The sequence below is a fragment of the Arthrobacter sp. SAFR-179 genome, from assembly GCF_059414945.1.
Map to the genome: position 1 here is coordinate 852480 of NZ_JBPFDM010000001.1, position 57420 is coordinate 909899.

Annotated in this window: 53 protein-coding genes, 2 tRNA genes and 1 riboswitch (2 of these 56 running past the window's edge); of the genes, 42 read left to right on the forward strand and 13 right to left on the reverse strand. The window is 67.1% G+C overall.

Translation table 11 applies throughout. The features are described from left to right. Window positions 1–1117: the 5' portion of a hypothetical protein gene (locus ACR65K_RS04100; protein WP_440151413.1), read on the reverse strand. The gene continues 491 nt to the left of window position 1, outside the view; 1117 of the gene's 1608 nt are visible here — the first part of the coding sequence; it begins with the start codon at window positions 1115–1117; its stop codon lies beyond the left edge, outside the window. Between the two features lie 309 nt (window positions 1118–1426). On the opposite strand from ACR65K_RS04100, the gene ACR65K_RS04105 reads away from it, so the two are divergent. From ACR65K_RS04105 to ACR65K_RS04120, 4 genes are all read left to right on the forward strand, one after another. Beyond that, window positions 1427–1498 (forward strand) — tRNA-Gln (locus ACR65K_RS04105). 129 nt (window positions 1499–1627) lie between these two features. Further along, a tRNA-Glu gene (locus ACR65K_RS04110) sits at window positions 1628–1703 on the forward strand. A gap of 189 nt (window positions 1704–1892) precedes the next feature. Then, entirely contained in the window at window positions 1893–3659 is a 1767-nt protein-coding gene (locus ACR65K_RS04115) for a dynamin family protein (protein ID WP_440151414.1), read from the forward strand. Beyond that, entirely contained in the window at window positions 3656–5272 is a 1617-nt protein-coding gene (locus ACR65K_RS04120; RefSeq protein WP_440151415.1) for a GTPase, read from the forward strand. The genes ACR65K_RS04115 and ACR65K_RS04120 overlap by 4 nt, the downstream gene beginning before the upstream one ends. 25 nt (window positions 5273–5297) lie before the next feature. On the opposite strand, the gene ACR65K_RS04125 is transcribed toward ACR65K_RS04120, so the two are convergent. After that, window positions 5298–5843, reverse strand: coding sequence for a DUF1697 domain-containing protein (locus ACR65K_RS04125; RefSeq protein ID WP_440151416.1), 546 nt, complete (start codon window positions 5841–5843; stop codon window positions 5298–5300). A gap of 61 nt (window positions 5844–5904) precedes the next feature. Continuing rightward, on the reverse strand, window positions 5905–6624 hold the full coding sequence (locus ACR65K_RS04130; protein ID WP_009356552.1) for an IclR family transcriptional regulator: 720 nt from the start codon (window positions 6622–6624) through the stop codon (window positions 5905–5907). A 113-nt stretch (window positions 6625–6737) separates the two neighbouring features. On the opposite strand from ACR65K_RS04130, the gene leuC reads away from it, so the two are divergent. The 6 genes from leuC to ACR65K_RS04160 all read left to right on the forward strand — a co-directional run bounded on the left by leuC (window position 6738) and on the right by ACR65K_RS04160 (window position 13265). Further along, window positions 6738–8192, forward strand: coding sequence for a 3-isopropylmalate dehydratase large subunit (leuC, locus tag ACR65K_RS04135; protein WP_440151417.1), 1455 nt, complete (start codon window positions 6738–6740; stop codon window positions 8190–8192). Between the two features lie 9 nt (window positions 8193–8201). Further along, window positions 8202–8804: a 3-isopropylmalate dehydratase small subunit gene (gene leuD, locus ACR65K_RS04140; RefSeq protein ID WP_307089398.1), complete on the forward strand. Its 603-nt coding sequence runs from the start codon at window positions 8202–8204 to the stop codon at window positions 8802–8804. A gap of 157 nt (window positions 8805–8961) precedes the next feature. Next, window positions 8962–10287, forward strand: coding sequence for a UDP-N-acetylglucosamine 1-carboxyvinyltransferase (gene murA, locus ACR65K_RS04145; protein WP_440151418.1), 1326 nt, complete (start codon window positions 8962–8964; stop codon window positions 10285–10287). Between the two features lie 9 nt (window positions 10288–10296). Continuing rightward, window positions 10297–11067, forward strand: a complete 771-nt coding sequence (locus tag ACR65K_RS04150; protein WP_440151419.1) for a lysophospholipid acyltransferase family protein — start codon at window positions 10297–10299, stop codon at window positions 11065–11067. After that, window positions 11064–12113, forward strand: coding sequence for an NAD(P)H-dependent glycerol-3-phosphate dehydrogenase (locus ACR65K_RS04155; RefSeq protein ID WP_056335311.1), 1050 nt, complete (start codon window positions 11064–11066; stop codon window positions 12111–12113). Before ACR65K_RS04150 ends, ACR65K_RS04155 begins: the two co-directional genes overlap by 4 nt. A gap of 3 nt (window positions 12114–12116) precedes the next feature. After that, the gene (locus ACR65K_RS04160; RefSeq protein WP_440151420.1) at window positions 12117–13265 is read left to right on the forward strand and encodes a D-alanine--D-alanine ligase family protein; all 1149 of its coding nucleotides are present in this window, start codon (window positions 12117–12119) and stop codon (window positions 13263–13265) included. A 73-nt stretch (window positions 13266–13338) separates the two neighbouring features. On the opposite strand, the gene ACR65K_RS04165 is transcribed toward ACR65K_RS04160, so the two are convergent. Next, a complete protein-coding gene (locus tag ACR65K_RS04165) occupies window positions 13339–13842 on the reverse strand; it encodes a DUF3515 domain-containing protein (RefSeq protein ID WP_056335317.1) in 504 nt (167 codons plus the stop codon). Between the two features lie 69 nt (window positions 13843–13911). Here ACR65K_RS04165 and thiL point away from each other — a divergent pair, with 69 nt between their 5' ends. Genes thiL through rsmD form a run of 4 tightly spaced genes read left to right on the forward strand, consistent with a single transcriptional unit; the run spans window position 13912 to window position 18914 of the window. Continuing rightward, window positions 13912–14958, forward strand: a complete 1047-nt coding sequence (thiL, locus tag ACR65K_RS04170) for a thiamine-phosphate kinase (RefSeq protein WP_440151421.1) — start codon at window positions 13912–13914, stop codon at window positions 14956–14958. A gap of 22 nt (window positions 14959–14980) precedes the next feature. Further along, window positions 14981–15967 (forward strand): DAK2 domain-containing protein, encoded by a 987-nt coding sequence (locus ACR65K_RS04175; protein WP_440151469.1) that lies wholly within the window; start codon window positions 14981–14983, stop codon window positions 15965–15967. Next, entirely contained in the window at window positions 15957–18227 is a 2271-nt protein-coding gene (locus ACR65K_RS04180; RefSeq protein WP_440151422.1) for an ATP-dependent DNA helicase RecG, read from the forward strand. The genes ACR65K_RS04175 and ACR65K_RS04180 overlap by 11 nt, the downstream gene beginning before the upstream one ends. 57 nt (window positions 18228–18284) lie before the next feature. Further along, window positions 18285–18914: a 16S rRNA (guanine(966)-N(2))-methyltransferase RsmD gene (rsmD, locus tag ACR65K_RS04185; protein WP_440151423.1), complete on the forward strand. Its 630-nt coding sequence runs from the start codon at window positions 18285–18287 to the stop codon at window positions 18912–18914. Here the strand turns inward: rsmD and ACR65K_RS04190 are convergent. After that, window positions 18911–19699 carry a spermidine synthase gene (locus ACR65K_RS04190; protein ID WP_440151424.1) on the reverse strand — a complete coding sequence of 263 codons (789 nt, stop codon included), beginning with the start codon at window positions 19697–19699 and terminating at the stop codon, window positions 18911–18913. The two genes, rsmD and ACR65K_RS04190, sit on opposite strands and share 4 nt — an antisense overlap. Continuing rightward, window positions 19699–20928, reverse strand: coding sequence for an aminotransferase class I/II-fold pyridoxal phosphate-dependent enzyme (locus ACR65K_RS04195; RefSeq protein ID WP_440151425.1), 1230 nt, complete (start codon window positions 20926–20928; stop codon window positions 19699–19701). Before ACR65K_RS04195 ends, ACR65K_RS04190 begins: the two co-directional genes overlap by 1 nt. 43 nt (window positions 20929–20971) lie before the next feature. Between ACR65K_RS04195 and coaD the strand changes: the two genes are divergently transcribed. The 5 genes from coaD (at window position 20972) to mutM (ending at window position 24083) form a co-directional block, all read left to right on the forward strand. Next, window positions 20972–21472, forward strand: coding sequence for a pantetheine-phosphate adenylyltransferase (gene coaD, locus ACR65K_RS04200; protein ID WP_056335335.1), 501 nt, complete (start codon window positions 20972–20974; stop codon window positions 21470–21472). Window positions 21473–21594: 122 nt separating this feature from the next. Beyond that, the gene (locus ACR65K_RS04205) at window positions 21595–22119 is read left to right on the forward strand and encodes a YceD family protein (protein ID WP_082566791.1); all 525 of its coding nucleotides are present in this window, start codon (window positions 21595–21597) and stop codon (window positions 22117–22119) included. A gap of 36 nt (window positions 22120–22155) precedes the next feature. Next, window positions 22156–22359: a 50S ribosomal protein L32 gene (gene rpmF, locus ACR65K_RS04210; RefSeq protein ID WP_009356569.1), complete on the forward strand. Its 204-nt coding sequence runs from the start codon at window positions 22156–22158 to the stop codon at window positions 22357–22359. A 20-nt stretch (window positions 22360–22379) separates the two neighbouring features. After that, the gene (gene rnc / locus ACR65K_RS04215) at window positions 22380–23108 is read left to right on the forward strand and encodes a ribonuclease III (RefSeq protein ID WP_440151426.1); all 729 of its coding nucleotides are present in this window, start codon (window positions 22380–22382) and stop codon (window positions 23106–23108) included. A 6-nt stretch (window positions 23109–23114) separates the two neighbouring features. After that, window positions 23115–24083, forward strand: a complete 969-nt coding sequence (gene mutM, locus ACR65K_RS04220; RefSeq protein ID WP_440151427.1) for a bifunctional DNA-formamidopyrimidine glycosylase/DNA-(apurinic or apyrimidinic site) lyase — start codon at window positions 23115–23117, stop codon at window positions 24081–24083. 30 nt (window positions 24084–24113) lie between these two features. On the opposite strand, the gene ACR65K_RS04225 is transcribed toward mutM, so the two are convergent. The 3 genes from ACR65K_RS04225 to ACR65K_RS04235 are packed head-to-tail and all read right to left on the reverse strand — an operon-like array spanning window position 24114 to window position 28776. Further along, window positions 24114–25085: an NAD-dependent epimerase/dehydratase family protein gene (locus ACR65K_RS04225; protein WP_440151428.1), complete on the reverse strand. Its 972-nt coding sequence runs from the start codon at window positions 25083–25085 to the stop codon at window positions 24114–24116. Continuing rightward, window positions 25082–27760 carry an alpha/beta fold hydrolase gene (locus tag ACR65K_RS04230; protein ID WP_440151429.1) on the reverse strand — a complete coding sequence of 893 codons (2679 nt, stop codon included), beginning with the start codon at window positions 27758–27760 and terminating at the stop codon, window positions 25082–25084. Before ACR65K_RS04230 ends, ACR65K_RS04225 begins: the two co-directional genes overlap by 4 nt. Then, the gene (locus ACR65K_RS04235; RefSeq protein WP_200946270.1) at window positions 27754–28776 is read right to left on the reverse strand and encodes a 3-oxoacyl-ACP synthase III; all 1023 of its coding nucleotides are present in this window, start codon (window positions 28774–28776) and stop codon (window positions 27754–27756) included. The genes ACR65K_RS04230 and ACR65K_RS04235 overlap by 7 nt, the downstream gene beginning before the upstream one ends. Before the next feature lie 227 nt (window positions 28777–29003). Here ACR65K_RS04235 and smc point away from each other — a divergent pair, with 227 nt between their 5' ends. Both smc and ftsY read left to right on the forward strand, forming a co-directional pair. After that, the gene (gene smc, locus ACR65K_RS04240) at window positions 29004–32591 is read left to right on the forward strand and encodes a chromosome segregation protein SMC (protein WP_440151430.1); all 3588 of its coding nucleotides are present in this window, start codon (window positions 29004–29006) and stop codon (window positions 32589–32591) included. A 101-nt stretch (window positions 32592–32692) separates the two neighbouring features. Next, window positions 32693–33898 (forward strand): signal recognition particle-docking protein FtsY, encoded by a 1206-nt coding sequence (ftsY, locus tag ACR65K_RS04245; protein WP_440151431.1) that lies wholly within the window; start codon window positions 32693–32695, stop codon window positions 33896–33898. Between the two features lie 37 nt (window positions 33899–33935). Here ftsY and ACR65K_RS04250 read toward each other — a convergent pair whose 3' ends face one another. Beyond that, window positions 33936–35177 carry an MFS transporter gene (locus ACR65K_RS04250; protein ID WP_056335364.1) on the reverse strand — a complete coding sequence of 414 codons (1242 nt, stop codon included), beginning with the start codon at window positions 35175–35177 and terminating at the stop codon, window positions 33936–33938. Window positions 35178–35402: 225 nt separating this feature from the next. Between ACR65K_RS04250 and ACR65K_RS04255 the strand changes: the two genes are divergently transcribed. Together ACR65K_RS04255 and ACR65K_RS04260 are read left to right on the forward strand one after the other, a co-directional pair. Next, entirely contained in the window at window positions 35403–36764 is a 1362-nt protein-coding gene (locus ACR65K_RS04255) for an ammonium transporter (protein ID WP_056335367.1), read from the forward strand. Continuing rightward, a complete protein-coding gene (locus ACR65K_RS04260) occupies window positions 36761–37099 on the forward strand; it encodes a P-II family nitrogen regulator (RefSeq protein ID WP_056335370.1) in 339 nt (112 codons plus the stop codon). Before ACR65K_RS04255 ends, ACR65K_RS04260 begins: the two co-directional genes overlap by 4 nt. Before the next feature lie 106 nt (window positions 37100–37205). Here the strand turns inward: ACR65K_RS04260 and ACR65K_RS04265 are convergent, their stop codons facing one another. After that, window positions 37206–38609 (reverse strand): glucose-6-phosphate dehydrogenase, encoded by a 1404-nt coding sequence (locus ACR65K_RS04265; RefSeq protein ID WP_440151432.1) that lies wholly within the window; start codon window positions 38607–38609, stop codon window positions 37206–37208. Window positions 38610–38693: 84 nt separating this feature from the next. On the opposite strand from ACR65K_RS04265, the gene ffh reads away from it, so the two are divergent. Together ffh and ACR65K_RS04275 are read left to right on the forward strand one after the other, a co-directional pair. Beyond that, window positions 38694–40268, forward strand: coding sequence for a signal recognition particle protein (ffh, locus tag ACR65K_RS04270; protein WP_440151433.1), 1575 nt, complete (start codon window positions 38694–38696; stop codon window positions 40266–40268). 105 nt (window positions 40269–40373) lie between these two features. Next, window positions 40374–41108, forward strand: coding sequence for an alpha/beta fold hydrolase (locus ACR65K_RS04275; protein WP_440151434.1), 735 nt, complete (start codon window positions 40374–40376; stop codon window positions 41106–41108). Here ACR65K_RS04275 and thiC read toward each other — a convergent pair. After that, window positions 41105–42931 carry a phosphomethylpyrimidine synthase ThiC gene (gene thiC / locus ACR65K_RS04280; protein ID WP_440151435.1) on the reverse strand — a complete coding sequence of 609 codons (1827 nt, stop codon included), beginning with the start codon at window positions 42929–42931 and terminating at the stop codon, window positions 41105–41107. The two genes, ACR65K_RS04275 and thiC, sit on opposite strands and share 4 nt — an antisense overlap. Continuing rightward, window positions 42927–43034: riboswitch (TPP riboswitch) on the reverse strand. (Overlaps the previous gene by 5 nt.) A gap of 79 nt (window positions 43035–43113) precedes the next feature. On the opposite strand from thiC, the gene ACR65K_RS04285 reads away from it, so the two are divergent. The 17 genes from ACR65K_RS04285 to ACR65K_RS04365 all read left to right on the forward strand — a co-directional run bounded on the left by ACR65K_RS04285 (window position 43114) and on the right by ACR65K_RS04365 (window position 56502). After that, window positions 43114–44196 (forward strand): amidohydrolase family protein, encoded by a 1083-nt coding sequence (locus ACR65K_RS04285; RefSeq protein ID WP_440151436.1) that lies wholly within the window; start codon window positions 43114–43116, stop codon window positions 44194–44196. A gap of 99 nt (window positions 44197–44295) precedes the next feature. Then, a complete protein-coding gene (locus ACR65K_RS04290) occupies window positions 44296–45171 on the forward strand; it encodes a VOC family protein (RefSeq protein WP_440151437.1) in 876 nt (291 codons plus the stop codon). A gap of 119 nt (window positions 45172–45290) precedes the next feature. Further along, on the forward strand, window positions 45291–45746 hold the full coding sequence (locus ACR65K_RS04295; RefSeq protein ID WP_056335388.1) for a hypothetical protein: 456 nt from the start codon (window positions 45291–45293) through the stop codon (window positions 45744–45746). A gap of 233 nt (window positions 45747–45979) precedes the next feature. Beyond that, the gene (rpsP, locus tag ACR65K_RS04300) at window positions 45980–46402 is read left to right on the forward strand and encodes a 30S ribosomal protein S16 (RefSeq protein WP_056335390.1); all 423 of its coding nucleotides are present in this window, start codon (window positions 45980–45982) and stop codon (window positions 46400–46402) included. A gap of 1 nt (window position 46403) precedes the next feature. Further along, complete coding sequence (locus ACR65K_RS04305) at window positions 46404–46646, forward strand: RNA-binding protein (protein WP_018759999.1); 243 nt, start codon at window positions 46404–46406, stop codon at window positions 46644–46646. 118 nt (window positions 46647–46764) lie between these two features. Then, window positions 46765–47310 carry a ribosome maturation factor RimM gene (rimM, locus tag ACR65K_RS04310; protein ID WP_440151438.1) on the forward strand — a complete coding sequence of 182 codons (546 nt, stop codon included), beginning with the start codon at window positions 46765–46767 and terminating at the stop codon, window positions 47308–47310. After that, window positions 47311–48123 carry a tRNA (guanosine(37)-N1)-methyltransferase TrmD gene (gene trmD / locus ACR65K_RS04315; protein ID WP_440151439.1) on the forward strand — a complete coding sequence of 271 codons (813 nt, stop codon included), beginning with the start codon at window positions 47311–47313 and terminating at the stop codon, window positions 48121–48123. It begins immediately after the preceding gene. Window positions 48124–48359: 236 nt separating this feature from the next. After that, window positions 48360–48719, forward strand: coding sequence for a 50S ribosomal protein L19 (gene rplS, locus ACR65K_RS04320; RefSeq protein ID WP_018768283.1), 360 nt, complete (start codon window positions 48360–48362; stop codon window positions 48717–48719). Window positions 48720–48803: 84 nt separating this feature from the next. After that, window positions 48804–49481: a signal peptidase I gene (lepB, locus tag ACR65K_RS04325; protein WP_440151440.1), complete on the forward strand. Its 678-nt coding sequence runs from the start codon at window positions 48804–48806 to the stop codon at window positions 49479–49481. After that, the gene (gene lepB, locus ACR65K_RS04330; RefSeq protein WP_440151441.1) at window positions 49482–50303 is read left to right on the forward strand and encodes a signal peptidase I; all 822 of its coding nucleotides are present in this window, start codon (window positions 49482–49484) and stop codon (window positions 50301–50303) included. It abuts the gene before it with no gap. Between the two features lie 32 nt (window positions 50304–50335). Beyond that, window positions 50336–51109, forward strand: a complete 774-nt coding sequence (rnhB, locus tag ACR65K_RS04335) for a ribonuclease HII (RefSeq protein ID WP_440151442.1) — start codon at window positions 50336–50338, stop codon at window positions 51107–51109. A gap of 49 nt (window positions 51110–51158) precedes the next feature. Further along, on the forward strand, window positions 51159–51485 hold the full coding sequence (locus ACR65K_RS04340; protein WP_056335405.1) for a DUF2469 domain-containing protein: 327 nt from the start codon (window positions 51159–51161) through the stop codon (window positions 51483–51485). Window positions 51486–51596: 111 nt separating this feature from the next. Next, window positions 51597–51953, forward strand: coding sequence for a YraN family protein (locus ACR65K_RS04345; protein ID WP_440151443.1), 357 nt, complete (start codon window positions 51597–51599; stop codon window positions 51951–51953). Then, a complete protein-coding gene (locus tag ACR65K_RS04350) occupies window positions 51953–53497 on the forward strand; it encodes a YifB family Mg chelatase-like AAA ATPase (RefSeq protein ID WP_440151444.1) in 1545 nt (514 codons plus the stop codon). The genes ACR65K_RS04345 and ACR65K_RS04350 overlap by 1 nt, the downstream gene beginning before the upstream one ends. A gap of 92 nt (window positions 53498–53589) precedes the next feature. Then, the gene (gene dprA, locus ACR65K_RS04355; RefSeq protein WP_440151470.1) at window positions 53590–54786 is read left to right on the forward strand and encodes a DNA-processing protein DprA; all 1197 of its coding nucleotides are present in this window, start codon (window positions 53590–53592) and stop codon (window positions 54784–54786) included. A gap of 46 nt (window positions 54787–54832) precedes the next feature. After that, the gene (locus ACR65K_RS04360; protein WP_440151445.1) at window positions 54833–55759 is read left to right on the forward strand and encodes a tyrosine recombinase XerC; all 927 of its coding nucleotides are present in this window, start codon (window positions 54833–54835) and stop codon (window positions 55757–55759) included. A gap of 239 nt (window positions 55760–55998) precedes the next feature. Next, window positions 55999–56502, forward strand: a complete 504-nt coding sequence (locus ACR65K_RS04365) for a DUF3145 domain-containing protein (protein ID WP_056335420.1) — start codon at window positions 55999–56001, stop codon at window positions 56500–56502. A 116-nt stretch (window positions 56503–56618) separates the two neighbouring features. Here the strand turns inward: ACR65K_RS04365 and ACR65K_RS04370 are convergent, their stop codons facing one another. Then, window positions 56619–57420 carry the 3' portion of a beta-ketoacyl-[acyl-carrier-protein] synthase family protein gene (locus ACR65K_RS04370; RefSeq protein ID WP_440151446.1) on the reverse strand. 434 nt of this gene lie beyond the right edge of the window, so only the last 802 of its 1236 coding nucleotides appear in the window; the start codon falls outside the window, past its right edge; the stop codon is at window positions 56619–56621.

The window sequence follows — 57420 nt, forward strand, 5'->3', positions numbered from 1 at the left end:
TCTTCGCGGTGCCCTCGGCCAGCATGGAAGTACCCAGCACCACGCCGGGGTTCTGCGGGTCCGTCGCGTTGAGTTTTTCCGCCAAAGTGGCGAATCCGGCCGTCAACCGTCCGGCGCCGCTGTTCAATTCGCCGGCTCCCGCGCTCAGCTTGGCGGTCCCGGCCTTCAGCTGCCCGGCGCCGTCGTTCAAGGCCACAGCCCCGTCATTCACTTTTGCCGCGCCGGCATCAAGCTGGACGGCGCCGGCATAGGCCCTCCGGCCTCCGTCGGCCAGTTTGGCAATCTGGTCCCTGATCACCGCAAGCGGCACCAGGCCCTGGGGTCCGTTCGCGGCCGCTTCGAGCTGGTCCAGTCCCTGGCTGAGCGCGGCGAGCCCGTCACCTCGTGCGGGATCGTTCCCCGCACCCGGGTAACCCTTCAGCTGGCCTGCTCCGGCTGCGAGCTGGCCGGTGCCATTCTTCAATGCTGCAGTCCCGGTGGTGAGGGTTGCGGCGCCGGCATCCAGTTGCCCGGCACCCGCAGCGAGTTGACCCGTGCCTGCAGCCAGCTGGCCCGCGCCGTCAGCAAGGTTGTTCGGCGCGTTTCCGGAAGCCGTTGGGGTCAGGGCCGCGGAAAGGGCCACCGCGCCGGTCTGAAGCTTCCGCGCGCCGTCGTCCACTTGATAGACGCCGGGCACGAGTTTGTTCAGGACGTCATTCTGCAGCTTGGTGGTACCGGCATGCAGCTTGTCCACGCCCGGCGCCAACTGGTCACGGACTCCCGAGAAGATCCTGCCGGCTCCCGACTGCAGTGCAGCGGCCCCGGCATTCAATTCACTGCTGCCGTCCTTGACCTTGATCGAACCCTCCTTCACCTGCGATGCGCCTTGGTTCGCGGCGCTGGCTCCTGCAGCCAACTGGCCCGAGCCGACCTTGAGCTGGTTGGCCCCCGCGGCGGCTTGCTCCGCGCCGTCCATCAGCTGGGCGGCGCCATGGGAGATCTGGCCCGTGAGGTAGGTGTAAAAGGCCAGGAACAGTATCAGCAGCAGGGACAGAGCCACGATGGCAATGGACTGGGACCGGGACCGGGACCGGGGTTTGGGCTTGGCTGTTGCGATGGTTTCTGTGCGGGTCGTCAACGCTGACACTTCCTAACTGTCCGCCGGGCGACGCTGCCCGGCGGCATAAACCGTGGTTGTTTGGCCTTCGGCAAATCCTCGTGAGTGTTCGGAGGAAAGGAAGGGGAGGTTGTTACTGATGGGTAACTTACTCGAGAGTAACCACACGAGGGGAGGGTGGGCAAGGGTTTTGTGGAGGAAGCCCCCGGTGTCCTGAGCGCCAGCGTTGACCCCGATTTGTGCGAGCCGAAAGTCTCGGGTAAAGTAATTTCTCGTGCTGAGGCGCACGGAGCAGGGAAAAGCCCCTGAAAACCGGCCCGAAAGTGCCATTGGGATATGGTGTAATTGGCAACACTACGGTTTCTGGTACCGTCATTCTAGGTTCGAGTCCTGGTATCCCAGCTCTGTTTTAAAGGCTGTTTTTCAGCTGAAAATCAGTAGGTTTCCACTCGGTTCGCCGATTTGAAACCAACGCAAAGTGTGTGAAATACTCACTGAGCTTGAGCGGCGGAAACGCTGCTGAAAGTACCTGGCCCCATCGTATAGCGGCCTAGTACGCCGCCCTCTCACGGCGGTAACGCGGGTTCGAATCCCGCTGGGGTCACCATCGAAATGGTCCCGGGCAACAGCCCGGGACCATTTTTTGTTGTCGCAACCGCGGGTCCTGGACTTTCCCCGTCAATCGGACAAAACCCCTCATCGTTCCGCGGGGACTTGTCCTTTAGCGGGGGAGGGTCCTGCTGGGCCGACGCGCCGGAGCAGTCCCGGGGCAACCCTGAACTGGCATGATGTTGCTGTGACCTCCCAAGACGAGCACGGCCGCCCCGCCCAGCCGGTGCCGCACGCAATGGCGGCGGTAACCCTGCTGGAAGAAATCCGCAACGGCCTGGACGACGTTGCGCTGCCGCTGGCCCTGCCGGGGGCAGACCAGGCACGCCGCGAAACGTCAGCCGCAAGGGCACAATTGGATGACTACATCCTCCCGCGGTACCGCAGCCTGGACGCCCCGCTGCTGGCCGTCGTCGGCGGTTCCACGGGCGCCGGCAAATCCACCCTGGTGAACGGACTCGTGGGGCATCCTGTCACACGGGCGGGCGCCATTAGGCCCACCACCCGCCAGCCCATCCTGCTGCACAACCCCGCAGAGGGAACCTGGTTCGAGGGCCAGCGGGTCCTGCCCGGACTGAGCCGGATCCGCGGCACCCTGGCCGGCAGCCCCGTGGCGGCAGGCGCCATGCCGGAGCAACGGGAAGCCTCCTCGCTGGTGTTGCTGGCCGATCCGGCGGTACCGGCCGGCATCGCCCTCCTCGACGCTCCTGACGTCGACTCCATTTCAGACCAGAACCGCCTGCTCGCCGGACAGCTGCTGGCCGCCGCGGACCTATGGGTGTTCGTCACCACGGCCAACCGGTATGCGGATGCCGTTCCCTGGAAGCTCCTCCTGGACGCCGCCGCGCGTGACATCACGGTGGCGGTAGTGCTGGACCGGGTTCCCCCTGGCGCCGAGGAAGAGGTGAGCCAGGACCTCCGGGGCCTCCTCGACCGGGAGGGCCTCGCCGGAAGCCGGCTGTTCATCATCGCCGAGACAGCCCTGGATCCGCACGGCATGCTCCCGCCCCGGGCTGTCACCGAGCTCCGGGGCTGGCTCGGTTCCCTGGCCGCCGATGCTGCCGGCCGGGCCGAGGTGGCCCGCCGCACTTTGAACGGTACCGTCCGCGCCCTGGCCCTCCGTATTCCGGACATCGCCGGCGCCGTCCGTGAGCAGGAGCTGGCCGCCGTGCGCCTCGAGGTCGATGCCGTGGCAGCGTATGAAGATGCGGCCACCCGCATCCTTGACGCCACCCGCGACGGAGCACTCCTGCGGGGCGAAGTGCTGGCCCGGTGGCAGGACTTTGTGGGTACCGGTGAATTCTTTCGCACAGTTGAGCAGAACGTGGGCCGGTTCCGGGACCGGCTGGGAGCCTTCTTCCGCGGTGAACCGGCCCCGGCCGTCCGGGTGGAGGCCGCCATCGAAACCGGCCTCCAGGCAGTCATCGTGGACGAGGCCGCCAATGCGGCGGAGGACACCGACCAGCGGTGGCGGTCAGACCCTGCCGGCCGGCAGCTGCTGGGTCCGGACGATCTGTCCGGGACCACGCCCGGGTTCGCCGACCGGGCCGCAGCGGAAATTCGGGCATGGCAGGAAGCCCTCATGGAGCTCATCCAAACCGAAGGCCAGGGAAAGCGGACCCAGGCGCGGTGGCTGTCGTTTGGCATCAACGGCCTCGGCGCTGCGCTGATGATCGTGGTGTTCTCTACCACTGCCGGCCTGACTGGACTGGAGATTGGTGTTGCGGGCGGTACCGCCGTCGTGGGCCAGCGCCTGCTGGAGGCGGTCTTCGGCGAGGACGCCGTGCGCCGCATGGCCGACAAAGCCCGTGAGGACCTGGCCGTGCGCTGCCGGAACCTGCTGGCGGACGAGCAGCAGAAGTTCCTGCAGCGGCTGCCGGAAGGTAATCCCGCCCTTGCGCAACGTCTTGCTGCCCAGGCCGGGGAGCTGGCACGGCTGGCGGAGGCCGCGTGAGCCGCCACAGCGGGGCGAAGGATTCCTCGCGGCTTGATGCCAGGCTCCAAGCGCTCCAGGACGCCCGGGAGCTGGGGGAGGGGGTCCTGCCGGACCAGTCACTGCAGGAAGCATTCGACGTCCTGGAGCGCGCAAGTTCCCGCCGTTCATTGTCCGGTGACCACACTGTGGTGGGGTTCTTCGGGGCGACCGGCAGCGGCAAGTCCTCGCTCTTCAACGCCGTCAGCGGCGCCGAGATTGCGACGGCGGCTGCCCGGCGTCCGACCACATCGGAACCTCTGGCGGGTGTTTGGGGAGCGGCAGGAAGCGAAGCGCTCCTCGACTGGCTGGAAGTGGGAAACCGCCATCACGCCGCGCCTGTGGACGGTTTCGCCGATGAACAGACCGGGCTGATCCTGCTGGATCTCCCGGACTTCGACTCCACCCGCGCTGCCAACCGCGAGATCGTGCAGCGGATGGTGGGCATGGTGGACGTCCTGGTGTGGGTGCTGGACCCGCAAAAATATGCCGATGCCGCCGTCCACAACGGGTTCCTGGCGCCGCATGCCTCGCACGGGGCGGTCACGCTTGTGGTGCTGAACCAGGTGGACCGGCTGCCCGAACGCGATGTGCGGCCGGTGCTCGACTCGCTGCATGCAATCCTTTCAAGTGAAGGGCTGGGGCAGGTGCGCGTCCTCGCGTCATCGGCAGTGACGGGAGCAGGGATTGGGGAAGTGCGTGCGGCGATCCGCAAGGTGGCTGTCCAGCGGCAGGCCCAGTCCCGGCGGCTGGAGGCAGACATCACCAAGGCTGCGGAGGACCTGCGGGGCGCGGCCGGCGACGGTGAGGCGGCGGGCGTCCGGAACGCAGCCAGGACCCGGCTCGCCGAGGAGCTGGCCGTGGCAGCGAACGTGCCTGCTGTGGTGCGGGCCGTGGGGCAGTCCTACCGGCTGGAGTCCGTCCGGCGCACCGGCTGGCCGGTGACCCGCTGGCTCTCCAGGTTCCGCGCAGACCCACTGCGCCGGCTCAATCTCCGCAGGGATTCCCCTGCAGGCGTGAACAGGACCTCGCTGCCGCCCGCGGGCGCGCCGGAGCGGGCGCGGACGGATGCAGCCGTCAGGGATTTTGCGGATACAACCAGCGAGGGAGCACCGGGCCCCTGGCGGGCAGCGATCCGGGGGGCTGCCAGGGCCGGCCGGGAACGGCTGCCCGATGCGCTGGACCAGGCCATCGCCGGAACAGACCTCGGGGCCAACCGGAAGGCGTGGTGGTGGGGCGCATTCAACATCGTGCAGTGGCTGGCGCTGCTGACGGTGCTCGGCGGCCTGGGCTGGCTTGGAGTCCTGGCCGGCCTGGCCTACCTGCAGCTGCCGGTGCCGGAAGTGCCACGGGTGGAAGGCTGGCCAATTCCCACCCTGATGATCGTCTTCGGCCTGGTGCTGGGGATCTTCCTGGCCGTCACCGGCCGTTTCATCGCGGCCGGAGCTGCCCGGGCGCGGTCAGCAAGGGCACGACGGCGGCTGAACAGCGCCGTCGCAGCCGCGGCGGAGGAGCTGGTGGTGGCGCCTGTGGAGAAGGAAATTGCCAGGCTGGCAGCCTTCAACAAGGCGCTGCAGAAAGCAGCGCGGTCGTAGGTCTGCCAGCTGCTCTCGTGGCGACCTAGCCGGCGGCGAGGCCGGCCGCGGCCTCGCGGACCTTGATCAGGGTGCGCAGATTGCGCGTGGTGGTTGCGGCCTTGAACTTGGTTTTCGCGCTGATCTTGCTGAAAGGACTGTCCAGGGTTCCGCCCGCGGGGGCCAGCCAGGCCAGCGCCTCCGGCCCCAGCCGCCGCTGCTCCTGGCCCTCAAGGGCAGACCCCGCGGCCTCCAGTTCATCGAGGACCGGGATGTCCGAGGACAAGGTGATGTAGGTGTGGGTGGACCTGTCGTCTTCCGGATAGGGGCAGTCATCCACCAGCTGGGCCACCCGCGCAGCCTCAAGGACCACAACCCACGCTTCGTAGCCGAAGGCGGCCCGGAGGCACTTTTCGCACTCCTGCTTAACGGCTGCGGCATCCAGGGTGCTGCTGAGTACCACATTTCCGCTGGCCAGGAGGGTCTTTGCGTCCGTGAAGCCGCAGGTCTTCAGGGCGTCCCGCAGGTCCGCCATTTTGATATTGATTCCGCCAACGTTGATGCCGCGGAGGAACACCGCATAGCTTCCCATGGGCACAGCCTAGCGGCCGAAAGTCCGGTGGGACCGGAATGGCCTGGCCGGTGTTCCTGCCCTAGTCGTTGTTCTTGCGCAGGGCCTCGGTGAGGATACGCCCGGCGTTGCAGACCACTTCCGCATGCAGGCGCCCGGGCTGGCGGGTCAGCCGCTCAATGGGGCCGGAAATGGAGACCGCGGCAATCACCCTGCCGGACGGACCCCGAACCGGCGCCGAAACGGAGGCGACCCCCGGCTCGCGCTCGCCCAGGCTCTGTCCCCAGCCCCGGCGTCGTACTCCTGCCAGGACGGTGGGCGTGAAACGGGCTGACTGCAGGCCCTCAAGGAGCCGGTCGTGGTCCTCCCAGGCGAGCAGGACCTGCGCGGCGGAGCCGGCTTTCATGGACAATTGGGTGCCGACGGGAATGGTGTCGCGCAGTCCGATGGGGCGCTCGGCGGATGCGACACATACGCGCCAGTCACCCTGCCGGCGGAAGATCTGGGCACTTTCGCCGGTGGCATCACGCAACTGCATCAGCACGGGGCCCGCGGAAGCGATCAGGCGGTCCTCGCCGGCGGCGGAGGCGAGCTCAACGAGCCTGCTGCCCAGCACGAACCGGCCCTGGATGTCGCGGCTCACCAGCCGGTGGTGGACCAGTGCCAAAGCGAGGCGGTGGACAGTGGGCCGGGCCAGGCCGGTTGCGGCCACCAGCTGCGCCAGCGTGGTGGGGCCGGCCTCGAGGGCATCAAGCACCTGGGCCGCTTTATCAATGACACCGACTCCACTAGAATTGTCCATGTAATGATATTGCCGTCTCAATATCTGAGATGCAAATCTTTCGGCTGGCGCAGTACGGAGTCGTCCTGATTCAGTTGGACTAATCAGCCAAACAGCAGTGAAGGGAGATGGCCATGGCAAAGACATTGGCCGAGAAAGTCTGGGACGCACACGTGGTGCGCAAAGGTGACGGCGATGGTGCCAACGCCCAGCCAGACCTTCTGTACATCGACCTTCACCTGGTCCACGAGGTCACGTCACCGCAGGCCTTTGAAGGACTGCGGCTGGCCGGCCGCAAGCTGCGCCGGCCGGACCTCACCATTGCCACCGAGGACCACAACACCCCCACGCTGGACATCGATAAGCCGATTGCCGACCTGACCAGCCGCACCCAGATCCAGACCCTGCGCAACAACTGTGCGGAGTTCGGCGTCCGGCTGCACAGCCTGGGCGATGCCGAACAGGGCATCGTCCACGTGGTGGGCCCGCAGCTGGGCCTCACCCAGCCCGGCATGACGGTGGTCTGCGGCGACTCCCACACCTCCACCCACGGCGCCTTCGGTGCCCTGGCCATGGGCATCGGAACCTCTGAGGTGGAGCACGTCATGGCCACCCAGACCCTGTCGCTGAAGCCGTTCAAGACCATGGCCATCAACGTCGAGGGCACCCTGCGCCCCGGCGTGACCGCCAAGGACATTATCCTCGCCGTGATTGCCAAGATCGGCACGGGCGGCGGCCAGGGCTACGTCCTGGAGTACCGCGGCTCGGCCATCCGTGCCCTGTCCATGGACGCCCGGATGACCATCTGCAACATGTCCATCGAGGCCGGCGCCCGCGCCGGAATGGTGGCCCCGGACCAGACCACCTATGAATTCATGAAGGGCCGCCCGCACGCCCCCCAGGGTGCTGAGTGGGATGCCGCCGTCGAATACTGGAATACCCTGCGTACCGACGACGACGCCACCTTCGACGTCCAGGTGGACCTGGACGCCGACACGCTGGAGCCGTTCGTCACCTGGGGCACCAACCCCGGCCAGGGCGTGTCCCTGTCCCAGGCCGTTCCCTCGCCCGAGGACTTCGGCGACGAAAACGCCAAGGCTGCCGCGGAACGCGCCCTCCAGTACATGGGGCTCGAGGCCGGCACGCCGATGAAGGACATCCGGGTGGACACGGTGTTCCTGGGTTCCTGCACCAACTCCCGGATGGAGGACCTGCGGGCCGCTGCGGACATCATCCGCGGACGCCAAAAGGACCCGAACATCCGGATGCTGGTAGTGCCGGGCTCCGCACGCGTCCGCCTGGAAGCCGAGGCCGAGGGCCTGGACAAGGTCTTTAAGGATTTCGGGGCCGAATGGCGTTTCGCGGGCTGCTCGATGTGCCTGGGCATGAACCCGGACCAGCTGGAGGTGGGGGAGCGTTGCGCTTCCACCTCCAACCGCAACTTCGAAGGACGCCAGGGCAAGGGCGGGCGCACGCACCTGGTCTCCCCGGTGGTGGCAGCGGCCACGGCAGTGCGCGGCACGCTCAGCTCGCCGTCAGACCTTGAACCCGCTCCCGAACCCGCCGCCATCCGCATCGACGCAGCCTAGGACAGCACTATGGAAAAGTTCACCAAGCACACCGGCATCGGCGTCCCGCTGCGCCAGAGCAACGTCGACACCGACCAGATCATCCCCGCGGTTTACCTGAAGCGCATCACCCGGACCGGCTTCGAGGATGCGCTGTTCTCCGCCTGGCGCAAGGATCCTTCCTTCATCCTGAACCAGGAGCCCTTCAACGCCGGGTCGGTCCTGGTTGCCGGCCCCGATTTCGGTACCGGCTCGTCCCGGGAACACGCCGTGTGGGCGCTGAAGGACTATGGCTTCAAGGCTGTGCTGTCCTCCCGCTTCGCCGACATTTTCCGCGGCAACTCGGGCAAGCAGGGGCTCCTGGCCGCCCAGGTGGCCCAGGATGACATCGAGCTCATCTGGAAGGAACTCGAGAACGCGCCGGGGACCCAGGTGACGGTGGACCTCGAGTCCAAGACCGTGGTCTGCGGCAATATCGTGGCGCCGTTCGACATCGACGACTACACCCGGTGGCGGCTCCTGGAAGGCCTGGACGACATCGGGCTGACCCTCCAGCACGAAGCGGACATCACCGCCTACGAGGCGACCCGGCCGGCCTTCAAGCCGAAGACCCTGCCGGCGAAGCTTTCCTGACCCTGCGCCACCGCCCCGGCGGCGTGGCGGGCCGGCGCAGCTCCCGCCACGCCCCGCCGCCGGTGCTCCCTTATTTCGGTTCGGTAACGCGACCTCCTATGCTTGGTTGGAGCCTTTGCAAGGTTTTGGGGGCTAGTGATCGTGAGGAAACCGGTATATGAGTAGTGTTCTGACAATCCGCGGCGGTGTCCCGCTTACAGGCCGCGTCAGCGTCCGTGGGGCAAAGAATCTTGTTCCCAAGGCCATGGTGGCGGCGTTGCTGGGCAACGAACCCTCGGTGTTGCGGAACGTGCCGGAAATCAAGGACGTGGAGGTTGTCACCTCCCTGCTGCAGTTGCATGGCGTGACCGTGGAGAAAGACCCGGCCAACGGAGATCTCACCCTGGATCCCAAGGCCGCAAAAACGGCGCCGAGCACCGCGATTGATGCCCATGCCGGTGACTCCCGGATTCCCATCCTGCTGTGCGGGCCGTTGATCCACGCGATCGGTGAAGCCTTCATTCCCGACCTGGGCGGCTGCAAGATCGGCGACCGTCCCATCGACTACCACCTGGATGTCCTGCGCCAGTTCGGCGCGGTCGTGGAAAAGCGCCCCGGCGGCATCCACATCTCGGCACCCAAGGGCCTGCACGGGGCCAAGATCTCGCTGCCGTACCCGTCCGTGGGTGCCACCGAGCAGGTCTTGCTGAGCGCCACCCGCGCCGAAGGCATCACCGAGCTTTCGGGCGCCGCCACCGAACCGGAGATCGTCGACCTCATCGCCGTGCTGCAGAAGATGGGCGCCATCATCAGCGTGCAGACGGACCGCACCATCCGCATCGAGGGCGTCCGCGACCTGGGCGGATACAATCACCGTGCACTCTCGGACCGCAACGAATCGGCCTCCTGGGCTTCGGCCGCACTGGTGACCCGCGGCGACATCTTCGTTGAAGGCGCCTCCCAGCGCGACATGATGACGTTCCTGAACACCTACCGCAAGGTGGGCGGCGGAATGGACATCGGCGAGGACGGCATCCGGTTCTACCACAAGGGCGGAAAGCTGAACCCGCTGGTCCTGGAGACGGATGTCCACCCCGGCTTCATGACTGACTGGCAGCAGCCACTCGTTGTGGCGCTGACCCAGGCCGAGGGCGTATCCATCGTCCACGAGACGGTCTATGAAAACCGCTTCGGCTTCACCGACGCGCTCATCCGCATGGGCGCCAGCATCCAGGTGCACCGCGAGTGCCTGGGAAGTGTGCCGTGCCGCTTCGGCCAGCGCAACTTCCTGCACTCAGCGGTGATTTCCGGTCCCACGCAGCTCAAGGGAACCGACATTGACGTTCCGGACCTCCGCGGCGGCTTCAGCCACCTGATTGCTGCCCTGGCCGCCACCGGAACCTCGCGCGTGACCGGCATCGATATCATCAACCGGGGGTACGAGCGGTTCACGGAAAAGCTCGCCGGCCTCGGTGCCGACTTCGACATCACCACCACGAAGTAGCGCGGGACCGTGAAGGAATCGGCCAAGAGCAGGGCCACGTTTGTGTTCATCGCCGCCGTCGCCCGGCCGTTGCTGAACCTCATGATGGCCAAGACGTGGGAAGGCACCGAAAAACTTCCCGCCGGCGGCTTCATCGCCGCCCCCAACCACTGCACGGAGATCGACCCCCTGGTGGTGGGGCACATGCTCTACAACCAGAAGCGGGCCCCGCACTTCCTGGCCAAGGCCGGGCTGTTCAAGGTGCCGGCCCTGGGCTGGCTGCTGCGCGCCACCAAGCAGGTGCCGGTGGAGCGTTCGACGGCGGGAGCGAACCGGTCGCTGCAAGTGGCCCAGGAGATTGTCGCCGAAGGGGGCGCCATCATCATCTATCCCGAAGGCACGCTGACGCGGGACCCGGACTTGTGGCCCATGAAAGGCCACACCGGCGCTGCGCGGCTGGCCCTCGAAGGCGGCATTCCCGTGGTTCCCATCGCACACTGGGGAGCGCATGAAGTGTTTCCGCGATACGGCAAGTCGTTCCATATCTTCCCGCGCAAACGCTCGCGTGTTGTGGTGGGCGATCCGGTGGACCTGAGCGCCTTCAGTGGCCGTCCCCTGGACAAGGCCACCCTGGCGGAGGCCACCGCGGTGATCATGGATGCGATCACGGCATTGTTGGCAGGTTTGCGTGGTGAACAGCCTCCCGCGGAACGCTGGGACCCGGCCAAACAGCAGCAGGCCAAGCATGGACGGTTCGTTGAACGCGGACAGCAGCCGGGATCCGGAACGGAAGCTCCGTGACCGCTGACGCGAGGCCGGGGGCGGCCCGTACCGTTGCCGTCCTGGGCGCGGGATCGTGGGGCACGACCTTTGCCAAGGTCCTGGCCGACGCCGCGATTGCCACCGGCACGCCACGTTCCATCAGGCTGTGGGGCAGGCGCGCCGAAGTGGTGGAGGAGATTAACAGCAGCCACCGCAACAGTGACTACCTCAAGGACGTTGTCCTGCCGGAAAGCATCACTGCGTCCACCGACGTCCGCGCGGTCCTGGCAGGCGCCGAGCTCGTGGTCTTGGCTGTTCCGGCCCAGTCCCTCCGCCCGCAGTTGCGGGAATGGAAGGACATGATCGCCCCCGGAGCTGTTGTGGTTTCCCTGATGAAGGGCCTGGAGCTGGGCACGGATGCCAGGATGAGCGAGGTCATCGGGCAGGAGCTGGACCTGCCCCTGGAACGCATTGCGGTTGTCTCCGGACCCAACCTCGCCATGGAAATTGCGCGGCAGGAACCCACTGCATCGGTGGTGGCGTGTACCGATTCCGCCACTGCCGGCTGGCTGGCCAGGAGCTGCACCGCCCCCTACTTCCGTCCTTACACCACGTCCGATGTGGTCGGCGTCGAAATTGGCGGCATCGTCAAGAACGTGATCGCGCTGGCAGTGGGCATCTGTGAGGGCAAGCAGATGGGGGACAACACCAAGGCATCCGTGATTACCCGGGGACTCGCCGAAACGTCGCGCCTCGCACTGGCACTGGGCGGCGAAGCCAAGACCATGGCCGGTCTGGCCGGGCTGGGCGACCTCGTGGCAACCTGCTCGTCCGCGCTGTCCCGGAACCACACCGCGGGGAGACTGCTGGGCCAGGGCCTGACCCTTGAAGAAGTGGGCCGAAAGATGACCCAGACCGCCGAAGGCATCAAATCCGGCCAGGCCGTCCATGAACTCGCCGGCAAGCTCGGCGTCGAAATGCCCATCACTGCCGCCGTCGTCGCGGTACTGGCAGGCAAGCTGTCCGTTGACCAACTGGGGCCTGTTCTGCTGTCCCGGGAATTGAAACCTGAAGGCGATTACTGACCCATGTCCCACGACACATCCACCACAGCTGAAACGGCCATCACCAGGAAACCGCGGGTCGCAGTGCTTTTCGGCGGCCGCTCCAGCGAGCACGCCGTCAGCTGCGTAACGGCAGCCGGCGTGCTGGGCGCGATCAACAAGGACAAGTACGAGGTGATCCCCATCGGGATCGCCAAGACCGGCCAGTGGGTTCTCGCCCCGGCCGACACCGCACAGTGGTCGCTCGCGGCATCGTCGCTTCCTGAAGTCGTGCCCTCGCCGCAGACCGTCACCCTGGCCGAGATCGGCGGTGAGCACCAGCTGATCGTGGCGGCACCCAATGAAGTTCCGCAGGAACTGGGCACCGTCGACGTCGTCTTTCCGCTGCTGCACGGACCTTTCGGTGAGGACGGCACCATCCAGGGCCTCCTTGAGCTTTCCGACACCCGCTACGTTGGCGCCGGGGTGCTGGCATCCGCCGTCGGCATGGACAAGCACTACATGAAGGTGGTCTTCGAAGCCGCAGGGCTGCGGGTGGGCCCTTATGTGGCCGTGACCGACAGGCAGTGGCGCAGGGACCCCGAATCCGTCCGGAAGCAGGTGGACCGCCTCGGGTTCCCTGTCTTCGTCAAGCCGGCCCGTGCAGGCTCGTCGATGGGTATCTCCAAGGTTGACTCCCTGGAGGACCTGGACGCCGCCATCGAAGAGGCCCGCCGCCATGACCTCAAGCTGGTGATCGAAGCCGGAATTGTGGGCCGCGAAATCGAATGCGCAGTCCTCGAAGGCAGGGGCACCGATGCGCCGCGGACCTCAATGCCGGGCGAAATCTCCGTGGCCGCAGGAACCCACGAGTTCTACGACTTCAACGCCAAGTACGTCGAGGATGATGCCGCGTCCCTGAGCTGCCCGGCAGACATCCCGGCGGAAGCCATTGCCCGGGTCCGTGAACTCGCTGCCGCCGCCTTTGACGCTGTGGGTGCCGAGGGCCTGAGCCGCGTGGACTTCTTCTATACGCCCGAGGGCGAACTGATCATCAACGAGATCAACACGATGCCCGGCTTCACACCCAAGAGCATGTACCCGCAAATGTGGGCAGCATCCGGACTGGGCTACGCGGACCTGATCGATGAACTTATCCACCTGGCACTGAACCGCAAGACCGGGCTCCGGTAAGCCGCCACGGCGGCTCCCGCTGGCGCGTTCCCGCCGCCGGTGTGGGGCCACCACTTGCAGGACCTGCCGGAGCTTACTGGCTCTTGGGCAGGTTCTGCAGCTCTTCCTGGCCCACACAGTTCCGTGCGGACGGTACCTTTTCCGCCGCAGCCGACAGGTCCGCCAGTACTGTGGCAGAGCTGATCTTGTCCGGGTCCATCAGGATTTCCGTGGCAGGTTCCCGCCCATAGGTGGTCAGCGTCCACACGGGGTCGCCTTCCTTGATGACCCAGTCGACGCCGTTGACGGTGACGCAGCGGTCCGTCGTGGGCCCCGGCACGTTGACACCGCACCGGAGGATGACCAGCGATGGGTCGCCCCAGGCGGCCGTGCCCTGGCTGTTGGTCTTCCGCAGTTTCGAATCCCCGATGACGTCCGGCAGTGCCACCATCATCGGCGCGCACAATGGATTGGCGGCGTCCTTGGCGGCGGTGACATCCACGGCCGGAGAGCAGGCGGTCAGGGACAAGGCGGCGATTCCCCCAGCCAGCGCCATCCTGGCGGCACGGGCGGACAGGGGCGGCTGGGGATGGTGCATGATCCCAGCCTATCGCCGCCTTCGTCCCCGTCCGGACACGATGTCGGCCGGGCGCGGTAGCGTAGTGGCGTGCCCGAAGACCTCCGTAACCGTGTTGACCGCCAGCCCACAGTCGCCGCCCTTTCCGAAGCCGAGCTGCTGGAGCGGATCTTTCCGCGCCTTCAGATGACGGACGGCCACACCACCAGCACGCTGCTGGGGCCTGGCGATGACGCTGCCGTCATCGCAGCCCCGGACGGCAGGACCGTCATCAGCATCGACACCCAGGTCCAGGACCAGGATTTCCGCCTCCTGTGGCCCAACGGCTACCACACCACCGGATTCGATGTCGGGTGGAAGGCAGCTGCACAGAACCTCAGCGACATCAACGCCATGGGCGCACACGCAACCTCCATGGTGGTCAGCCTTACCCTTCCCGTTGACACGCCGGTGAGCTGGGTGGAGGACCTGGCGGATGGACTGACAGCTGGAATCCGCGAACTTGGGGCCACCCGATGTTCCGTGGCCGGCGGAGACCTGGGCCGGGGCGGGGAGATTTCGGTGACCGTTGCGGTGCTGGGAACGCTCGACGGCGGGCGGCCCGTCCTCCGGTCCGGCGCCCGCCCGGGGGATACTTTGGCGCTGGCGGGAACAGTGGGGCACGCCGCGGCTGGCCTGGCCCTGCTCGAATCGGACATCCCTGTGGACACGCTCACCCCGGCGGAGCGCGCCTTCGTGGACCTGCAGTGCCGGCCGCGTCCGCCGCTGGAGGCCGGGCCGGCTGCGCGTGCGGCAGGTGCCACGGCAATGCTGGACATTTCGGACGGACTTCAGCGGGACGGCAGGCGGCTGGCCACCGCCAGCAATGTGGCGGTGGCTCTCGACCAGGCAAGGATGGCCCAACTGGCGGATCTCCTGGCCCCGGCCGCAGCCCGGCTGGGGGTGGATGGCGCCGCCTGGGTGCTGGGCGGGGGAGAGGACCACGGGCTGCTGGCCACATTCCCGGCCGGTGTTCAGCTGCCACCTGGATTCACTGCGATAGGCTCGATACATGCACTCGGTACCGACGAAGGCCCGGGCGTCCTGACAGCGGGCCGGACCGCGGACAACGGGGGATGGGATCACTTTGCACACTAAGGTTGCCGCCAACGCGCTGGCGATGAAGAGGTGGCTGGGCAAGGCTGAAACTGCCCTGGGAAACCACAGTGACCGGCTCAACGCCATCAACATCTTCCCGGTGGCCGATGGCGATACCGGCACCAACCTCTATCTCACTGTCCGCGCTGCCGCCCGTTCCCTGGTCCTTGCAGAGGGCCAGCCGGCGCCGGTCGACGTCGGGGAAGTCCTCGCCACCGCCGGGCAGGCCGCCATGGAGGAAGCCAGGGGAAACTCGGGCACTCTCTTTTCCGTGTTTCTTTGTGCCGCGGCTGAGCCTTTGGCCGGGCATACCCGGTTGACGTCCACGCTCCTGTCGGCCGCACTGAACCGCGCCCAGATCCGCGCCTGGTCCGCACTGAGTGACCCGGTTCCGGGCACCATGCTGTCGGTCATGGAAGCTGCAGCCCGTGCGGCAGCCGCCGTCGACGCCGCCCAGGACGGCGATGACAGCAACCACGCGCTGGGCCTGGCGCTGGACGCCGCGGTGGAGGGCGCGCTGGCCGCCGTGATCCACACCGAGGAACAGCTTGATGCGCTGCAGTCCGCCCACGTGGTGGATGCAGGCGGCGTGGGCATGCTGCTGATCCTCGACTGCCTCCGCTCCGCCGTCCTGGGCGAAGAACTGCAGAGCGAACTCCTCGATGGCCTGCACGGCTATGACGTCTCCGACCCCCACATCCACACCTCCATGCCGGACGATGACGGCGTGGAAGTCATGTGCACCATCAGCCTTTCGCCCCTGAACGCCGCCACGCTCCGGCAGCGGCTGGACGAGATCGGCGAGTCCGTCATCATGAGCCAGGTGGGCAGCGGTCCGGATCCGGAAGGCAACTACCGGTGGCGGGTGCACGTGCACGTTCCGGAGCCGGACCCGGCCGTGGAGATTATCCGGTCCCTGGGTGAGCCGTCCCAGATCAGCATCAGCGAGCTGGCGCTTCCGCGGGAACCGGATGTGGAAAAGGTGAACACCGGCGGGCATGAACGCTGAGCTGGACCTGGCCCTGGAGCGCCGGATTGGAAAGCGTTCCGCCGCCGTCATCGAGAAACACCTCGGCATCACCACCGTCGAGGGCCTGCTGAACTACTTCCCCCGGCGCTACCTTATGCGCGGTGAGCTGACGCCCATTGGCGGGCTCCCACTCAATGAGGAGGTCACCCTGATCGCCCGGGTGCTGTCCAGCAGCACCCGGCACATGCAGGCACGGCGGGGGACGATCACCGACGTCATCGTTTCCGACGACGACGGGCAGCAGGGGCTCCGGCTGGTGGGAGGCACGGACTACCGCGGCAAAGTGCCCGGGACCCTCAAGATCAGCTTCTTCAACGGCTACAAGGCAAAAACTGAACTCCTGCAGGGACGGCGGGCCCTGTTCTCTGGAAAAGTCACCAGCTTCAAAGGCCAGCTGGGCCTCACCAATCCGGACTTCCAGCTCCTGGACGATGACCCCTTCGTCCAGGGCAGCGGTGATCCGGAGAAGCTCGCCGCGATGCCCATCCCGGTCTATCCGGCCACCGCAAAGCTTCCCAGCTGGCGGATCCAGAAGGTGATCACCACACTGCTCGAAACCGCTGACCTGGGCTCGCTGCCGGACCCGGTTCCGTCCGCAGTCGCCGCCAGGGAAGCCTTCCTGCCCGTGGCGGAGGCCTATAGGCTCATCCATGCGCCCGAAACAGCCGCCGATTGGAAACGCGCACGGGACCGGTTCCGGTACCAGGAAGCCCTGGTGCTGCAATCCGCGCTGGCCAGGCGGCGGGCCCAGCTCGCCGCCGAGGAAGCCACCGCGCGGCGCCCCGTCGACGACGGTATCCTGGCTGCCTTCGACCAAAACCTGCCCTTCACGCTCACCCCCGGCCAGGCCGCCGTCGGCAACACCCTCGCGGCGGAACTGGCGCAGGCTGCCCCCATGAACCGGCTGCTGCAGGGCGAAGTGGGCTCGGGGAAGACCGTGGTGGCGCTGCGGGCCATGCTGCAGGTCATCGACGCCGGCGGCCAGGCTGCGCTCCTGGCGCCCACCGAAGTGCTCGCCGCGCAACACTACGACTCCATCCGCCGCACCCTGGGCGTGCTCTCCAGCGACGGGCTCCTGGGAGGGCTGGCCGGTGGCGACGGCCCTTCCGTGCAGGTCACGCTCCTGACCGGGTCCATGCCCACGGCGGCACGGAAACAGGCCATGCTGGACGCGGCCTCGGGGACGGCCGGAATCATCATTGGCACCCATGCCCTGCTCAGCGACAACGTCTCCTTCTACGACCTCGGCCTGATCGTGGTGGACGAACAGCACCGCTTCGGCGTGGAACAGCGGGACGCCCTGCGGGCCAAGGCACGGAAGCCGCCGCACCTGCTGGTCATGACCGCCACGCCCATTCCCCGCACCGTGGCGATGACCGTGTTCGGCGACCTCGAGACCTCCACGCTCGACGAACTGCCGAAGGGGCGCGCCCCGATCACCACGCATCTCGTGGGCCTGGCGGAGAATCCCGCATGGGCGGCCCGGATCTGGGCACGTGCAAGGGAAGAGATCGACGCCGGCCACCAGGTGTACGTGGTCTGTCCCAAGATCGGAACGGACGACGACGGCGACTTCAGCCCGGGGGAGGCGGCACCTTCCGGCGTGGAAGGGGAGGAGGCGCGGGAGCTCGCGTCGGTCACCGCCGTCGTGGACCATCTGCTCTCCGAGCCCTCGCTGGCCGGGGTTCCACTGGCTCCCCTGCACGGGCGCCAGGACCCGGAGCTGAAGACGGAGACCATGGCCGGCTTCACCGCCAACCGCATCAAGCTGCTCGTCTCCACCACCGTGATCGAGGTGGGGGTGGACGTCCACAACGCCACCTTGATGGTGATCCTTGACGCCGACAGATTTGGTATTTCCCAGCTGCACCAGCTCCGCGGCCGCGTGGGCCGCGGCGGCCTGCCGGGAACCTGCCTGCTGGTCACCGCCTTGGAACCCGGCCACCCAAGCCGGCGGCGGCTGGACGCGGTCGCGGCCACCACCGACGGTTTTGTCCTCTCCCAGGAGGACCTCAAGCTGCGGCGCGAGGGCGATATCCTGGGCGCTTCCCAGTCCGGTGGACGGTCCACGTTGAAACTGCTGCGGGTCCTCGAACACGAAGACGTGATTGCCCGGGCCAGGGAAGACGCCCAGGCAATCGTTGCCGGCGACCCCCTGCTGTCCGGCTGCCCGGAACTGGCCGATGCCATCGAGAAGTACCTCAACCCTGAGAAGGAGGCGTTCCTTGAACGCGGTTAGCAACAGAAGCGCAGCGCGCATAGGCGCACCGGGCGCCGGCGGATCGCGGTGGGCGCGGTGACCAGGATTATTGCCGGGGCTGCCGGCGGCACGCCACTGGCGGCCGTTCCAGGGTCCTTGACCAGGCCGACAACCGACCGGGTGAAGGAAGCGCTGTTTTCCCGCCTCGACGCCTTTGAAGTCATTGCCGGCGCGCGGGTGCTGGATCTTTATGCGGGTTCGGGCTCGCTGGGAGTGGAAAGCGCCAGCAGGGGAGCCAGGACGGTGGACCTGGTTGAGTCCGATGCCAAGGCCAGTGCTGTGTGCCAGCGCAACGCAGACCTCATCAACGGGGTGCTGGGCCGCAAAACCGTGACCGTGCACCGCTCCAAGGTGGAGCCTTTCCTGGACCGCGTCCCGGAATCCGCTGCCTGGGACCTGGTGTTCCTGGATCCTCCATATCCATTGGAGGATGCCGCACTGGCTGCGGTGCTGCAGAAGCTTGCCGCGCACCTGGTCCCCGGTGCCGTTGTCGTGGTGGAACGCTCGTCGCGCTCCCCGGAGCCGCAATGGCCGGACGGGATGACCCGGTTCGCCGAAAAGAAATACGGGGAAACCCGGTTGTGGTACGCCGAACCATTCGTGCCCGACGCCATCGCAGCGGATGACCTGGCGGACGCTGCCGGGCCTGACACCCCGGGGGCTTAGCCCGAGAACGGATCCAGGTCGACTCCCGCCAGGACACGTGCAGGGTGGGGGCCACGCGCGGTCAATTCAGCTGTCCAGGCTTCCGGCCACGGGCCCTGCGTCCCTGCCAGGATGATGTTGCCCGGGTACCGGCCGTCGAACATGCCGGCTTCCGCAACGGCGCCCACATCCGCCATCGCATCACGCATCGCCGCCACTTGGCTCCTGACGAGTGTCAGGGCCGCCTCGTCGCCCACATTGACGATCAGCAGGCCGTCCGGGCGCAAGCGTTCCCTGGCCTCCTGGTAGAAGCCGCTGGTGGCGATGTGGGCCGGGGCTTCCGGGCCGGAAAAGATGTCTAGGATGACGACGTCGAACCTGAGGCCGGGATCGAGAGCACCAAGCGATTCACGGGCGTCGCCGATGATGGTGGTCAGGTCCGTCCCCTGGGGCAGGGGAAGGTGCCGAAGGACAAAGTCCAGCAGCTCGCGTTCCAGCTCAACCGCGTACTGCATTGAGCCGGGGCGGGTGGTCTGGATGTAACGCGCCAGCGTCAGCGCCCCGGCTCCCAGGTGCAGGGCACTGATCGGCCCGCCGGGAGGGGCCGCCAGATCCACCAGGTGTCCAATCCTGCGGAGGTACTCGTAGAAGATCTCTTCCGGCCGTTCGAGGTTGACGTGTGATTGTTCGGCTCCGCCGATGCTGAGGACATAGCCGCCATCAGTAAATGCATCGGTTTCGATGGTGGCGTGCTGGCCAGTGGTCCGCAGGAAGCGGCTGGCAGTCACGCCGCTGCCGCCTGACATCAGAGCCGGCCGCCCAGGGTGGCCAGCCGCGCTGCGGCCTCCTCCAGGACCTCGGTCTTCTTGCAGAAGGCAAACCGGAGCAGGCTGCGCATGCGCTGCGCACCTTCCGGGTGGCAGAAGACCGGAACCGGAATGGCGGCGACACCCACCAGTGCCGGCAGGCGGCGGGCCAGGTCCAGGGCGTCCGTGATGCCCAGCGGAGCCGTGTCCACGTTGACGAAGTACGTTCCCCGCGGTGTGAAGACATCAAAGCCCGCCGCCCGGAGTCCGGCGCTGAGGATGTCCCGTTTCTTCTCAAGGGCGGCGGCGATGCCCGTGTAGAAATCATCCGGCAGGGCCAGGCCGGCGGCGATCGCTCCTTGGAAGGGGGTGCCCGAGCTGTAGGTCAGGAACTGCTTGACCGTGCGGACTGCTGAGACCAGCTCCGCCGGCCCGCTCAGCCAGCCGATCTTCCAGCCGGTCAGGGAGAACGTCTTTCCGGCAGAGGAAATGGTGATGGTGCGGGCAGCGGCGCCCGGAAGGGTGGCGAGGGGTGTATGGGCCACGCCGAAGGTGAGGTGCTCGTACACCTCATCCGTGATGATGATGCTGCCGTGCTTTTCGGCAAGCTCCACCACGCGCTGCAGGACGGCCGGTGGAAAGACGGCGCCGGTGGGGTTGTGCGGATTGTTCAGCAGTACCACGCGGGTCCGCTCATTGAAGGTCGCCTCCAATGCTGCCAGGTCCGGCATGAAGTCCGGGGCAGCCAGCGGAACGGTCACGTGGGAGGCGCCGGACAGCCCAATGATTGCACCATAGGAGTCGTAGAAAGGCTCGAACGTCAGGACCTCATCGCCCGGTCCGGCGAAGGCCAGGAGGGAGGCTGCGATGCCTTCCGTGGCCCCGGTGGTGATGATGACCTCAGTGTCCGGGTCCGGCCTGAGCCCGTAGAAGCGTTCCTGGTGTGCGGCCACCGCCGCACGGAGTTCGGGCAGGCCCTTGCCGGGCGCGTACTGGTTGGCCCCCGCCGCGATGGCTGCCCGGGCCGCTTCCCGGATCTCGGCCGGCCCGTCCTCATCAGGGAAGCCCTGCCCCAGGTTAATCGCCCCGGTTTGGACGGCCAGGGTGGTCATCTCTTCGAAGATGGTGACACCCAGTCCGCCGTCGGGGGCAAGGAGGTTGGCTCCGAGCGCTGTGCGCTGCCAGGGCGCAGGTGCCAGGGGGGTGGAAAGTTCCCGTGGTGGATGCATCCAGTCATGGTATCCCGGGGTTTCCATGCGGTAGGTTCGGAGCATGAGACGCGCTGTGTGCCCCGGATCCTTCGACCCCATCCACAACGGCCATCTCGAAGTCATCGCACGTGCTGCCGGCCTCTTTGACGAGGTCATCGTGGCCATCTCCACCAACTACGCCAAGAAGTACATGTTCAGCCTGGAGGAGCGGCTGGAAATGGCGCGCGAGACCCTGGCGCTGCTCAAGGGAATCGTGGTGGAACCGGTGGGCGAGGGGCTCCTGGCGGAGTACTGCCGCCAGCGGGGCGTGTCGGCCATTGTTAAGGGACTCAGGTCGTCGTCGGACTTTGACTACGAGCTTCCCATGGCCACCATGAACCGGCAGTTGAGCGGGGTGGAGACTGTCTTCCTCCCGGCCGAGGCCAGCTACGTCCATCTGTCCTCCACCCTGATCAAAGAGGTGTCGGTCCTGGGCGGCAGCGTGTCCGACTATGTGCCCCGGTCAGTGCACCGCCGGCTGGTTTCCGGCGAGCCTTCGCCTGATCAGCAGCCAAAGCGGTAGGCTGGATCGGTACTTCGGCGCTTCCTCCTGCCGGTTTGAGTCGCTGCGGCTCTTCGGGCTAAGATGGTACGTCGGTCATATGTTCAACAGGAGTTCTCATTAACAGAGATGCTGGTTCGCCCCTGGCGTTCGACGTCAAGGACCTCGGACGCAGTCCGGGAAGCATGCGGACACTGAAGGAACATGTACCCGCACCGGGTGATCTTGGTGTGGCGCTCATTGGTGTTCAGGAAGGCTCGGATGTTGAGCTGGATCTGAGGCTTGAGGCCGTACACGAAGGAATTCTGGTATCAGGAACCGTGCTTGCCGAAGTTACCGGTGAGTGCGGCCGATGCCTGGATCCCCTTGCGTATGACCTTGAGGTCAATGTGCAAGAACTTTTCTTCTACGAGGGCGTCCAGCTTTCGGACGGAGAAGAAGATGAAGAGCAACGTCGAGTCGAGCACGATGTAATCGATCTTGAACCGGTGTTGCGGGACGCGGTTGTCACCAATCTGCCGTTCCAGCCGGTGTGCCGGGAAGACTGCCAGGGCCTTTGCTCCGAATGCGGAGTTCGCCTGGAAGACGAGCCGGGGCACCACCACGAGGTCCTGGATCCTCGCTGGGCTGCCCTAGCTGATATGGCTAAGCCTGACCGGCAAAATTGATTTGTACGTGTTTGTCTAGAGAGAAATGAGTTAGCCGTGGCTGTTCCCAAGCGGAAAATGTCTCGCTCGAATACCCGCGCCCGCCGCTCGCAGTGGAAGGCGACCGCCCCCCACCTGGTGAAGACCGTTGAGAACGGCCAGGTTACCTACAGCCTGCCGCACCAGGCAAAGGTCGTTACCGACTCTGCTGGCACTGCGCTGTTCCTTGAGTACAAGGGCCGCAAGGTCGCTGACGTCTAATCGGCCCAAAAGGCTGACTGATGTCTTCAACTGAAGAGCTTCTGAAGCGTCTCGGTGTCACTATTGACGCCGGGACGCTTCGTCTTGCGCTCACACACCGTTCGTACGCCTACGAGAACGGCGGCATACCCACCAACGAGCGGCTCGAGTTCCTGGGCGACTCCATCCTGGGATTCTCTGTTACCGATGCCCTCTACCGGGACAACCCGGACCTGCCCGAAGGCGAACTCGCAAAGCGCCGGTCCGCCGTCGTCAGTACGCGTGCATTGGCCGGCATCGGCCGCAGCCTTGGCATTGGGGAGTACATCTACCTGGGGCAGGGCGAAAAGCTCACCCACGGCAAGAACAAGGCCTCCATCCTCGCGGACACCATGGAGGCCCTGATCGGGGCCACCTACGTCTCGAACGACATCGAGACGGCGCGCCAGCTGGTCATGCGGCTGGTCGGTCCGCTGCTGAAGGACGCCGCCGTCCTGGGTGCCGGCACCGACTGGAAGACCAGCATCCAGGAACTTGCGGCCAGCCGGCAGCTGGGCAGCATCCACTATGCAGTGGACGGGTCCGGCCCGGACCACGCCCGCACCTTCACGGCGGTCCTGAACATCGGCGGCACAGCCTATGGCAAGGGTTCCGGCCACTCGAAAAAGGAAGCGGAGCAGGAAGCAGCAGCGGATGCCTGGCGGGTGCTCTCCGGGGCCGCGGCGCAGGACGCCGGCAGCACCAGTACAAGCTCCTTGGCGGCCCAGTAGGGTCCCATGCCTGAACTGCCCGAGGTGGAGGTTGTCCGCCGCGGCCTGGTGAACTGGGTCCGCGGCAGGACCATCCACGCCGTTGAAGTCCTCGACCCACGTTCCATCCGGCGCCATGCCCTTGGCGTCGAGGACTTCATGGGCAACCTCGAAGGCGCTGCGGTGTCCGACGTCGTGCGCCGCGGCAAGTTCCTCTGGATGCCGCTGCTGGACTCCACCGCCCCGCTTCCGGACAACCCTGAAGAACCCCGCGTGCCGGGCGTGGCCCTCATGGCCCACCTGGGAATGAGCGGGCAGTTGCTGATGCAGGACGCCGGCGTCCCCGATGAGAAGCACCTTAAAGTCCGGTTCCGGCTCAGCCCGCGGGAAGGGATGCCGGACCAGCTACGGTTCGTGGACCAGCGGATCTTTGGCGGCCTCTTCGTCACCACGCTGATATCGACGGACGACGGCGGTCCAGGCGGCCTCGCTGAATCCCCGCTTCCGCTGATCGCCGAGGAAGCAGCGCACATTGCCCGCGACCCGCTGGATCCTTCCTTCTCCTTCGACCTGTTCTACCAGCGGCTCCGGAAGCGCAGGACCGGCCTGAAGCGGGCGCTGCTGGACCAGGGCCTGGTCTCTGGAATTGGAAACATCTACGCCGATGAAGCCCTGTGGCGCGCCAAGCTGCATTATGCGCGGCCCACGGACACTCTTCGCCGGGGCGAGGCCCAACGGGTCCTCGACAGCGCCCGGGAGGTAATGCTCGATGCCCTGGCAGCAGGAGGAACCAGCTTCGATTCCCTGTACGTCAATGTCAACGGTGCCTCAGGCTACTTTGACCGGTCCCTCAACGCCTACGGCCGGCAGGGTGAGCCGTGCAGGAGATGCGCGGCAGCAGGAATCCACGCGATCATCCGCCGGGAGCAGTTCATGAACCGCTCGTCCCACACCTGCATGGTGTGCCAGCCGCGGCCCCGCAACGGCCGCTGGTAAAGCAGGTTTGGCCGGCCCCGACGCTCCTTGTCACCGGGAGCCGTAATACGCGGCCAGCCGTGCCAGGCCTTCGTCGATCGATACAACCGGAGTCCACTCCAGGAGCTTCCGGGTTTCGCGCTGGTCGAACCAGTGGGCGGTGGACAGCTGTTCGGCAAGGAACCTGGTCATGGGCGGTTCGTCCTGCTTTCCAAGCCTCAGCCAGACCTTTTCAACAGCGGATCCTGCCATCCGGGCAACCCGCCCCGGCACGGACCATGACGGGGCGGGGACGCCGCCGGCGGCGCAGATGCCGGCGATGAGTTCGCCTACCGGCCGTGGTTCCCCGTTGGTGACAACCAGCGCCCTGCCATGGATATGCTCCATGCGCGCCAGGGCGGCAACGATCGTTGACGCCGCGTTGTCCACATAGGTGGTGTCGATCAGGGCGGCGCCCGCATCCAGCAGCGGCAGCCGGTGCCGTGCTGCCCGCGCCAGCACCCGTTCCACCAGCTGGGTGTCCCCGGGCCCCCAGACCACGTGCGGCCGCACCGCGGCAACGCGGAAGTCCGGTGCGTCCGCGGCAAGGGCCAGCAGTTCTGCCTGGGCCTTGGTGCGGGAGTAGTCACCGTGGGCGTGTTCCGGGTCCGCCGGCTCCGCGCCCAGGCCTGTGATGGCGGCGCCCGAGTTGGCCACTGACGGCGAGGACACGAAGACCAGGTCCCGCACCCCGGCCTCCCTGGCGGCCAGGAGCAGGCGCCGGGTGCCCTGGACGTTCACTTCGTCAAATTCTGCGGGACGGCCGGTGAAGGAGACCTTGGCCGCCAGGTGGATGATTGCTTCCGCACCCCGGACAGCGTCCCTGACGGCCACGTCGTCGGTGAGGGACCCACAGCGGTCCGTGACGCCGTCGACCCCCGAGGGGCGCCGCTGGAAGGTGGTGACGTCGTAGCCCCGGCGCACCAGCTGCCCCGCGACTTTCCGGCCCAGCAGCCCGCTGGCACCCGTGACGAGGACCTTCACGGGGTCCCCGGACGGCCGCCGGCCAGGACAGCGGTTGCCCAGCGTGAAAGGCGGGTCCGGTCAATCTTCGCGTTGTGGCGGATGTCGGTGGGCTGCGCGGGGACAACCAGGACGGCGGCGACGGAAACGCCTGCTGTGCGGGCGGCTTCGCGGACTTTTCCAGCCAGTTCCATGCCGGCAGGGCAAGCTTTGCGGGCGGGTGGGACGGTTTCGACGACGGCCGTGACGGCCTGCGTCCCCGCCGGTCCCACGCCAACAATTGCGGCCATGCGGATACCCGCCAGGCGTTCGATGGCCTGTTCGGCGCCTACCGGGGTTACCACCCCGGCAGGCGCGGTGACAATGTGCGCAAGGCGGCCTTCCACCCACAGCCGGCCGTCGGCGTCGAAGTGGCCCACGTCGCCGGTGCGGTGCCAGCCGGAGCCGGCGGCGCTGGCTTCTTCGGTCAGCCACAGCCGGTCATACGCTTCCTTGACGTGCGGAGCCCTGACCAGGATTTCTCCCGTGATCCCGGCCTCCGTGACAGGCGTGGAACCGGGCGCGGTGCCGTCCGGCACCAGCGGGATGATGCCTACGTGGGCGCCGTGGACGGGCCGGCCCACGCAGACGCCGTTGCCGGCCCCGCGCTTTGTTCCGGATTCGGCGTCGACGGCGGCGGCCCGGATCTGTTCCAGGCTGATGTCCGTGACGGGCAGCGCCTCCGTCATTCCGTAGGGGGTGTGCAGGGAGGCGCCCGGCAGCAGCCGCTGCACTTCGGCCAGGAGCGGTTCCGGAACGGGGGCGCCGGCGGAGAGCAGCAGTTCAACGCGTTTCAGTGCTGCGGTGCCTTCAGCGGTCAGTCCGCCGCTGGTGGCGGCGACGTTGCGCAGGGCAGCCGGGGAGGCGAACACCACCGTGGCGTCGACGGCCGCCGCGGCGTCCGCCAGGGCACATGCCGTCAGGGTGCGCGGAGCAGTGACATCCATTGCGGGCGTCACGGACACGGCTCCCAGTGCCGGTCCCAGCAGGGCGAAGGGCGCGAAGCCTGCCACGAGCCGCTGGCCCGGATGGATCCCGAAGGTTTCCGCCACGGTGTCCCGCATCGCCGCGAGCTGCCGGTGCGTGTAGAGCACGCCCTTGGCAGGGCCGGTGGAACCGGAAGTAAAGAGCACGGCGGCGGGGGAGTCCGGATCCGGCTGTGATGCACCGCCTTCAGGCGACGCGGGGGGCGTGGACCCCTCCCTTGCCAGGGCGGCCAAGGAGGTCTCCACCCCCAGGATCCGGCGGCGGGCGGCCGGCAGGTCGCGGACGCTGATGCGCCTGGCCGGCCATCGCAGCACCCGGGCAGCGGCCAGCGCCTTGTCGATGCCGATCAGGAAGTCGGGGGTGGCCCCCTTGACTGCCCGGCTCAGCCCCTTGGTGCCCAGGCCGGCATCGGCCACGACCACCACGGCTCCCAGCCGCAGGCACGCATACAGGGCTACGGTCAGGTCGACGCCGGGCGGGACCATGAGGCTCACCCGGCTGCCGGGCCCGACGCCTGCCCGGTGCAGGCTGGCGGCGAGCCGCTCCACGCCATGGTCCAGCTGCCGCCACGTCAGGGAGCGGGCAACGCTGCCGCCGGCGTCCATTTCGACGACGGCGGGTTCGTCCCCGGAGGGTCCTGCTGCCAGTTCCGTGAGGAGCGACCATAGAGGCCGGAAACCCCCGAGCGCCGGGGGCTGCGACGCGCTGCGCCCGACCGCTGGACCGGCATCCCCGGTGCCCGCAACCCGCCCGGCAAGCCAGTCGAAGACGGCCGGTGCGATGTCCCGGTCTTCCGCGAGCAGGTGTCCCGCGCCCTCATAACGGTGCACGTCCGCGTGCGGGAGGCGGCTGATGAGGTCCTTCAGGTAGCGGTCGGAAAAGATCGGGTCCCGCGGGCCCCACAGCATCAGGGCGGGCACATCAAGGGTGCGGAGGCCTTCGGCGACGCCGCGGAGGGCCGGGAAGCTGGGGTGCGAAGCGTCAACGGGAATGTCGGCAACAAAATTTCCCACCCCCGTACGCTGTTCGGCTCCACGGTAGGGGGCCATGTATGCATTCCGGACATCCGCCGGCAACGGCGGGTGCGCCAATGAATGCGTCACCCGCAGGAAAGCGTCGGAGGTGGTGGTTCCCCAGGTGTGCACGGCCGGGTGCAGGGCCAGGCGCAACGCCGGGGGAATGGGCGAGCCTGCCGGCTGGTGCACGGCCGTGTTGGTCAGCACCACGCCGGCCAGTTGGTCTTGATGGGCCAGGGCCCAGCCCAGGCTGACTACCCCGCCCCAGTCGTGGCCCACCGTTATCACCGGGCCGTCCAGGGCCAGCGCGTCCGTCAGGTCGCCCAGGTCCTGGATCCTGTCCGCCAGCCGGCGGAAGGTGCCCGTACGCTCGGAGTAACCCATGTCCAGCTGGTCCACCGCAACCACCCGCCACGGATGTGCTGGGTCGGACCCGGCCGCCAGCAGGCTCCGCCACAGGTAGGACCAGGTGGGGTTGCCGTGCACGCACAGGAGGCTTCCGGCGGGAGCCAGGCCGCCGCGGACGAGTTCTTCGCCGTTATCCAGCAGGTGCCAGCGGCGCACGGTGCCCGGCGCGTCGACGCCGGCTGTGGAGGGGACATCAATTTCACGCGACCATCGGGCGTCCACGCCCGGCCAGTCCGCGATCACCAAACGATTTCCAGCATCGCGGTGTTCAGGCCGGAACCCACCCCCATGCACAGGACGCGGTCCCCGGTTCCCAGGGACTGGGCCTCGGCCGCCAGCGTCATGGGCAGCGACGCAGGCCCAACATTGCCCCAGTGCGGGAACGTGATGGGGACCTTGTCGGGGTCGAGGTCGATGGCGTCAATGATGGCCTGGGTATAGGCGTTGCTGACCTGGTGGGTGACGTAGCGGTCCATGGCAGCCCAGTCCCACTCGGGCTGCGCCTCATGCCACGCGTCGACCACCAGCTGAAGGCCGCCGTCGAGCAGGCCTTTCGTGTCGGTGTGCATGCCGTCGATGCCGCCGACGCACAATTCGTGGTGCTCGGTGCCGGCGCGCATCACGCCGCCCACCACCCGGTGCGCACCGGGGTGCTCATCGGCCGGTCCCAGGACCGCCGCGGCAGCCCCGGACCCCAGCGTCAGCGTGGCGAACTCGCGGTTGAAGTCGTCGCGGGTGGTCTCCGGCCGCTGCAGCCGGGCAAGGGTGGCTTCCTGCGTCAGCTGGGCGTCCTCGCCATTGACGATGACCGCGTACCGGATCTGTCCCGAGTCGATCATGTTCGCTGCCAGGGTCAGGGCATTCACGAACCCCAGGCAGGCATTGGCAAGGTCGAAGTTCATGGCCGACGACGGCAGGCCGAGGCCGTGATGGATCTTTACTGCCACGGACGGTTCGAGGTTGCGCCGTGTCACCGAGGTATTGATCAGCAGTCCCACGTCGGAGGCCTCGATGCCGGCCTCGGCCAGTGCCTTGGCGCCGGCTTCCACGGCGGCATCGTCGAACGAGGTTCCGGGGGCCCACCAGCGGCGGTGCGTGATGCCTGCGACGCGCTCAAGCAGGCGGGGCGGAAACTTCAGCCGCTTCAGGGTGGACGCCAGGTGGCGGTCAAAGTCCGTGGAGCTGACAATCCTCGGAGCCTCGACGCTGCTCACCGAGAGCAGCGCGGTGTTGCTGTGGCGGAAGGTTGCATTACCTGCCAATTCAAGCCCCTCTTCGTTTCCGTGGCGCATTCATGCGGTGACTGTACCCACATATACGCAGGCTCAAGAGCTTAACTATGCCTTTCCCGGCCGGAACTGGCATATCCGGCCCTGTGCCCGCCCAGGCTTCCAGGTGCTGCTGCCGGGAAATGTCGGTCCTGCGCAGTAGATTGTAGTGAGCCGGATCCAGCAAAGTGCCCCACCCGCTCCAGGAGACCAGAACAGCCTTGCACCTCAAAAGCCTCACCGTCCGGGGGTTCAAGTCCTTTGCCTCTGCCACCACCTTCGACTTCGAACCCGGCGTCACCGCCGTGGTGGGTCCCAACGGATCCGGCAAGTCCAACGTGGTGGACGCTTTGGCCTGGGTGATGGGCGAGCAGGGGGCCAAGACCCTCCGTGGCGGCAAGATGGAGGACGTCATTTTTGCCGGGACGTCAGGGCGGCCGCCCCTGGGACGCGCCCATGTTTCGCTGACCATCGACAACACCGACGGCGCGCTCCCCATCGAATACAGCGAAGTGACCATTTCGCGGACGCTGTTCCGGACAGGCGGCTCCGAATATGCCATCAACGGGGCCGGCTGCCGGCTGCTTGATATCCAGGAACTCCTGTCCGACTCCGGGCTGGGCCGGGAAATGCATGTCATCGTGGGCCAAGGCCAGCTGGACCGTGTACTGCATGCCACCCCGGAGGACCGGCGCGGATTCATTGAGGAGGCCGCGGGGATCCTCAAGCACCGCCGCCGCAAGGAACGGACGGTCCGGAAGCTGGAGGCCATGCAGGCCAACCTCCAGCGCCTTACCGACCTCACCGGGGAAATCCGGCGCCAGCTGACACCCTTGGGAAAACAGGCGGAAGTGGCCCGCCGTGCCCAGCGCGTCCAGTTCGACGTCAGGGATGCCCGGGCCCGGCTGCTCGCCGATGACCTCGTCCAGCTGCAGCAGGCGCTGGAGCAGGACGTGGCGGACGAGGCCGCGCTCAAAGCCCGGCGGACCGCCGTCGGGCAGGAACTCGAAGCCGGGCGCAGGCAGCAGGCAGCGCTGGAGCAGCTGGCAGCCGAAGCCACGCCCCGCCTCAACGCCGCCCGGGACACCTGGTACCGGCTCTCCACCGCACGCGAACGTCTTCGGGCGCTCGGTTCGCTGGCCACCGAACGCAGCCGCCTGCTGGGTTCCGAAGACACCGTGCCGCCTTCCGGCCGGGATCCCGAACAGCTCGAGCGCCATGCAGCCAGGGTGCGGCAGGAGCTGGCTGAGCTTGAACAGGACATCCAGGCCAGGCGCGCCACACTGGACACCGCCAGCGCCGCCAAGGCGGAAGCAGAGCAGGCTGCCCAGGCCGAGGACCGGCGGCTTACGGCGCAGCTCCGGGCAGCAGCGGACCGGCGGGAGGGCCTGGCCCGCCTGGCCGGACAGGTAGCCGCCGCGAGGTCCCGGGTGGAGTCCGCGCAGGCGGAACTGGGGCGGTTGCGGGAATCACTTGCCGCCGGCACGGAACGGCGTGCCCGCGCCCAGGCTGAGTTCACGGCCCTGGAAAACCAGGTGGCCGGCGTGGAGGAAGGGGAGGAATCCCTGGACGCCGACTATGAGGCCGCCGGCGAAGCACTGGACACGGTCCTCGAGGAGATCGCCGGCTTCAAGGCTGCCGTTAACGAGGGAGTCCGCAAGCGGGACGCCCTGGCCGCCCGGCTCGAGGCTCTCAAGCTCGGACTGGACCGCAAGGATGGCGCCCGGCATGTGCTGGAGTCGGGGCTGCCGGGAGTGCTGGGCACCCTGGCAGCCGGGATCACGGTGCAGGGCGGTTACGAGGCGGCGATCGCCGCCGCGCTGGGGGAAGCATCCGAGGCAGTCCTGGTCCAGGACGAGGACACGGCGGCCGCAGTCCTGCAGATGCTCAAGGACGACGACGCCGGGCGGGCATCGCTGCTTTTGGCATCGGCCGCGGCGGTCCACCGGGGGGACGGGCAGGACGTGCCGCTGCCGGACGGCGCGCAATGGGCGGCTGACCTGGTGGACGGGCCTGAGGGGCACATCCCGCTGGTCCGGCACCTGCTGTCCGGGACCGCCGTCGTCACCGGCATCGATGCCGCGGCAGCGCTCGTGGCCTCGCAGCCCCGGCTCACGGCCGTCACCCGCGAAGGGGACGTGTTCACCGCTGTATCCGCTGCCGGCGGTTCAGCCAAGGCACCTTCCCTCCTTGAGGTGCAGGCGGCAGTGGACGACGCCGACCGGGGCCTTTCGGCGGTCACGGCGGACCTGGAGCGGAACAGGTTCGCCCTGGCCGCCGCCGAGGCCCGGCGCGCCGAAGCCCAGGAGGCGGCAGACGCTGCCCTGGACAGGCTGCACGACTCCGATGCCCGCCTGGCCGCCGTCGCCGAACGCCTGGGACACCTCAACTCGGTCCTGCGCAGCGCCGTCGGCGAGAGTGAGCGCCTGGCAGCCTCCCTGGCACGTGCGGAGGAGAACGTTGCCGCGGAGGAGGAAGCGCTCGCTGCCATCACCGCCCGGCTGGCCGCTGCCCAGGAAGCTCCCGTTGAAGAGGAGCCCTCCACCGAACAGCGGGACGCGCTGGCCCATGCCGCAGCCGCCGCCCGCGCAGCGGAAGTGGAGGCGCGGTTGTCCCTGCGCAGTGCCGAAGAACAACTGGCGGCCACCCGCAACAGGGTGGCATCCCTTGAGCGGGCCGCCGCCACCGAACGCCGCGCCCGGGAGGAAGCGGCCCAGCGCGCCCGGCGCCGCCGCATCCAGGCCAGGCGTGCCGCCGCGGTATCCGCAGCCGTGGACATGGCACTGCGGTACGTGGACGTCTCCGTGGACCTCGCCCGGCACGAACGGGACCTGGCCGAGGAAAACCGCGAACAGCGTGACCGTGGGCTGCGGGGCATCCGGGAAACGAACGACGCGCTGGCCCGCGAGTTGGCAGACCTCACCGACAACGTGCACCGGGACGAGCTGGCCCGGGCCCGGCAGCGTGCCAGGATCGAGGCGGTGGAAACCCGGTCCGTGGACGAACTGGGCATCACCCCCGAGGCCCTGGTGGCGGAGTTCGGGCCGCAGGTCCCGGTACCCGTGCCCGCGGAGGAGTCCGGCGACAAGTGGGCGGCACTGCGCGCTCCCGTTGACGCCGGCGGGGAAGAGATCCTGGAAGGGAAGCCCTACGTCCGGCAGGAGCAGGAGAAGCGTCTGCGCAAGGCCGAACGGGACCTCGCCAGCCTGGGCAAGGTGAACCCCCTGGCGCTGGAGGAATTCGCGGCGCTGGAGGAGCGGCACCAGTTCCTCAGCACCCAGCTTGAGGACCTGAAGGCCAGCCGCCGGGACCTGCTGGACATCATCAAGGAAGTGGATGACCGGGTCCAGCGCGTCTTCGCCGAAGCGTTCGAGGACACCCAGGCCCAGTTCGTGCGCGTTTTCGAGCGGCTCTTTCCCGGCGGCGAAGGCCGTCTGGTCCTCACCGATCCGGAGGACATGCTCACCACAGGCATCGAGGTGGAGGCCCGTCCTGCCGGGAAGAAGATCAAACGGCTGTCACTGCTGTCCGGCGGCGAGCGGTCCCTGACCGCAGTGGCCCTGCTGGTGGCCATCTTCAAGGCGCGGCCCTCGCCGTTCTACGTTATGGACGAGGTGGAGGCGGCGCTGGACGACACCAACCTCGGCCGGCTGATCACCATCTTCGAGGAACTCCGGGAGTCCAGCCAGCTCATCGTGATCACCCACCAGAAACGGACCATGGAGGTGGCGGACGCGTTGTACGGCGTGACCATGAGGGGGGACGGCGTCTCCACTGTCATCAGCCAGCGCCTGGGCGCCGAGGTGTAGCAGCGGCGGAAGTCCAGGCAGCCGGCGGCCGCCGCATAGGGGCAGGTCAGGGGCGCAGTGGGCGCCGGAACCGGCAGGGCCGTTTGTGAGAAGCTAGGGGAGTGAACGACATCCTTCCCATTGTCCTGTCCATTCTTGCTGCGCTGGTGGTCATCGGCGGGCTGATTCCGGTCCTGCTCAAGACGCGGAGGAACATCACCCGGTACCCCGGCACCCGGGACGCCAACGACCCCGAGATCCGATCCGGCGGCAGCACCGCGGTGGCGGACCGCACCGGCACCATTGAACGGGGAACCCCGGCGGGTGTGGACGTCGAGGGGCTGGACACCACCACGGTTCCGGATGACGCTGCCGGGCTGGAAACCATCCCTGTCGAAACCCCGCTGCCGGTTGCGGGACGCCTCACCCGGCTCCGCGAGCGGCTGGTCCGCTCCAACAACATCATGGGGAAGGGCCTGCTGGCGCTGCTGTCCAGCGACCGAATCGACGAGAGCGTCTGGGACGAGGTGGAGGAAACACTCCTCCTCGCGGATCTGGGCACCGAACCCACCATGCAACTGGTGGATGCCCTGCGGGAACGGGTCAAGGTGCTGGGCACCCGGACCCCCGAACACGTGAAGGCCATGCTCCGCGAGGAACTGATCAAGCTCGTGGACCCCTCCATGGACCGCAGCCTGAATGTCCAGCGGCATGCGGACAAGCCTGCCGTGATGATGGTGGTGGGCGTGAACGGCGTGGGCAAGACCACCACCGTGGGGAAGCTGGCCCGCGTGCTGGTGGCCGAGGACAAGGACGTCCTGCTGGGCGCCGCTGACACCTTCCGCGCCGCCGCTGCTGAACAGCTGGCCACGTGGGGCCAGCGCGTTGGCGTTCCCACCGTGAAGTCGGACATCGACGGCGCCGACCCCGCCTCCGTTGCCTATGAGGCCGTGAAGGCCGGCATTGAGCAGGAAGTGGACGTCGTCATGATCGACACCGCCGGGCGCCTGCAGAACAAGGTGGGCCTGATGGACGAACTGGGCAAGGTCAAGCGCGTCGTGGAGAAGCTGGCCGACGTCGACGAGGTCCTGCTGGTGCTGGACGCCACCACGGGCCAGAACGGCCTGAACCAGGCACGGGTCTTCTCAGAGGTGGTCAACATCACCGGCATCGTGCTGACCAAGCTGGACGGTACCGCCAAAGGCGGAATCGTCGTCGCCATCCAGAAGACCCTTGGCGTGCCGGTCAAACTCATCGGACTGGGCGAAGGCGCGGACGACCTGGCCCCGTTCGACACCGAAGGCTTTGTCGACGCCCTGCTGAATTAGCAGGGCAGGCCCGGGGCCGGAAGCCTATGGGGGAAGGCTAGGAAGCGGCCGTCCGCAGGGATTCGCGGGTGGGCAGCCAGCCCGCGGCGGCCAGGAGCATGATGCCGCCGGTTACGCCGAAAGCCCAGCCGAACCCCAGCCGGTCCGCGAGCAGCCCGGCCGCCACCGGGCCAACGATCGCTCCGACGTCGGACGTCATCTGGTAGACGGCCAGCACCTTGCCGCCGGAACGCGTGTTGCCAACGACATCCGCCACGGCGGCCTGCTGGGCCGGGCCGAAAAGGCCGGACCCGACGCCGGCCAGCGTCGATGCCGCAAGGAACCAGGGCAGGTCGGAAGTAATGCCGATCGCCGCCGTTGACAAGGCTGCCACCAGCAGGCCGGAGACCATCATGGGCTTGCGTCCCAGCGAGTCCGCCAGCCGCCCCGAAAAGGTGAGCGCGGCGGCATTCCCGGCAGCAAACACGGCCAGCGCCAGTCCGGCCGCCTGCGGGCCTGCCCCGAAGGCCGCCGCGGCGAACAGCGGCACCGTTGCCATCCGGACGCCAAACGTGGCCCAGCCGTTGGCAAAGCTGGACAGGAGGGCCGACCGGTACGTTCCGGCAGCCAGCGCTTCGCCAAAGCGCATGTCCGGCGGACGGTGCCGGGCCTCGCCCCCGTCCCGGCGCTGATGGCTGAGCTGGGTCTGCACCACGAACGCGGCAACCAGCAGGGCCGCCGCGTAGGCAAGGAACGGGACCCGCAGGCCCAGCCCCGCCAGCAGGCCGCCCACAATCGGCCCGCACACATTCCCGATCAGGAAAGCGGACGCGTAGGCTCCTGACACCCTTCCCCTGCTCTTGGGCGGCGCCAGCCGGACCACCAGGGCCATCGACGCCACTGTGAACATCACGGACCCGGCCCCGCCAAGTCCCCGGAACAGCAGTAGCTGCCAGTAGTCCTGCGCGAACGCGCAGGCAGCCGTGGACAATGCCACGATCAAGAGCCCTGCCACATAGACCGGACGCTCTCCGCGCTTGCCGATCAGGGCACCGCCGGCGGGCGCAAACGCGAGGCGCATGAAGGCAAAAATTGCCACAATGACCGCAGCCTCAGTATTTCCCACCCCGAAGGTTGTTGCGAACTGGGGCAATACAGGCGCAACGAGCCCGAATCCAAGCGCAATGAGGAACGCGGCGGCCAACATCACCTTGATGTCGCGGGGAAGCTTTTCCCGCTGCGGCCTCAGCCGGGCCAGAAACCTCGAGGTGGCGCCGCTTTCGCGGGGTGTTGCCGTCATGGTGCAGGAGTCCTTGCAGGAAAGGGAGCCGGGTGGCTGCGCGGGTGCGGAAACATAACCGTAACAAGGCGGATATGCACCATTTACTTCCTAGAGGTTGTTGTAACAGGCCGGCAATCTAAATCCTCCGCAGGCGAAACACGCCGCCCACAAACTCTTTACAGGACGCAAAAGGCGTTGGCAGGCGGAGTACTCCGCAAGATTCGATGAGAGAGGACGTGCACCATGGAACTTACCGCAGGTCACGTTTGGGTCATGGTGGCGGCAGCCCTTGTGCTGTTCATGACACCCGGTCTGGCATTTTTCTACGGCGGCATGACCCGCGCCAAGGCAGCCCTGAACATGATGATGATGAGCTTCATCTCCATCGGCATGGTGGGCGTTGTCTGGGTGCTGTGGGGCGCCTCCATGAGCTCCGGTGAAGGATTCCTGGAAATCGTGGGCAACCCGTTCGCCACGTTCGGCCTGGAGGGCATCACCACCCCTGACGGCCTGATCAAGGTGGGCTACGCCGCCACTTTCGCCATCATCACGGTGGCATTGATCAGCGGCGCCATCGCCGACCGCGCCAAGTTCGGCGCCTGGTCCGTCTTCGTCCCCGTGTGGGTCACCCTGGTGTACTGCCCGCTGGCCTACATGGTGTGGGGCGGCGGTCTCTTCGGCCCCGAAGGAGCCATCGGCAAGGCCCTCGGCCCCGCCATCGACTTCGCCGGCGGTACCGTGGTCCACATCAACGCAGGTGTGGCAGCGCTCGTCCTCGTCCTGATCATTGGCAACCGCAAGGGCTTCGGCAAGGACCCGAACCACCGCCCGCACAACATCCCGTTCGTCATGCTCGGCGCGGCCATCCTCTGGTTCGGCTGGTTCGGCTTCAACGGCGGCGCGGCCACCACCGCCGAACAGGGCGGCCTGATCTGGATCAACACCCTCGCAGCCCCGGCGGCGGCCATGCTCGGCTGGCTGGTCACCGAACGCATCCGCGACGGCCACCCCACCTCCCTGGGCGCAGCCTCAGGTGTTGTTGCGGGCCTCGTGGCCATCACCCCCGCCTGCGCCAACGTCAGCCCGGTCGGAGCCCTCGGCCTCGGCGTGGTGGCCGGTGTAGCCTCCGCCCTGGCAGTCGGCCTCAAGTTCCGCTGGGGCTTTGATGACTCGCTGGACGTGGTCGGCGTCCACCTGGTTTCGGGCATTATCGGCACCGTGGCCCTGGGATTCATCGCACTGCCCACGGACGGTGTCGGCGGCGGACTCTTCTACGGCGGCGGACTGACCCAGCTCTGGGCGCAGCTCGCGGCAGCCGGCATCGCCATCGCATACTCCGCGGTCCTGACGGCCATCATTGCGCTGGCCATCCACAAGACCATGGGCTTCCGGGTTTCGCAGGAACAGGAAACGGTGGGTGTGGACCTCAGCCTGCACGCCGAGACTGCCTACGAGTTCGGCCTGAGCGGCCACGGCGGAAGCTTCCAGCCGCTGCACGACATGATCACGGGCAAGGGCCAGGGCGAGCCGCACGAGCCGGTCCAGGCAGCGCCGGGTGCACAGAAGTCACAGTCAGCAACAGGTAAGGAAAGCGTGGGGGCATGAGACTGATTACTGCAATCATCAGGCCGGAAAAGCTCGAAACCGTCAGGGAAGGACTGGAAGCCTACGGCGTCCAGGGCCTCACCGTCAGCGCAGCCAGCGGATACGGCCGGCAGCGCGGCTACACCGAGGTCTACCGCGGGGCCGAATACAACGTGGACCTCCTGCCCAAGATCCGGGTGGAAGTCCTGGCCACGGACGAGCAGGCCGACGACATCCTGGACGTGATCATTGCCAGTTCCAATACCGGCAGGGCCGGGGACGGCAAGGTCTGGACCATGGACGTCCATGAAGCAGTAAGGGTCCGGACCGGGGAGCGCGGAGTGGCCGCCATCTAGCCGGGACCCACATGCAGAACGGCAGACGGGACGGGCGGGAACCGGAAGGTTCCCGCCCGTCCCGTCTGTCGTTAAAGGTGCCCTTGCCGCACGGGCCGGGGGCTGCTCAGCCCTTGCGCCGGTTGGTGGGCCATGATGCCGGGCCGGCCGAACCGGCGTCGTACTCTTCAAGCGGGACATCCCCTTGCTCCCACGCCTTGAGCACCGGCTCGACGATCCGCCAGCAGTCCTCCGCGGTGTCACTGCGGACGGACAGCAACGGGTCGCCGGTCAGCACGCCCTCCAGCACTTCGCCGTACGGCAGGAGGTCGGATGCACTCAGTTCCGCTTCCAGGGACACACGGCCCAGGCTGAAGATGTTCCCGGGGCCGTTGACGTCGACGTCGAACTCCAGCGTGTCCGGGCCGAACCCGATCCGGAGCTGGTTGGGGGAGTCCACCCCGGTGAAGCCCTGGGGCAGGTGAGGCACCGGCAGGAAGGTGACCACCGCTTCCTTGCGTTTGTCCCCCAGGGCCTTGCCCGAGCGGAGGATGAAGGGCACGCCCTGCCAGCGCCAGTTGTCGATGCCCACCTGGATTTCGGCGAGTGTTTCCGTTTCCCGTCCGGGGTCCACGCCTTCCTCCCTGGCATAGTCGGGGACGTCCTTGCCTGCCACTGAACCGGCCGTGTAGCGGGCCCTGCGCGTTGATTCGGTGAAGGGGGCTTTGACGCTGCTGGCCCGCAGGACGGCGGAGACGGCATCGCGGAGGTCGCGCTCGCCGATGGTGGCCGGGGGTTCGATGGCCATGATCGCCATGACCTGCAGGAGGTGGCTCTGGATCATGTCGCGGAGGGCCCCGGCGCCGTCGTAGTAGCGCGCGCGGCCCTCCAGGGCCAGGTCCTCGTCGAAGAAGATCTCCACCTTCTCCACGTGCTGCCGGTTCCACACCGGCTCCAGGAAGTTGTTGGCGAACCTCAGGCCCAGGATGTTCAGGACGGTGGCCTTGCCCAGGAAGTGGTCCACCCGGTGGATGTGGTCCTCGGGGACAAGCCGGGCCAAAGTCCGGTTGAGGGACCGTGCGGATTCCTCGCTGGAGCCGAAGGGCTTTTCCATCACCAGGCGCGTGCCTTCCGGAACCTCCTCCGGCTGGAGCGTCTCACAGGCCGCCTGGCTGATCCTGGGTGGCAACGCAAAGTAGACGGCCACCGGTCCTTCGAGTCCCTTGAGCAGGGCTGCGAGGGCACCCTTGGCCGTGACGTCCACCTGGTGGTACACGGTCTCCTTTTGCAGCAGCTCGAGGGCGTCCTTCCCCGGCCTGTCCGCTGCGCCCGCTGCAGCCGCGAACGAAGACTGGACCCGCTCCCGCCATTGTTCCGGCGTCCACGGATCCGAACCGGCACCCACCAGGGTGAGGCCCTCCGCACGGCCTGCCGCGACCAGCCGCGCCAGGCCCGGCAGCAGGAGCCGGCCGGTGAGGTCGCCCGAGGCGCCGAGGATGAGCAGGGTCTTCACTGTTGTTTGGCTCGTCATTTTGCCAGCATGCCACCTACCGTGCCTGACTTGATACCCTAGATAGTCGAGTCCCGATCATCCACTGAAAGAAGTGCACGTCGCGTGTTCAATTCACTCTCTGACCGGTTGACAGCAACCTTCAAGAATCTCCGCGGTAAAGGCAGGCTTACCGAGGCCGACGTCGATGCCACCGTCCGGGAGATCCGCCGCGCCCTTCTGGACGCCGATGTTGCCGTTCCCGTGGTGCGTGAGTTCACTGGCCGGGTCCGTGAACGCGCGCTGGGTGCCGAGGTCTCGGCTGCACTGAACCCCAGCCAGCAGATCGTCAAGATCGTCAACGAGGAACTCCAGGAGATCCTCGGCGGCGAAACCCGGCGGATCCGGCTGGCCAAGAACGGCCCCACCGTCATCATGCTCGCCGGTCTCCAGGGCGCCGGCAAGACCACTCTGGCCGGCAAGCTGTCCAAGTGGCTGAAGGCCCAAGGCCACAGCCCCATGCTGGTGGCCTGTGACCTCCAGCGCCCCAACGCCGTCACCCAGCTCCAGGTGGTGGGCCAGCGCGCCAACGTGCCTGTCTTTGCCCCGCACCCCGGAGCCACCTCCACCGAGCTGGACCAGCCCGCAGGGGACCCCGTCGCCGTTGCCCGTGCCGGCGTCGAGGAAGCCCGCCAGAAGCTGCACGACGTCGTCATCGTTGACACGGCCGGCCGCCTGGGCGTGGACGCCGACATGATGGAACAGGCGCGCCAGATCCGCCGGGCCATCGTGCCCAACGAAGTGCTGTTCGTCATCGATTCCATGATCGGCCAGGACGCCGTGAACACGGCGCTCGCCTTCGATGAAGGCGTTAACTTCACCGGCATCGTGCTGTCCAAGCTCGACGGCGACGCCCGCGGCGGTGCCGCGCTTTCGGTCGCGTCGGTCACCGGCAAGCCGGTCATGTTCGCCTCCACCGGCGAAGGTTTGGATGATTTCGAACTCTTCCACCCGGACCGGATGGCTTCCCGCATCCTGGACATGGGCGACATCCTCACGCTCATCGAACAGGCCGAAAAGGCCTGGGACAAGGATGAAGCCGCCCGGATGGCGAAGAAGTTCGCCGACCAGGAAGACTTCACCCTCGAGGACTTCCTGGCCCAGATGCAGCAGATCCGCAACATGGGCTCCATGAAGAAGATGCTCATGATGATGCCGGGTGCGCAGAACATCCGGCAGCAGCTGGAGCAGTTCGACGAGCGCGAGATCGACCGCGTCGAGGCAATCGTCCGCTCCATGACACCGCACGAGCGGCTTGCACCGAAGATCATCAACGGCTCACGGCGGGCCCGCATCGCCCGCGGCTCCGGCGTCCACGTCTCCGAGGTCAACGGCCTCCTGGAGCGCTTCGCCCAAGCCCAGAAGATGATGAAGAAGATGGCCCAGGGCGGCATGCCGGGAATGCCCGGGCTGCCCGGTGCCGGCGGCGGTGCACGGAAGAACGCCAAGAACGCGCCCAAGAAGAAGGCAAAGTCCGGCAACCCGGCAAAGGCTGCCCAGGAGCGCAAGGAAGCGGAAGCCCGCCGTGCCAACGCTGCGAAGGCACTGCCCACCGGCGCCGCCTTTGGCCAGCAGGGCGGCGACTTCGATCCGTCCCAGCTGAACCTTCCCAAGGGCTTTGACAAGTTCCTCGGCAAATAAGCACACCCGGCCCAACTAAGTAGCAGCAGATGTCGTTATGAAGGCTCATAACGACATCTGCTGCTACTTACATGGGATGTCAGCGCCGTGGAATAGGGTTGGGACATGTTCAAGCAGAGGGTAGTGTTCGTGCACGGCGCCGGGACTTTTGGCGCCGCTGCGTGGCCGCGCCAGCACGGCATGGCACTGTCCTATGACGCATTGTTCCTCCGCCGGCACGGCTTTGATGCCGTCGCGGAGCCACTGGAATCATCCTTCGCCGAGGACACCGCCATCATCCTGCGATCCCTTGCCGACGATGGCCGCGGGGCCGCCGGCGGCCATGTGGTGGCGCACGCCCAGGGCGCCATCGCGGCCATGATGGCCGCCGTTGAACGTCCGGACCTGGTCTTTTCGCTGACGCTCGTGGAGCCGGCCTGCCTCTCCCTGACGGCAGAGCTTCCGGCTACGGCGGCCCACATCAGCCTGATGCAGCCCCTTTTCGACGTCCGCCACCAACTCGGCGACGAAGACTTCCAGCGCGAATTCGTCCGGCGGGTCTTCGCCACGGACCTGCAGCAGCCCGCCACCGTGGAGGAAAAGAGGTCCGCCCGCAGGCTCCGGCTCCAGGCGCCCTCGTGGGAGGCGCCGCTGCACATCGTTCCCGGTGTGCCCACGCTGGTCCTGACCGGGGGGTGGGAGCCGCTTTACGAGGAAATTGCAGGCTACCTGCGGGAGACCGGCGCCCTGCACCGCGTCGCCGCGGGAGGGCACCGGCCGCACGACTCCACGGACGGGGACCGGGCCATCCGGCAGTTCATCAGCCAGGTCAGCCGGAGCCAGCCCGCCCGGGCCTCCTAGCCCTCAGCAGGAACGCGAAGCTCCGGCAGGTAGACCTTGCCGCCGGCCGCCAGGAACTCTTCGCTTTTCTCCCGCATCCCCGATGCGACGTTGGCCCGGGCCGCCTGCGCCTCCGCGGAGCCGAATTCGTCCCGGATGTCCTGGCTGATCCGCATGGAGCAGAACTTGGGCCCGCACATCGAGCAGAAGTGCGCTGTCTTGGCAGGTTCGGCCGGCAGGGTCTCGTCGTGGAACGCCTCCGCCGTCACCGGGTCCAGGGACAGCGCGAACTGGTCGCGCCAGCGGAATTCAAACCGCGCCTTGGACAAGGCGTCATCGCGTTCGCGCGCACCGGGGTGGCCCTTCGCCAGGTCCGCGGCGTGGGCTGCGATCTTGTAGGTGATCACGCCGGTCTTCACGTCGTCCTTGTTGGGCAGGCCCAGGTGTTCCTTCGGCGTGACGTAGCAGAGCATCGCGGTGCCGTACCGGGCAATTTCGGTGGCACCGATTGCGGAGGTGATGTGGTCATAGCCGGGGGCCACGTCCGTCACCAGCGGTCCGAGGGTGTAGAACGGCGCACCCTTGCACAGCTCCTGCTGGCGTTCGACGTTTTCCCGGACCAGGTGGAACGGAACGTGGCCGGGGCCCTCCACCATTACCTGTACGTCGTACTCCCATGCGCGCTGGGTGAGCTCGGCGAGCGTGTCCAGTTCCGCGAACTGGGCGGCGTCGTTGGCGTCCGCGGTGGAGCCGGGGCGCAGGCCGTCGCCCAGGGAGAAGGCAACGTCGTACTTCGCGAAAATTTCGCACAGCTCGTCAAAGTGCGTGTAGAGGAAGTTCTCCTGGTGGTGGGCCAGGCACCAGCCGGCCATGATGGAGCCGCCGCGCGAGACAATGCCCGTCACCCTGTCGGCCGTCAGCGGCACATAGCGAAGCAGAACCCCGGCGTGGATGGTCATGTAGTCCACGCCCTGTTCGCACTGTTCAATCACCGTGTCCCGGAAGATTTCCCAGGTCAGCGCGTTGGCCTCGCCGTTGACTTTTTCCAGGGCCTGGTAGATGGGAACGGTGCCGATCGGCACGGGGGAGTTGCGGATGATCCATTCCCGCGTGGTGTGGATATCGTCGCCGGTGGACAGGTCCATCACCGTATCCGCGCCCCACTGGGTGGCCCACTGCAGCTTGTCCACCTCCTCGGCGATGGAGCTCGTCACGGCCGAGTTTCCGATGTTGGCGTTGATCTTCACCAGGAAAGCCTTGCCGATGATCATCGGCTCGGACTCCGGATGGTTGATGTTGCTCGGGACGATGGCGCGGCCGGCAGCAAGTTCGCTCCGAACCAACTCCACGTCGCAGTTCTCGCGCAGCGCCACGAAACGCATCTCCTGCGTGATGATTCCCTGCCGGGCATAGTGCATCTGGGTCACCGTCCGGCCGTCGACGGCGCGGCGGGGCACCGGCTGCGCGCCCTTCCACTCCGCCGAGGCAGCACCCCGGCGGACGGCCGAGCGGCCGTCGTCGAGCAGGTTGCGTTCCCTGCCGCTGTAGGCCTCGGTGTCCCCGCGCGCCACGATCCATTCGGCGCGGAAGGGCTGCAGGCCGCGGACGGGGTCGCTTCCGGGCCCGGCAGTGCGGTAGGTCCGGAAAGGTGCGTTCTGCTGCCCGTTGGGTGACGGCTCCAGGGCAATCTCCGTCACCGGCACGCGGATTCCGGACGCGGCGTCGTCGATGAACGCCAATGAATGCGACGCCAGGGACTGCGTCACCTGTGGCAGGGAGTCGGCGCCGGACCTCCCGGCTGACGGCAGGTGGGCAGGGTTCAACTGGGTGTTTTGTGTACTCAAGGGAATACTCACTTCCTTCGCCGGCATTACCCGGACAGGTTCAACGGTCGCAGGCTGCGTCAGCCCGATCTCAGCCCCTGCAAGGGCACCCGTGTGGTCAGGAAAGAAGCTACCACAGGGGCGCGGAAGAGCCTTGTCACATTTGCGGGTGCTAGCCTGTCCGGGCATCGAAAGGAAGCCCGATGGCAGAGATCATTCACTTTCGCGGACCTGTCCTGACCGCACCGGACCGGGTCCGTCATGGACTTTGGTCGGTGGACGGCAAGCTCACGTTCAACCGGCCTGGTGCCGCTCCTGGGCGGGTGCTCGACGGCTGGGTGCTGCCGGGGTTCGCTGACGCCCACTGCCACATCGGACTGGGTCCCGCCGGTCCGGTGGAACCCGCAATGGCCCGGGACCAGGCGCTGGCCGACCTCGACGCCGGAACCCTGCTGGCCCGCGACGCCGGTTCACCTGCCGATACCCGCTGGATGCAGGGCGGCCGGGACTTCCCGGTGTTGATCCGGGCTGGAAGGCACGTGGCCCGCACGCGCCGCTACCTGCGCGGCTTCGCGGAGGAGGTCGAGCCCGAGGGGCTTGTGGAGGCCGTGCGGAAGCAGGCGCGCGACGGCGACGGCTGGGTCAAGCTGGTGGGGGACTGGATCGACCGGAGCGCCGGTGACCTCGCGCCGTCCTTTCCTGCCGGCGTCGTGCGTGACGCTGTCCGGGCTGCCCATGACGAAGGTGCCCGGGTCACGGCGCATTGCTTCGCCGAGGACACGCTGGACCAGATGCTGGACGCCGGCATCGACTGCATCGAGCACGCCACCGGGCTGCTGCCCCGGCACCTGCCCCGGTTCGCGGAGCAGGATGTGCCGATCGTCCCCACCCTCATCAACATCGCCACCTTCCCCGGGATCGCTGCCCAGGCAGAGGCCAAGTTCCCGCGCTACGCGGCCCACATGCGCTCCCTCTGGGAGCGCCGGCTGGAACGGGTGGCCGAAGCCCACGCCGCCGGGGTGCGCATCTTTGCCGGCACGGATGCCGGCAGCGTGATCCGCCACGGCAGGATCGCCGACGAGATCCTCGCCCTGCACGGCGCGGGCCTGCCCATGGAGGCGGCCCTGGATGCTGCCTGCTGGGCAGCCCGCACCTGGCTGGGAGCGGACAACCTGGCCGAAGGTGCGCGGGCCGACGTTGTGGTATGCCGTGAGGATCCGCGGGCGGTCCCGGAAACCATCACGGCCCTGGAACATGTGGTGCTGGGCGGCCGCATCATCAGGTGAGCAGAATGAGCCCGGCACTTGGAATAAATTGAAGCTTCAAGTAATTTTAATTTGTGACAGGCCGCCAACGGGACGGCCTCCAATACAAGGAGCCTTCACATGACCGAAGCAGCCAGCAGCCAGGACCTTCTTCCTGCCGACCTCGCCATGGGCACGGTAATGCTCAAGGTCGGTGACATGAAGGTCATGACCGACTACTACCAGCGCGCCCTGGGCCTCGAGGTGGTGGCTGAGCAGGACGGCGGCCTCTACCTTGGCAGGCTCGGCAGGCCGCTGGTCCACCTGGCGCCGGCTCCCGGACTGCACCTTCCCGGCAGGGGGGAAGCGGGCCTGTTCCACACCGCCCTGTTGTTCGAGGACCAGGCTTCCCTCGCCGCCACCATCGCCACCGCCGCCCAGTACGAGCCCCGCTCCTTCACCGGCAGTGCCGACCACCTGGTCAGTGAAGCCTTCTATTTCACCGATCCCGAGGGCAACGGCATTGAACTGTACTGGGACCGGCCCCGCAGCAACTGGTCCTGGAACGGGACGGACGTGGTGATGGACAGCCTCGCGCTTCCGCCGCAGCGCTACCTGGAGCAGCACCTCACCGAGGAGTCCCTCGAGGGCCAGCGGCAGACGTCTGCCGGTGTGGGGCACGTCCACCTGCAGGTGGGAGACGTCCAGACAGCCAGGGATTTCTATGTGGGCACCCTCGGCTTCGAGAAGACGGCAGGCTGGCATGGGCAGGCACTGTTCGTTTCCGCTGGCCGTTACCACCACCACATGGCCATGAACGTCTGGAACAGCCGCGGCGCCGGCCCCCGAAAAGACTCGCTCGGGTTGGGCGAGGTGCTCATCGAGGTTCCCTCCGGTGACGACGTCGGGGCGCTGGCTGACCGTCTCAAAGTCGCCGGGGTTGCCGCCCACCACACCGGTGCGGAGCTCCGGTTCGAGGACCCGTGGCGCAACCGGCTCCGGGTGGCCGTCCGCTGACCGGCTCCGCCGGCTCCGGCGTGCGCGGGCGGGTCCGCAACTACTAGGCTGATTCCGTACGGCCGGGCTGCAGGCAGCGCCCGGCACGCAGCTCCGTCAACGGAAGAAGGGCACCCGCCATGGGCTTCACCGAGATCTTTGTCGCTACCCATGACGCCGCGCTGAAACGCGCCGGCATCCTCGATGAAGGAAGCGGCTCTGCGGCGGACAGCGGGCCCGCGGGCCAGGCGGTGCGGATTCAGGGCATCAGCGATTTCGAAGTCGAACAGTTGGGTGATCTTGCCGGGACTGCGGTACACGCCGGCGGTGCCGACTATGAACTCACCATGGTGGACGTCGCCAGCGATTCCCTCCTTGCCGTTCCGCCGGCCATGGTCCGTGCCCTGGCTGACCTGCTCTCCTATGAGACCGAAGGCGAAGGCAATGTCCTTGACGACGTCGCCGAACAGTGGGCCGGCCAGGAGGATATGCCGTTCGGCGCCGCGCAGGCCCGGACCTATGTGCAGCAGGTGGCCGAACTGGCGGCCTCACTCGACGATTCCGAGCGGACGGGACTGTACGTCTGGTCCGCGTGACCGGTGATGCCGGTTTGGGTACCTTGCAGTGCGCCAGGGGCCGGCTGCGGCGGCCGGCGTGGCGCGCCAAGTCGAAATAACAGCGCTCATCTGGCACAATAAACAGGTACTCGATCTGCGTGGCCCCTCTCTCCGCGTCCGGATCCTGTCCTTCGAACCCGCAAGTATGGCCCGCCCCACGGGTGCAGAAAGCCGGGTTCACCCCTTTTTCTGAAACAGGAGTGACCACAAAAGTGGCCGTAAAGATTCGCCTTAAGCGCTTCGGCAAGATGCGCGCCCCGTACTACCGCATCGTCGTCGCGGACTCACGCACCAAGCGTGACGGCCGTGCCATCGAGGAAATCGGCAAGTACCACCCCACCGAAGAGCCCTCGTACATCGAGGTCAACTCCGAGCGTGCGCAGTACTGGCTCTCCGTCGGCGCCCAGCCGTCCGAGCAGGTTGCCGCGATCCTGAAGATCACCGGTGACTGGCAGAAGTTCAAGGGCCTGCCGGGCCAGGAAGGCACCCTCAAGACCAAGGTCGAGAAGGAAGCCTTCGTTGCCCCGGAGAAGGGCTCGGTCATCATCCCGGAAGCCATCACCAAGAAGGCCTCCAAGTCTGACGCTGCCGAGGCCCCGGCCGACGCCGAAGCTGAGACCACCGAGGCTGAGTAAATTGCTGGCAGAAGCGCTGGAACACCTGGTCCGCGGAATCGTCGATTCCCCGGATGACGTCAAGGTCAGCTCCAAGAACAACCGCCGCGGGGACACCCTCGAGGTGCGCGTGCATCAGGACGACCTGGGACGGGTGATCGGCCGCCAGGGCCGCACGGCCCGCGCATTGCGCACCGTGGTGGCAGCACTGGCCGGCGGCGAACCGGTGAGGGTCGACGTCGTCGATACCGACCGCCGCCGCTGAGCGCTCGGCAGCATTCAGCTTTTCTCCGGCCCCTTCACCATCAGGTGAAGGGGCCGGAGTGCTTTGATCAACACAGTGCTTTTCACGAGAACCACCACAACCGGGAACAGAGGAACAAATGCAGCTTCAGGTGGCACGGATTGGCAAGCCGCACGGCATTCGCGGGGAAGTCACCGTCCAGGTGCTGACGGACGCCCCGGAAGACCGGTTTGTCCCGGGAACGGAATTCGTCGTCGAACCTGCCGCTTCGGGTCCCCTGACCGTGTCCAGTGCGCGGTGGAACAAGGACATCCTGCTGCTCGGCTTCGAGGAGGTGGCTGACCGGAACCAGGCCGAAACCCTCCGCGGCGCCAAACTGTTCATCGACACCGAAGAGTTGGACGTGGACGACGACGAGGGGTGGTACGAGCATGAGCTTGTCGGCCTCGAAGCCCGTGTAGGGGCGCAGGTGGTGGGCAAGGTGACGGCACTGAACACCATGCCCGTGCAGGACCTGCTCATGGTCACCACCCCGGACGGCAAGGAAATCCTCATCCCATTCGTGGTGCAGATTGTGCCTGAGGTGAATATCGAGGAAGGTTTCATCCTCCTCACCCCGCCGGACGGCCTCTTCGAACTCAACTCCGACGAAGCCGCCGCCCCTGAAGTCGAAGGCACGGACTAGATGCGGATCGACGTCGTCAGCATCTTCCCTGACTACCTCGCCCCGCTCGAACTTTCGCTGATCGGCAAGGCCCGCCAGGACGGGATCCTGGACCTGCACGTCCACGACCTGCGCAGCTTCACCACCGATAAGCACCGGTCCGTCGATGACACCCCGTACGGCGGCGGCGCCGGCATGGTCATGAAGCCCGAGCCCTGGGCGCAGGCTCTCGCCGCAGTGGCGGAGGGGCGTCGGGATCCGGAACGCAAGCCGGTCCTGATCGTTCCATCGCCGGCGGGCGAACGGTTCACGCAGGCCCTCGCCTACGAACTGGCTGAGGAAGAGCATCTGGCGTTTGCATGCGGACGGTATGAGGGCATTGATGAACGGGTCATCGAATGGGCTCAAGGGCACTTCACGGTCCGGCCGGTCAGCCTGGGCGACTATGTGCTGAACGGCGGCGAAGTGGCCGTCCTGGCCATGGTGGAAGCCATTGGCCGCCTGTTGCCCGGCGTCGTGGGCAACCCGGAGTCCCTGGTAGAGGAGTCCCACTCCGACGGGCTCCTGGAGTACCCGGTCTACACCAAGCCCTCCGTGTGGCGCGACCGGGAGGTGCCGCCGGTGCTCCTCAGCGGCAACCACGGCAGGATCGCCCAATGGCGGCGCCACGAGCAGTACCGCCGGACAGCAGAGCGGCGGCCGGACCTCCTGGAAGGGTTCGACGCCGGCACCCTCCCGCGTGCCGACCGCACGGAACTGCACAACCTTGGGTACGACATTGTGGACGGCAGGCTGGCCCGCCGGCCGGAGCCGGCGTCCGGGCAGCAGGATTAGCGCCCGACGAATTGGCGTAACCCTGCCACTGTGGCAAAATTAACCCTTGTGTCTGCTGGGTCCGCACCTGCCACAGGGGGTAGCGCGGCCAACAGCCGGACAATCGGCCCCATCAACCCTTGAAGCGGCCGGACCATTTTACTTTCGGCGGGGAGACCCGGCATGCCTTGCGGCAGCCGGACTTGCCTGCCGTGACCCAAAGTGAATGACCTGTGGCGTTCACCAGGAGTGCAATCATGCATATTCTCGACTCCGTCGATGCAGCCTCGCTGCGCAACGATGTTCCCGAATTCCGCGCCGGCGACACGCTCAAGGTGCACGTGAACATCATCGAAGGCAAGAACACCCGTGTCCAGGTTTTCCAGGGCTTCGTCCTGGGCCGCCAGGGCGACGGCGTGCGCGAAACCTTCACCGTCCGCAAGGTCTCCTTCGGTGTCGGCGTGGAGCGTACCTTCCCGGTGCACTCGCCGATCATCGAAAAGATCGAGGTTGTCACCAAGGGTGACGTCCGCCGCGCCAAGCTGTACTACATGCGTGCACTGCGCGGCAAGGCTGCCAAGATCAAGGAAAAGCGCGACTTCAGCTCCGCCAAGTAAGTCCTGCCCGGACTTACCGCCAGGCCGGAGCACGGCCGTAGCCGGCACGCGCCGGAGCAATGCCCCAGCGCCAGGATACGGACCATGCACCAGACAGAACGCCAGCCCCGCAAAACGGGCTGGCGTTTTGTTTTACTGGCGGTGGTCCTCGCCGTGGCCATCAGCGGGGTTGTCCGGTCCCTGTGGCTTGACGTCTACTTCATCCCTTCCGAGTCCATGGAGCCGCTGCTCCAGGGCGGGGACCGGATCCTGGTGTCGCGCACGGACTTCCAGTCCGAACCCATCCGGCACGGGGACATTGTTGTCTTTGATGGGCGCGGCAGCTTCGCGCCCTTGAACAGCGGCAAGGGCCCGGTGGTGGACGGGGCAGCAGCAGCGATGCAGTGGCTTGGCCTGACCGGCAGCGACACCACCTACGTCAAGCGGGTCATCGGCCTTCCCGGCGACAGCGTGGCCTGCTGCGACGCCGGCGGCAAGGTCACCGTCAACGGCGAACCGTTGGACGAACCCTACATCTTCGCCGGGGATGCACCCAGCACGCAGAAGTTCAGCACCCTGGTTCCGGAGGGGAGGCTGTGGCTGATGGGGGACCACCGCTCCGTGTCCGCGGATTCCCGCAGCCTGTTGGGCGCCCCCGGGGGCGGACTGGTTCCGCTGGACCGGGTGATTGGCCGGCCGGTCCAGATCCTTTGGCCGCTTGATAGATTTGCTCCAGTAGCACGGCCGCCCGCATCGGGGCCGACAACACAGAACGGACGGTAAATGCCCGAGAACCACGCGCGGAAACCTGAACCGCGCCACGACGGCGCATCAGAGACGCCCGCCGTTCCAGCTTCCTCGGTGCCCGGCGAATCCCCGGAATCCGCACGCGTCCACCGGCGGGACAGAGCATCGAAGGCGGCCGGCAAGTCCAGCGGCAATCCCTTGCTCGGGTGGCTGAGGGAAATCGCCACAGTGGTGGTCATTGCCGTGGTGCTGTCCTTCCTCATCAAGACGTTCCTCTTCCGGGCTTTCTTCATCCCCTCGGAGTCCATGGTGAACACCCTGGACGTCGATGACCGGATCTTCGTCAACCTCCTGGTTCCGGAGCCGTTTGCTCTCAGCCGCGGGGACGTTGTGGTGTTCCGGGACACCAAGGGCTGGCTGCCACCGGCCCCCGCAAAGGAGCAGGGCCCGTTCACCTGGGTCCAGGACGGCCTGACCTTTGTTGGCCTCCTGCCGGACAATTCGGAGCAGCACCTGGTCAAGCGTGTCATCGGCCTCCCTGGCGACCATGTGGTCTGCTGCGACGCCGGCGGTAAACTGACCATTAACGGGACCGCCATCGACGAGAAGTACATCAATCCCGCTGAAGTCCCGCAGATCCGCAACTTTGACGTCACCGTACCGGAAGGCAAGGTGTGGGTGATGGGTGACAACCGGAACCATTCTGCCGATTCCCGTGCCCACATGGAGACTGACGGGGGATTCATCGACCTCAAGGACCTGGAAGGCAAGGCCGCGGTCATCGCCTGGCCGCTGAACCGGATCAAGACCCTGGACAACTACCCGGATGTGTTCCGCAGCGTCCCGGGGGCCCGCTGACCGTGCCTTCCGCAGTACAGGCGCCGGCAGCAGTGAAAGCTTCCCCCGCAGTGAAGGTGCGCTCCGGCTCAAAACCGGCAGCACGTGGCAGCAAGGCTCCCACCCTGCGGCACGAACGGACCTTCAAGACCCAGGGGATACGGCTGCTGGCAGGGGTGGACGAGGTTGGCCGTGGTGCCCTCGCCGGTCCTGTCAGCGTGGGTATCGCCGTCGTCGACCTGGAACGCCAAAAGCCGCTTGCGGGCGTGCGGGACAGCAAACTCCTCAGCCCGGCGGAACGGGAACGGCTGGATCCCCTGGTGCGGCGATGGAGTGTCGCTTCAGCCGTGGGGCACGCCTCCGCCGGCGAGATTGATTCGCTCGGCATTATCGCTGCCCTGCGGCTCGCGGGAACCCGGGCCTGGGGCAGTATCCTCGCTGCCGGCGTCGTTCCGGACGCTGTGCTGCTGGATGGAAGCCACAACTGGCTTTCCCCTGCGGAGCAGCTGTCCCTGTTCGACCAGCCCGTTCTCGAGGCCTCCTGTGACGCGCCCGTCCACACCAAGGTCAAGGCGGACATGCAGTGCCTCAGCGTCGCGGCGGCGAGCGTCATTGCCAAGGTGGAACGGGACCGGATGATGCGGGAGCTGCACGGCGAATTTCCCGATTACGGCTGGGACATCAACAAGGGGTACGCCACGGCAGCCCACCGGAACGTCCTCCGTGCCGCGGGCCCCACGCCCTACCATCGGGTCAGCTGGCGGTTGCTCGGCGGGGAACTGCAGGGCGTCGAGGTGCCCGACGGGGAAGAGCCCTGCGAAGACTGACTCCCGCCGCCCGGCGTCAGCCGTGCCGGACATGGTGCAAGATGGAAGCATGAGTGCTGAGGATCTTGAGAACTATGAAACCGACATGGAGCTTCAGCTCTACCGTGAATACCGCGACGTCGTCGGCCTCTTCAGCTACGTCGTCGAGACCGAGCGGCGCTTTTACCTGGCCAACCATGTGGACCTCCAGGCCCGCAGCGCCGATGGCGAGGTCTATTTCGACCTGACCCTCCAGGACGCCTGGGTATGGGATGTCTACCGCTCGGCACGGTTCGTCAAAAGCGTCAGGGTTCTGACCTTCAAGGACGTGAACGTGGAGGAACTGCCCCGCAACGAGGAACTGGCCCTGCCCAAGGACGTCGACCTGGGTAACTAGGATCCTCCGGGGACCTCCTGACTTCCCCTCCACACCGGCCCCTGTCCACATACGGCAGGGGCCTCCTGCCGTCCGCAGCCATCCGCCGCCACGCTGGTTGCGGAGGTAGAAATGAAATCCAAAGACCTGTTGGGCCGGCGGGGCGAAGACCTTGCCGTGGGCTATCTTGAAGCACTGGGCATGCTGGTGGTGGAACGCAACTGGAGGTGTGCGGAGGGCGAGATTGACATCGTCGCCCTCGACGGTGACGCCCTGGTCATCGCCGAAGTTAAAACCCGCCGATCCCTGGACTACGGCCACCCCTTTGAAGCCGTGGGCGCGGAAAAACTTGCCCGGCTGCACCGCCTGGGTGCTGCCTGGTGCCGCGACCGCGAGCTGCGGATGCCCCTGCGCCGCGTTGACGTTGTCGCCGTCGTGGACGACGGCGGCGGGGAACCCGTGGTTGAACACCTCAAGGGGGTGGGGTAATGGCACTCGGGCGGACCTACTCCATCGCCCTCGTTGGGCTTAATGGCTACATGGTGGAAGTCGAGGCGGACATCGGCCAGACTCTTCCGGCCTTCGTCATTCTCGGGCTGCCGGATGCATCCCTGAATGAGGCCAGGGAGCGCATCCGGTCAGCCGCGAAGAACTCCGGGATTCCGCTTAGCCGCAGGAAGATTACCGCGAACCTCATTCCTGCCTCACTGCCCAAGCGCGGCTCGGGCTTCGATCTCGCCGTTACCATGGCCGTGCTCAGGGCAGCGAACGACATCAAGCCCACCGGGCGCACAGTTTTTATCGCTGAATTGGGGCTGGACGGGAGGCTGCGGCCGGTACGGGGCATCCTGCCGGCGGTCATGGCGGCGGTCCAGGCAGGCTATCCGGAAATTGTCGTGGCGCAGGCCAACCTTGCCGAGGCCTCCCTGGTCCCGGGCGCGGAGGTGCGCGGGTACAGTACGCTGGCCCGGCTCGCCCTGGACTTTGGGGCTGACCCGCAGGAGCTCGCATTGGACTTCGAACCCGAGGACGCCGATGATGCCGGCGACGGTCAGTCCCTGCCCGGCCCATGCCCGGACATGGCAGATGTCTCCGGGCAGGGCGAAGCGCGGAGGGCGTTGGAAGTGGCGGCGGCCGGCGCCCATCACCTGCTCCTCACCGGTCCGCCGGGTGCCGGCAAGACCATGCTCGCGGAGCGGCTCCCCGGCCTCCTGCCGGACCTTGGCGACCACGATTCCATGGAAGTCACAGCCATCCACTCGCTGTGCGGCCTGCCCGGGTCCTCAATGCAACTCCTGCGCCGGCCGCCATTCGAGAACCCGCATCACTCAGCCACCGCGGCGGCCATTATCGGCGGCGGAACGGGGCTGCCGCGGCCTGGCGCTGCATCACGTGCCCACCGGGGCGTGCTGTTCCTTGACGAGGCACCCGAATACGAACGCCGTGTCCTGGACGCGCTCCGGCAGCCGCTGGAGAGCGGGGAGCTGGTCATCCACCGGTCAGCCGGGACGGCGGCCTATCCGGCCCGCTTCCAACTGGTGCTCGCGGCCAACCCCTGCCCTTGCGGCAAGGCATCGGGCAAGGGTTTGGACTGCACGTGCACCCCGATGATGCGACGCCGGTACCTCGCCAGGATGTCCGGACCCCTGCTGGACCGGGTGGACATCCAGCTGCAGGTGGAGCGGGTGTCCCTGGCCGAGTTCGGTCAGGCGGGCGCGGAAGAGGACACCGCGTCAGTGGCGCGGCGTGTCCGGGACGCGCGTGCTCGGCAGACGGAACGGTTGCAGCGCTTCGGCCTTGAGACCAATGCGCAAGTACCCGGGCGCATCCTGCGCGGCGAATTGCGGCTTCCACCGGCCGCAACCCGGATCCTCGACCAGTCCCTGGAACGGGGCGTGCTGACCGCGAGAGGCTATGACCGCGTCCTTCGGCTCGCCTGGACCCTGGCGGACCTCGGTCACCGCGACATACCGGACCCCAATGACATCGGACAGGCTCTGGGCCTGCGCCAGGCTGCGGCGGCCGCGGCATGAGAGAGCAGGATGCGCGGAGCAACGTGAAGGAAACGGGCGTGGATACGGGACAGTTTGTGGCGAAGGAACAGGTTGCGGTGACGGAACAGGGCATGACGAAGGCAACGGGCACCGATGCGGAGCGGCTGGCCCGCGCGGCTCTTTCACGGCTGATGGAGCCCCAGGACACCGCGGGACTGGCCCTCGTCCAGTTGGCAGGGGCAACCGAAGCCCTGCGCATTGCTACGGGGCAGGTGGCGGCAGGGCCTGACCTGGAGCGCGGGATGACATCGCTGCTGGCTGACAGCGGCGCGGCCACCAGCTGGGCCGGACTTGCTGCCGCTTTGAAGCGCTGGCAGCCGCGCCTGCCCGACCTTGCGCCCGAACGCGACCTTGCCACCATGGCCCGGCTTGGTGGACGCCTCATCATTCCGGGCGACGAGCTGTGGCCCGCCCAACTGGCGGACCTGGGAATCCAGGAACCCATCTGCCTCTGGTGGCGCGGCCAGGAACAACCGCTGCCGGGAGCGGAAAAATGCATCGCCCTTGTAGGATCCCGCGACAGCACCAGCTACGGGGCGGCGGTGACAGGGGACATGGCCTACTCGCTGGCGCAGCGGGGCTTCACGGTGGTCTCGGGCGGAGCCTACGGGATCGATGCGCATGCCCACAGGGCAGCCCTTGCCGGCGGATCCTCGGCTGTCCCCACCATCGCCGTCATGGCCGGGGGAGTGGACCGGTTCTATCCATCCGGTAATGATGACCTGCTGCGCGCCGTGGCGAACCAGGGCGCGGTGCTGGCCGAGGTGCCGCCGGGTTCGGCTCCCACCCGCTACCGTTTCCTCCAGCGGAACCGCCTGATTGCTGCCCTGGCCGGGGTGACGGTGGTGGTGGAGGCACGCTGGCGCTCGGGTGCACTCAATACGGCCCATCATGCCGAGACCCTGGGCCGTGCCGTGGGTGCCGTTCCCGGATCCGTCCACAGCGCCAATTCCGCCGGCTGTCACCGGCTCCTCCGGGACGGGGGAGCCGTCTGCGTCACCGATGCCGCCGAGGTGGCCGAGCTGGCATCACCCAGCGGAGTTGAGCTGCCCGCGCAACCCACCACAGAGGCGGCAGTGCAGGACGGCCTGACCTTGGAGGACCTGATCCTGCTGGACGCGCTGCCGCTGCGTTCCACCACTTCCGTGGAAAAGCTATCGGCCGTGGCCGGCCTTGGCCAGGACTCGGTGCGTGCGGGACTTGGGAGGCTCGGGCTGCTGGGACTTGCAGTGTCGGAGCGCGGCGGCTGGAAGCGCGGCAAGCCATGACCGTGTCAACCGGCGGTACCGGCCGGGCAACTGGGAAAGTAGAGGAGTGGACAATGAAGAACTGCCAGGGGAACTGCACAAGGCGCTGGATGCGTTCGCCGGTTATCTGTCGGGGGAACGTGCGGTGTCCGCCCACACAAGGCGCGCGTACCTGGGCGACCTGCGCAGCCTCCTTGCCCATGCCGCCTCGGAAGGTGCCACAGGACTGGAGGACCTAGAACTCGGAACATTCCGGCGGTGGCTTGGCAGCCAAAGTTCCGCAGGCGCCTCAAGGTCAACCCTTGCACGCAGGTCTGCCACGGCACGGGCCTTCACCAGCTGGGCCCTCCGCGAGGAACTCATCGACGCTGACCCGGCCCTCCGGCTGAAGGCACCCAAACGCGAAGGATCCCTGCCGGGGGTCCTCCAGGCATCGCAGCTCACCCGCATCCTGGAGGGCCTGGAGAGGGCAGCCGGGGAGGGCGAACCGCTCGCTGTGCGAAACCGTGCCATCGTGGAACTCCTCTACGCCACAGGCGTCCGGGTAGGTGAACTCGCGGGGTTGGACGTCGACGACCTGGACCCGGACCGCCGGACACTGCGGGTCATCGGCAAGGGCAACAAGGAACGCACGGTTCCGTTCGGAGTACCGGCAGCTGTGGCCGTCGATGACTGGCTCCGGCGGGGGCGCCCGGTCCTGGCCAAGGGCAGCAGCGGGCCCGCGCTCTTCCTGGGAGCACGCGGGGGACGGGTTGACCAGCGCCAGGTCCGCGCCCTGGTCAACGCACTGTTCGAGGCACTGGGTGATACCTCCGCATCCGGGCCTCACGCCCTGCGGCACTCGGCCGCCACACACCTGCTCGACGGCGGCGCGGACCTCCGCGCGGTACAGGAGATCCTGGGACACAGCAGCCTGGCCACCACCCAGATCTACACACATGTCTCGGTTGACCGGCTCCGGAAAAGTTATCAGCAGGCCCATCCCCGGGCGTGATCGGCCCGGGGAATCGCACTGGCGTAATTCCATGGGGTACGGCACAATAAGAGTCACGTCCGGCAACTTTCAAGTGCGGCTTGAAGCTCACAAAGCCTCGAACCGCGCGGCGGGCCCGGACGCAGCTTAATCTGATACATCTGAATACAGGCAGGGAACCATCGCCGCAGTGCACGCACGGCAGTTACATCCAGGCAGAGGTCGTTGGGGAAGACGTACCTAGAGCTATGGAGGATGGAATGTCTGTTGCAATGACCCGCGGTGTGCTGTTCGTTCACTCGGCCCCTACCGCGCTGTGCCCCCACGTAGAGTGGGCAATCGGCGCCGTGGTGGACAAGCGGACGGACCTTGAGTGGACCCCGCAGCCCGCTGCGCCCGGAATGTTCCGGGCGGAGTTGTCCTGGACCGGAACCCCCGGCACGGGAGCAAAACTGGCGTCCTGCCTTCGTGGCTGGGCGCATCTCCGGTATGAGGTGACGGAAGAGCCCAGCCAGGGCGTGGATGGCGGCCGCTGGTCGCACACCCCCGAACTGGGAATCTTCCATGCCGTCACGGATGTCCACGGCAACATCATGGTGTCCGAAGACCGCATCCGGTACGCCTACGAATCAGGAGCCGGTGACCCAGCCGCCGTCTACCACGAGCTGTCCCTCGCCCTCGGTGAGGCCTGGGACGAAGAGCTCGAACCGTTCCGCCACGCTGCTGAAGGCGCTCCTGTCCGCTGGCTCCACCAGGTGGGCTGACCGCCGTCGTCCGTTCCCAGCGGGACGAAAACCACAACACCTCCATAGCGCAAAAGGAGGCCCCGCCACATGGCGGGGCCTCCTTTGCCATCCCGGGTGGTTCCCCCGGGCAGGGTCTAGACGCTGCGGATGGCCACGACGGCGTTGTGGCCGCCGAAACCGAACGAGTTGCTCAGCGCCACGATGCTCCCTCCAGGGAGATCGCGGGCGGAGGTGACCACGTCGAGCGGGATCTCCGGGTCCTGGTTTTCAAGGTTGATGGTGACCGGTGCCTTGCGCTCATGGACGGCCAGCACGGTGAGGACGGCTTCAACCGCACCGGAAGCGCCCAGGAGGTGGCCCATCTGGGACTTGGTGGCAGAGACCGCCACGTTGTCCACGTGCGCGCCCAGCGCGGCTCGCAGGGCCGTGTATTCTGGCTTGTCGCCCACGGGGGTGGACGTGGCGTGCGCGTTGACGTGCACCACGTCCTCAGCCTGGATCCGGCCGTCGAACATGGCCGCCTTCAGGGCGCGGGTGGCGCCAAGCCCCTCGGGGTCCGGGGCGGTGATGTGGTAGGCGTCAGCAGTAACGGACGTACCGGCGAGTTCGGCGTAAATGCGGGCTCCGCGGGCCAGGGCGTGTTCCTCGGCCTCGAGGACCAGGGCCCCGGCGCCTTCACCCATGACGAAGCCATCGCGGGCGGTGTCGTACGGGCGTGAGGCACCCTGGGGGTCGTCATTACGGCGGGACAGTGCCTGCATGGAAGCAAATGCGGCCAGCGGCATGGGGTGGATGGCAGCCTCGGCACCGCCGCACATCACCACGTCTGCCTTGCCGGAGCGGATCAGTTCCAGGCCAAGGTGCATGGCTTCGGTGCCTGAGGCGCAGGCGGAAACCGGGGTATGGGCGCCGGCGCGGGCGCCGAGGTCCAGGCTG

Bases quoted from the DNA above. Each gene is read 5' to 3' on its own strand.
- ACR65K_RS04255 (WP_056335367.1), top strand. From the start codon at position 35,403: ATGGAACTTACCGCAGGTCACGTTTGGGTCATGGTGGCGGCAGCCCTT.
- coaD (WP_056335335.1), top strand. From the start codon at position 20,972: ATGAGACGCGCTGTGTGCCCCGGATCCTTCGACCCCATCCACAACGGC.
- lepB (WP_440151440.1), top strand. From the start codon at position 48,804: ATGCACCAGACAGAACGCCAGCCCCGCAAAACGGGCTGGCGTTTTGTT.
- ACR65K_RS04275 (WP_440151434.1), top strand. From the start codon at position 40,374: ATGTTCAAGCAGAGGGTAGTGTTCGTGCACGGCGCCGGGACTTTTGGC.
- rnc (WP_440151426.1), top strand. From the start codon at position 22,380: ATGTCTTCAACTGAAGAGCTTCTGAAGCGTCTCGGTGTCACTATTGAC.
- murA (WP_440151418.1), top strand. From the start codon at position 8,962: ATGAGTAGTGTTCTGACAATCCGCGGCGGTGTCCCGCTTACAGGCCGC.
- ACR65K_RS04180 (WP_440151422.1), top strand. From the start codon at position 15,957: ATGAACGCTGAGCTGGACCTGGCCCTGGAGCGCCGGATTGGAAAGCGT.
- ACR65K_RS04340 (WP_056335405.1), top strand. From the start codon at position 51,159: ATGAGTGCTGAGGATCTTGAGAACTATGAAACCGACATGGAGCTTCAG.
- ACR65K_RS04160 (WP_440151420.1), top strand. From the start codon at position 12,117: ATGTCCCACGACACATCCACCACAGCTGAAACGGCCATCACCAGGAAA.
- ACR65K_RS04165 (WP_056335317.1), bottom strand. From the start codon at position 13,842: ATGCACCATCCCCAGCCGCCCCTGTCCGCCCGTGCCGCCAGGATGGCG.
- leuD (WP_307089398.1), top strand. From the start codon at position 8,202: ATGGAAAAGTTCACCAAGCACACCGGCATCGGCGTCCCGCTGCGCCAG.
- ACR65K_RS04195 (WP_440151425.1), bottom strand. From the start codon at position 20,928: ATGCATCCACCACGGGAACTTTCCACCCCCCTGGCACCTGCGCCCTGG.
- ACR65K_RS04265 (WP_440151432.1), bottom strand. From the start codon at position 38,609: ATGACGAGCCAAACAACAGTGAAGACCCTGCTCATCCTCGGCGCCTCG.
- ACR65K_RS04345 (WP_440151443.1), top strand. From the start codon at position 51,597: ATGAAATCCAAAGACCTGTTGGGCCGGCGGGGCGAAGACCTTGCCGTG.
- ACR65K_RS04365 (WP_056335420.1), top strand. From the start codon at position 55,999: ATGTCTGTTGCAATGACCCGCGGTGTGCTGTTCGTTCACTCGGCCCCT.
- ACR65K_RS04350 (WP_440151444.1), top strand. From the start codon at position 51,953: ATGGCACTCGGGCGGACCTACTCCATCGCCCTCGTTGGGCTTAATGGC.
- ACR65K_RS04295 (WP_056335388.1), top strand. From the start codon at position 45,291: ATGGGCTTCACCGAGATCTTTGTCGCTACCCATGACGCCGCGCTGAAA.
- ACR65K_RS04260 (WP_056335370.1), top strand. From the start codon at position 36,761: ATGAGACTGATTACTGCAATCATCAGGCCGGAAAAGCTCGAAACCGTC.
- ACR65K_RS04125 (WP_440151416.1), bottom strand. From the start codon at position 5,843: ATGGGAAGCTATGCGGTGTTCCTCCGCGGCATCAACGTTGGCGGAATC.
- dprA (WP_440151470.1), top strand. From the start codon at position 53,590: ATGACGAAGGCAACGGGCACCGATGCGGAGCGGCTGGCCCGCGCGGCT.
- ACR65K_RS04285 (WP_440151436.1), top strand. From the start codon at position 43,114: ATGGCAGAGATCATTCACTTTCGCGGACCTGTCCTGACCGCACCGGAC.
- lepB (WP_440151441.1), top strand. From the start codon at position 49,482: ATGCCCGAGAACCACGCGCGGAAACCTGAACCGCGCCACGACGGCGCA.
- ACR65K_RS04190 (WP_440151424.1), bottom strand. From the start codon at position 19,699: ATGTCAGGCGGCAGCGGCGTGACTGCCAGCCGCTTCCTGCGGACCACT.
- ACR65K_RS04130 (WP_009356552.1), bottom strand. From the start codon at position 6,624: ATGGACAATTCTAGTGGAGTCGGTGTCATTGATAAAGCGGCCCAGGTG.
- mutM (WP_440151427.1), top strand. From the start codon at position 23,115: ATGCCTGAACTGCCCGAGGTGGAGGTTGTCCGCCGCGGCCTGGTGAAC.
- leuC (WP_440151417.1), top strand. From the start codon at position 6,738: ATGGCAAAGACATTGGCCGAGAAAGTCTGGGACGCACACGTGGTGCGC.
- rimM (WP_440151438.1), top strand. From the start codon at position 46,765: ATGCAGCTTCAGGTGGCACGGATTGGCAAGCCGCACGGCATTCGCGGG.
- rplS (WP_018768283.1), top strand. From the start codon at position 48,360: ATGCATATTCTCGACTCCGTCGATGCAGCCTCGCTGCGCAACGATGTT.
- trmD (WP_440151439.1), top strand. From the start codon at position 47,311: ATGCGGATCGACGTCGTCAGCATCTTCCCTGACTACCTCGCCCCGCTC.
- ACR65K_RS04250 (WP_056335364.1), bottom strand. From the start codon at position 35,177: ATGACGGCAACACCCCGCGAAAGCGGCGCCACCTCGAGGTTTCTGGCC.
- ACR65K_RS04290 (WP_440151437.1), top strand. From the start codon at position 44,296: ATGACCGAAGCAGCCAGCAGCCAGGACCTTCTTCCTGCCGACCTCGCC.
- ACR65K_RS04175 (WP_440151469.1), top strand. From the start codon at position 14,981: ATGAAGAGGTGGCTGGGCAAGGCTGAAACTGCCCTGGGAAACCACAGT.